We start from the raw sequence: 55,477 nt of genomic DNA on the forward strand, positions 1-55,477 counted from the left end.
TAGAGATTGGCAGGCCAGCCATAGACGGGGTCGGGGTCGCCAACCAGATGAACGCTGACCCGGAATGAATGACCATGGAGGCCTGAATAAGGCTGCAACTGGTGTGCGGCCTCGAAGGTGAACTCCTTGAAAGTCTCGATCATTTCCTGTCCTGACCCTTGTCCCGCTCAACGCGGTACCGGATATCTGCCACCAGCTCCTGAGTCGGTCAATTCGATCGAAACAGGCAATACCCGCCTACTACTTGCCGATACACGATATCGTGCCGATTATTGTGACATATTCAAAGTCGTTAATATGTTTTTCAGTGACCTTTGTCATCGTCCGATGCAAACTAAGGGTGCCCGGGGAGAACGCGCTATGAACCATCTTTTGTCTTCGACCGTACGAGCAGTGGCAATGGCAACGTCATTGATACTTTTCGCGCTATCAGCGGCTCAGGCTGAAGACGGCAAACTGCATACCCCCAAAGGTCCCCCGATCCTGATAATCGAGGGCAACATCGGCGTCACAAACGGCAACGGTGTAGCTTCGTTTGACCGCGCCATGCTCGAAGAAATCGGAGTCTCATCGATCGAGACAACAACGCCCTGGTTTACGGGCCTGGTCAAATTCGAGGGCGTCCCGCTTCAGAAGATCATGGAGCTTGTTGGCGCCGACGGAAAAGAGGTGGTCGCCGTTGCCCTCAACGACTACAAGACAACGATCCCGACAGAGGATTTTGCGCGGCACAACGTGCTGTTGGCCCTCAAGCGTGACGGTCAGTACATGGCAGTCAGCGACAAGGGCCCGCTGTTCATCGTGTATCCGTATGACAGCAAACCGGAGCTTCAAAGCCAGAAGTTCTATTCACGCTCGGTCTGGCAGCTGGCCCGCCTGATCGTCCGGTAGGGAAGATGTCATGGCCGCTTTGCTAGCGCCTGGTTCCCGCCGTGCGTTTACGTTCCACCTGCTCAAAGCACTGCTGATCGGCACCATTGCCGCGTTCGCTATCGCCGCCGCCTATTTGTCCGTCGTCATCTTCGAACGTCAGGCATCTATCGGAAAGCTCTCGCGATACGATGTCGCTTGGAGTGCCAGTCAGGGCGTGAACGAATACCTGCGCCTCTATCAGCGGGTGGCTTCGCTGGCGGCCTCGCCGGACGAACAAGTCAAGGCCGACACGCAGCTTCGCTTCGAGATTCTGAAGAGCCGGCTCGGTGGCTTCACCACCGGCCAGTTCGAGGCGTTTGTCGACGAGGCGCCTGAGCGAAAAGCGGTCGTTGCCCAACTATCCGCGTTCATCCAAAACATGGACGGGATCATTGCCCAGATCGACGAACCCGGCCGGGCGCGATCCGTGCTCGCGTCGATGGCCGCGCTGGAATCAGAACTTATCGGTCTGGCCTCGGAAGCCAACCAGTACAGCGCTGTGCAGGCGGCCAAGGTCGACGACGAACTCTTGCGCCTCCATAGCCGCTTCTCCGCGGTGGCGATTGGCTTCTTCCTGTGCAGCCTTGCCTTCATCGCGCTTCTGCGGTGGCACAACCGGCTGCTGACGCAGACTTTCGATGCCCTCAATGCCGCAAATGAGGATCTGCGCCGTACGTCCGATGACCTTGAAACGGCGAACGCCGCAGTGCTTGGCGCGAACCACGCACTCGCCACCCAGAACGGCCTGTTCGATGCCGCCTTGAGCAACATGTCGCAGGGTCTGTGCATGTTCGACGCCGACCAGCGGCTTATCGTCAGCAACAGCACGTTCGCGGCCATGTACGGCCTCCCCGAAGGCAGCCTTGCGCCTGGAACCACGCCCCAACAGATCATGGCTGCCTCGATCGAGGCCGCAATCTCCACACGGCAAGGTGCCGAGCTTGCCTACACGACCCAGCAGCAGTTGATTGAGCAGGGCCGGCCTGGCGTCCTGCTGCAGAAGCTTGTCGACGGCCGGATTGTCTCGATCTGCCATCAGCCGATGGACGCAGGCGGATGGGTTGCCACCTACGAGGACATCACCGAGCGCCATCTTTCGGAAGAACGCATTGCCCACATGGCGCGCCATGATCCTTTGACCGGGCTGCCAAACCGCCTGATGCTGCGCGAGCGCCTGGAACAGGAACTGGCGCATGGTCGCAGGCATCATCAGGACACTGCGGTTCTCTGCCTCGATCTCGATAATTTCAAGAACGTGAACGACACGCTCGGCCATCCCGTCGGAGATGCTTTGCTGCGCGAAGTTGCCAACCGCATCTCGGGCATGGTGCGCGAGTATGATGTCGTTGCCCGCTTTGGCGGCGACGAGTTCCTCGTCGTTCAGCCCGCAGTCGGACGAGATGAGGCCGCACACGTGGCACAACGGCTGATCGAAGCGCTCGAAGAGCCGTACCAACTCGACGCCCACCATATTGTCATCGGCGCAAGTATTGGAATTGCGCTTGCATCGGAATGCGACGGCGTTGCCGACGACCTCGTGAAGAACGCCGACCTGGCACTTTACCGCGCCAAGAACGATGGACGTGGAAGCTATCAGTTTTATGCGCCCGAGATGGACGACCGACTCCAGCGCCGGCGCATGCTCGAACTCGATCTCCGGGGAGCTGATTTCGACAAGGAGTTTGAGCTAGCCTTCCAGCCGATCGTCGATCTCCAGAGCAAGCAAGTCGCCGCGGTTGAGGCGCTGCTGCGTTGGCCGGGCTGCCAGCGCGGCCAAATCCGGCCTGACGAGTTTATCCCGATCGCGGAAAGCACAGGTCTGATCGTACAGCTCGGCGCATGGGTGCTCGAGAAGGCCTGCCAGGAAGCTGTGAGATTGCCGGCCAACTTGAATGTTGCAGTCAACCTGTCGCCTGGTCAGTTCAGGCGGGGGAACATCGTCGACACCGTCGCCAACGTGCTGTCGCTGACAGGTCTTGCAGCCGAGCGCCTGGAACTCGAAATCACGGAATCCTTGCTGTTGGGTGACAACAAGGAAACCTTGCTCGCCCTGAACCGGCTGCACGCGCTAGGCGTCAAGATTTCGCTCGACGATTTCGGGACGGGGTATTCCTCTCTCAGTTACCTCAGGAATTTTCCCGTCGACAAGGTCAAGATCGACCGTTCCTTTATCGCCGAAATCGCTGGCAACCGCGACCATTGGGCCATTGTCAGCGCGATCGTGAACCTTTCACATGCACTGGAAATGACCACTGTCGCAGAGGGTGTCGAAACCGAAGAACAGCTGTTGATCGTCCGGGCCACCGGTTGTGACGCCGTCCAGGGGCACTTTTTCAGCGCGCCGATGTCGGCCGCCCAACTCAGGCGATATCTCGAAGATCAGCGCGCTAGGCTGGCGCTGGCGCAAGAGGCGTCAACAGAACGATCGACGGTTGCCGATTGGACCAGATGAGCTCTAGATCCGCGACGTGGCACGGTGGTTAGCACCTCATCCGTCTTCGGCGGCAAAAGCGCACAGGCATTTTGCCCCCCGCATCGGTTGCCGGCGGGCGATCGCGACAGCCCGTTGCTAGAGGTCTTAGGCGTTGCGGGTCCTGGCAGCGCGCTTCGACCAGGCGACTCGCCGCGACGACTGTCGTGCCACGCGTTAGGCAGCGCAGCCCACCTATGTCTTCTCGGCAAAGGCCTTTTCGACCACATAGTCACCTGCAGTGGCATTGTTGCCCTCGCCCATGCCTAGCCCTTCGAGGATATCGCGCATGTCAGCGATGAAGGCGGGGCTGCCGCACAGCATGGCACGATCACTCTCTGCCGAGATCGCCGGCAGGCCGATGTCCGAAAACAGCGCGCCCGAGCGGATGAGATCGGTGATGCGGCCGCGGTTTCGGAAAGGTTCCCGCGTGACCGTTGGGTAATAGATCAGCCTCTCCGACAACAGCTCGCCGAAATATTCGTTGGCCGGGAACTCCTCGATGATCTGCTGCTTGTAGGCCAGCTCGTCGGTCTGTCGGCAGCCATGCACCAATACGACGCGCTCATAGCGCTCGAAGGTCTCTGGATCGCGGATAAGGCTCATGAACGGTGCCAGGCCCGTACCCGTGCTGAACAGGTAGAGATTGCGGCCCGGCCTGATATTTGACACTAGCAGCGTGCCTGTCGCCTTGCGGCCCACCACAATGCTGTCACCAACGGCCAGATGCTGGAGCCGCGAGGTCAGTGGGCCATTCGGCACCTTGATCGACAGGAACTCGAGTGTCTCGTCATAGTTTGGGCTGACCACGCTGTAGGCCCGCAGCAGCGGCTTGCCGTCGACCTCGAGCCCGATCATGGCGAACTGGCCATTCTCGAAGCGGAACGCCGGATCGCGTGTCGTGGTGAAGGAGAAAAGCGTGTCGGTCCAGTGATGCACGCTCAACACTTGCTGTTGGGTAAGGTTGCTCATTCCCCGTGCTCCTCGCTAAGGGTTCAGGTCCGTTCGGACGGTGGAAGTGTGTGGGTGGGCGAAGCGGCTAGACAGCCAGGTGCCGCTGCTTGATTTCGGGGTCGGCGTCAAACTCCCGCCAGCTGCCACGGAAGGCAATGCGGCCGGTGTCCATCACCAGCACCGTGTCGGTTGTCTGTCTGGCAAACCAGATATTCTGTTCGCACAACAGCAGTGCTGCCTGCTCGGCCTCGCACAGTTCACGCACGCTGACAGCGAGTTGCTCGACAATCGCCGGTGCCAGCCCCTCGGTCGGCTCGTCCAGCAGAAGCAGCCGCGGGCGGCAGGCAATCGCCCGGGCTATCGCTACCATCTGCTGCTGGCCGCCGCTGATCTGACCACCACCGCGTTCGGCGATCAGCTGCAGCATCGGAAAACGATCGACGATCTCCTGCACTGCGATCGGTGTGCGTCCAGGCGTCGCGGCGTACGCCGCCATCCGAATGTTCTCCCGCACCGTCAGATGCTGATAGATACGTCGGTCCTCCGGGACCAGCTGCAGGCCGAGCCGAGCCCGCTTGAAAGCAGGCAGGCCTTTCAGCGACTTGCCTTCCCAGCGCACCTCGCCATCGACAGTGGGGCCCGCGTTCATGATCGCCTTCAGCAAGGTCGATTTGCCGGCACCGTTGCGCCCGATGACGGCCACTCTACCGGAAACGGGGACCTCGAGGTCCACGCCATGCAGGACATGGCTGCCGCCATAGAAAGCATTGATGCGGCTTGCCTCAAGCATGGTGCGCCTCCTTGCCGAGATAGACGTCTCGCACGACAGGGTCGGCACGGATGTTGTCGATATTGCCTTCGGCGATCTTGCGACCCTGGTTCATCACCATGATGCGGTCGGCCAGCCCGAAGATGACGCCCATGTCATGCTCGGTCATGATGACGGTCAGCCCGCTGCCCTTGCCGCTGATGCTGCGGATCAGTGCGGTGACCCCGACACGCTCGCTCGGCGACATGCCGGCGGTCGGCTCGTCGAGCATCAGCACTTTGGGGCGCCCAGCAAGCGTGATGCCGAGCTCGAGCCGCTTCTTGTCGCCATGCGACAGTTCGGCAGCATGCATCCGGGCCTTGCGATCAAGTGCGAGCCTGGCCAGGATTTCATGCGCTTCATCGACGGTCGCACTTGAGGGTCTGACCGAGTACCAGGGAGTGTCGTGCTGCCCGGTATTCTTGCGGCGCGCCTCGATGGCAACGACGATGTTCTCCTCAGCAGTCATTTCCTTGAAGATGCGCGCCATCTGGAAGGTGCGACCCATGCCCGCGCGCGTGCGGCGGTATGCTGGTTCCTTCGTTACATCCTTGCCGAGGAACTCGACGGTGCCGGCCTCGCAACCGACTTCGCCGGTCATGACCTTGAACAGCGTCGTCTTGCCAGCACCATTGGGGCCGATGATGGCGAAGGTCTCACCTTCCAGGATCTCAGCCTCGATGCCGTGCAGCACCTTGAGCGCGCCATAACTCTTGTCGACGGAATGCAGTCGGATCATCGCGCCTACTCCTTGACCGGCCGGAGGGTCGCCGCTGTGGCCTTCGCCTCCACCCGATACGGATCTGCGACGAGGCGGGCGACCAGCGCGTTCCAAGCCCCGGCCACGCCAGTGGGAAACAGCAGCACGACACCAAGCAGGATGCCGCCGGTGATGATCTCCTGGATACCGACCAGGGTGCGAGTCGAGAACTCGATTGCGGAGAACAGGAAGGCGCCGATCATCGGCCCCCAGAAGGACGAAGCACCGCCCAAAAGGGTGAACAGGATAGGTTGCGTCGAGCGCATCATGTTGCCGATGTCAGGCGTGACGATCTGGGCCCAGGGTGCGAAGAGCGACCCCGCACAGGCAGCAATCGCACCCGAAATGGTGAATGCGAGCAGCCGGTAGCGATGGGTGTCGACGCCCATGAAGGCAGCGCGTTCGGTGTCCAGCCGGATCGTGCGCAACGTGCGACCAAAGCGGCCGTGGGCAATCCACCAGCACAGGGCCACCAGAAGAGCGCAGGCGACGCACAGAAACCAGTAGTAGTGGTTGCCTTGGGCGAGATCGACAGTGGCAATGCCGATGAATGCCTTCGGCCGGACAATGCTTGGGATGCCGTCCTCTGCACCCAGCCAATGGATTTTGGCGAGCGTGATGCGCAGCAGTTCGGCCAGCGCCAGCGTCAGGATGGCAAGGAAGATGCCGGTCGACCGCCTGAGCGCCACGACACCGATGACAAAGGCCACCGCACCGCCAACGACTGTCGACAGGGCGATCAGCAGCAGGAACTGCCCTTCGTATCCGCTGCGCAGAGCCACTGCCATCGTGTAGGCGCCGATGGAAAACAGACCGCCGCTGCCGAAGCTGGCCAGGCCGGCATAACCGAACAGCAGGTTCCAGGAGAGTGCAAAGACGGCGACCACCATCGTCGTGCCCGCGAGGAACACCAGCCCGGAATTGGCCGAGAAGGGCAGCAGGACGAGCGCTGCCGCAAGGACCGAGAGCAGAGCGCCCGAAATCGTGCGGTTCATAGCCGGCTCTCCCCGAGTATGCCGTTCGGCCACATCAGCAGGAAGGCAACCATGCCGACATAGACGGCAACGCCCGGATAGGCCGGCAGGAACATTGTGTTGAGGCCGTCGATCAGGCCGAGCAGGATGGCGGCGATAAAGGCGCCGCGGACGTTGCCCAGCCCGCCGATGACGACGGTGATGAAGGCGAGCAGCAGGAAGGTGTCACCGAGCGCCGGCGACAGCGTCTGGTTGGGCAGCAGCAGCCCGCCGGCAAGCCCGGCAAGCGCAAAGCTGCCGCCAACCGCAGCCATGATGCCCGCCGGAACGTTGATGCCCAGCAATTCGGCCATCCAGCCGTCACGGGCGATAGCAGTGATCATCTTGCCGACCCAGGCCCGATGAATGACGAAGTCGAGTACCAGGAAAACGACGATGCCGGAGACGATGATGAACAACGAGAAGGACGGCACGAACAGGCCGAAGATATCGACGCCGGTATCGATACCGGGAGGCGGGTCGACCGACAGGAACTCGAGCCCCCAGACAAGCTTCACGAAGCCGACACAGACAAGCATCACCGCGAAGGTAGCAATCAGCATGTAGTGTTCGTCGACATGCTGGATGCGCCGGAGGACGAAACGCTGGACAACGATCCCGAGGACGCCCACCACCAGCGCCGCAACGACGGCCGCGGCAACCAGCGCCAGGACCGAACGTGGCGCCGAACCTACGAGCGAGCTCGCGACATAAGCGCCGATCATGAAGAAGGCGCCATGGGCGAAGTTGAGGATGCGCATGATCCCGAAGACGAGGGTCAGACCCGCGGCGACAAGGAACACGGCCATCCCGGTCGTGAGACCGTTGACCAGCGTGAACATCTGACTTTCCGCCTCTAGTTGAGCTTGGAGCCGGGGGTTGCCTTCTCCAGGAACTCCGCGCCCGGAAGCTGCGCCGTCTCGAACACGCTCCAGCCATTGGCGTTCTTGTCGTCTCGGCCGAAGCGGATGTAGGTCAGGTCGCCGGCAAAGCCGTGGTCTTCCTTGCGGAACTGGATCTTGCCCAGCGCCCCTTGCGGCGTCTCGGTCTCGATGGTCGGGATCAGCTTGGCTGCGTCGAGCGAACCCGCCTTGGCAACAGCATTGGCGATCGTCACGATGCTGTCGTGCGAAACGCCGATGTACCAGTTCGGATATTCGTCGCCGCGCAGCTTGATGTAGGCCTTGTGGACCTCGTCGCTGACCGGGTTGCCCTTGTTGGCAGCCGGGTACCAGCCGGTCCAGCTCCACAGCGACGCAGGCGTGTTGGCGCCCATGGCTTTGGCGATGGCGAACTCGTTGGCGGAGTCGCACAGCACCTTGAACTTCTCGTCGAGGCCGAAGGTGCGGGCCTGCTTGTAGTAGCTGATGGCGTCGGCGCCCTGCAGGACGTTGAACAGCCCCGGCGCGCCTGAGCCGATAATGTTGGAAATCTGGTTGCGAAAGTCGGCGCCGCCATAGGGCACCAGCACCGGCTCGAGCACCTCGACCTTGCGACCGGCTTTTTCGGTCTCCGCCTTCAGCCCCTTGCTGAAGGCGTTGGTGATGTCGGCAAGCGCGGTGACGTCAGAGCGCAGCGTCGCCCACTTCTCGATCTCCGGGTGCTTCTGGGCCATCAGGGTGCCATAGCCGCCAAAGCACATCGGCGACGAAAAGCCGAGGCGGAAGGCGCGCGGATTGTAGGCTTCATGGGTCAATGCAAGCGCCGATGCCCCCACCATGACCATGGTGACATCAGCTTCCTCGAGCAGCGGTAAGGTGCCGAGCAGGTTGGCGGTGAAGGTGCCCTGGGCGAACAGCTTGATGCCGTTGCCGGTCAGTTCGCGGAAAGCAGTGACGGCACCTTCGGGCGAGTTCTTGTCGTCGCGCACCACCAACTCGATCTTCGCGCCATTGACGCCGCCGGCAGCATTGAGGCGCTCGACCGCAATCTCGCAGCCATCCTTGATATAGTTGCCGTAGAGCTGGCCCGGGCCGCTCAACGTGGTGATCAGGCCTATGCGTAGCGCCTCGCCCTGTTGCGCCCGCAAGATGCCCGGCATCGCCAGCGCGCCGAGGCCCGCTGCAGAAGTCGTCAGAAAATGTCTTCTGTTCAATCGCATGTCTTCCTCCCAAAAGACCGGGGCTTCCTCCTCCCCGGATGAAATACGGTCAGTGGATCTGCAGAACCAACTCCCTCACGCGCGAGCGCATGATCTGTCCGGTGGCCGGCGTCTTTGGCAATTCGTCGACAGCCACGATGCGGCGCGGATGCTTGAAGGTCGCCAGCGACTGGCCGAGATGGCTGCGCACGGCCTCCAGGCTCGGGCATTCGCCCGGGCGGTCGAGTACGACGGCAGCACAGACCAGCTCGCCCCATACAGGGTCCGGCAAACCGACAACGGCGACCGAACGGATGCCCGGGCAGCCGGCGAGCGCGAGCTCTACCTCGGCAGGTGCAACAGTCTCCCCACCCGAGCGGATGACCTCGCGGCGGCGACCCGTAATGGTCAGGAAGCCTTCGTCATCCGTCTCGGCGACATCGCCGCTGCGATACCAGCCGTCGACGAACACCTCTGCAGTCTGATCGGGCAGATCGAAATAGCCGTCCATCATGCTGAGCGATCGCAGCTGCAACTCCCCGTCTACGATTCGCGTCTCGTTGCCGGGCAGGGGCAGGCCTACACTGCCGGGCTTGCGATCGATCTCGGAATCGTTGAGGCCAAGTGCCGCGCCGAACTCGGTCGAGCCGTACATCGCTGCGCGATAGGCGCGCGGAAAGCGTGCGCGGATGCGGTCCATCAGCACCGGGTCGAAGCGCGACGTGCCTGACGCCGCCGAACGCACCACCGTACCGTCGAAAGCGACGTTGGAGGCGAGCAGCCGCTCCCAGACAGCGGGGATGCAGTAGAGAAAAGCCGGTTTCCAGCGGTCTATGGCGCGAGCAAGCATGTCGCCTTCGGGACGGCTGACGAAGTGCACTGCCCGCCGATGCGCCCAGTTCTCCATCAGGTAGTTCCAGCCGGCCCAATGGAACATCGGGAACGTCATTAGTTCGCCACGGCCACCTGACGTGACGAAACGCGAGGCGCCGAGATAGGAGCGCAGCCAACTTGCCTTATGTGACAGCACCACGCCCTTCGGCCGACCCGTGCTGCCGCTGGTCAGGAAGATCGCGTGCGTGTCCTCTTCCTCGACGCCGAGGTCGGGAAGTCGGTCGCAACTGGCCCTGCCGGCGAGAGCATCAAGGTTCAAGCCCGCAGTTGCCGCCGCGCCGGCACCGAGGATCGCCACCGGAACATCGGCGCAGGCTGAGGAGAAGCGATGGTCCTGCCGCGACGGATCGAGCACGAGAAGGTCCGGCCGGATGTAGTCGGCGATCGGCAGCAGCTCGTCTCGCGACAGCGCCGGGTTCAGCGGCACGAAGGCGGCCCCCAGTCGCTGGCTGGCGAAATAAAAGGCCAGATGGTCTAGCGTCATTTCGGCCTGGAACAGGATTCGGCTACCGCGCTTGATGCCGAGCGACTGCAGGCTCCTCGCCATGGCGTTGGCCAAACCGTCAACCTCGGCGAACGTGACCGTGCGCTCGTCGAGCGAAGCGGCCAGTGCGTTCGGCGTCGAGCTGACAGCAAGATCGAGTATGCGATGGACGCGCCGTTGCATCATGCCTGTTCCGTAGCCGCAATGTCCTTGATCTCGCCCAGCGGGTAAGTCTTGCCGAGCGACTCCATCATGTAGTCCGCGCCACCAGATGCCGGCACGAACCAGCCGGTCGGGCACATGGTCAGGATTTCGACGAGACTGAGCCCCTTCTTTTCCATCTGCCGCTGGAAGCCCTTGCGGATCAGTCGCCGCGTCGCCGCAATCGAGGCGGCGTTGTGAACCGAGCCGCGCGCTACGAAGGCCGAGCCCCGCATCGCCGCCACCATATCGCCGATGACGATGGGGTAGCCGTGATAGGCGGCATCGCGACCTTCGAGCGTGTTCTTGGTACGCTGGCCGATGACGGAGGACGCCGTCATCTGGCCACCAGTGTCGCCGAACACGCCGTTGTTCAACAGAATGCAGGTGATGTTTTCGCCGCGTGCCGTCGCATGCAGTATTTCGGCGAGACCCTCGCTGGTCATGTCGCCATCGCCTTGCAGCGTCCATACGGCGACCTCCGGACGCATTCGCTTGAGGCCGGTCGCAACCGCGGGTGCGCGTCCGTGCAGGCAAAGCGTGGAGTCGACATCCATCGTCATGATGAAGGAGCCGTAACAACCATGGCCGATGATCGATACGTTCTTTTGAGCTAGGCCGAGTTCCTCGATGACCTCGAGCACCAGGCGGATGGCCACTGGCTCGCCGCAACCCGGGCAGAGATGGTGTTCCTCGGTCTGCAGCAGCGTCGGCTTGAACGAAGCCACCTTGTTGCTCGGCGCCTCGGGTGGGCGCGTGGTCATGACGATGCTCATTTGCTGGCTCCGTTGATGGCTAGCTCGATGCGCTCGCGGATCACAGTCGCATCCATGAGGGGGCCGAGGTTCAGGCCGGACTCATCGAAGCTGACGCCGCCTATGGCCTTGACCAGTTTCCGGTCGTGCACGTTAAGCCTGACGTCATCGATCATCTGGCCGGCATTGAGCTCGAACACCAGCACGCGCTTGCAGTCCTGCGACGCCCGCTCAAGCGCTTCGCCCGGATAAGGCCACAGCGTGATCGGGCGGAAGTAGCCCACCTTGTGGCCGTCGGCGCGCATCTCGCGCACCACGTGCTCGACGAACTTGCCGCCAGAGCCGAAGGCGACGACAAGCGTTTCGGCGTCGTCGGTGAAGCCCTCTTCATGGCGCGCCTCGACTTCGGCGATGGCGTCGAACTTGGCGGCGATGCGCTCCCAGTGCTTGCTCGGGCCGGGACCGGGATCGTTGGTCTTGCCGCAACCGAAGGTCCAGATCTGGCGCGATTTGCCGGTGCCACCCGAAGTGCCGTCGAGCTGCCAATCCTTCGGCGGCAGCGGCTCGAGGTCGAGCTGTGGCAGAGTCGTTCCCATCTGGGTGCGGGCGAGCAAATTGTCGCCCATGAAGATGACAGGCACGCGGTACTTGTCGGCGAGGTGGAAGGCGAGTTGCGCGTGCTCGACCGCCTCATGCAGATCCTTTGGCGCCAGCGTGATGGTGCGGTAGTCGCCCCATCCGCCGCCGCGTGTCGCCTGGAAATAATCCTGCTGGTTGCGTGCCATGTTGAAGATGACGATCGGCGTCTCGTTGAGCGCGGCCTCGGCAATTGCCTCCTGCATCAGCGCCAGGCCTTGGCCGCAGGAGCCGCTGGCGGCGCGAAAACCACCAGCTGCAGCACCTAGCGCCATATTGACGCCCTCTATTTCCGTCGCCGCGTTGATGCAGACCCCTTCATGGTGCGGCAGCTTCTCGGCCATGTATTCGAGCAGCTCGGTCGCCGGCGACATCGGATAGCCAGCATAAAAGCGTAGGCCCGCCTGGATCGCTGCCTCGACAATCGCCTCGCTTCCATCCATCAGGCGCATCGTCATCACTGCATCCTTTCGGCGTCGGAGCCCGAAACGATCGGCTCGTGGTACTTGTAGACTTCGAAGACAAAGTCGGGGCACACCTGCTGGCAGGCGGTGCAACCGGTGCAACCGGGGGCAAGTTGGGGATAGAGGTAGCCGGTGGCGTTACCGGTCCTGGACATGGTCAGCACCCTCGGCGGGCAGGCGACAATGCAGAGTTCGCAACCTTTGCAGCGGTCGGCGTCGATGACGAGCGTGCCGCGCGTGACCTGTCTCATGCGACCTCCCGTGCGTCGAAGTCGACGGCGAAGGCCAGTGGCGCCACTGCTGCCGCGCCGGCACGTATGGCCCGCTCGTTGGCTTCGATATGCTGGCGGCGGTAGGACGGGATCTGTTCGGCCATCGCAGCCACCGCGCTGTCGACTTTCACGGCACCGGTGAGCGCCGCGAAGGCGCCCAGCATCACCATGCCGGCGGCCATGCGGCTTCCCAGCTCGGTGGCGATCGCTGTGGCCGGAAGCTTCACAAGCCGGTGCTTTTCCATATCGGGCAGGTCGGCGGCGATGGTCTCTTCTGCAAGCACAAACGAACCCGGCCGCAGACGCGAACCGACGCGCTCCCAGAACAGATGTGACATCGCGATGGCCGAGCCAGCATGCGGAAGGATCGGCAGTGCCTTCAAGGGCCTCGCGCCGATGACGACGGTGACGATCGAGCTGCCGCCGCGCATGTGGCCGCCATACTCGCCGGCGAGCATTACATGCCGGCTATCCTTGATGGCGGCGAGCGCCAGCGACTTGCCAATGAGCTGGATGCCCTGCCCGCCAATGCCGGAAATGAAAAGATCGAGTTCCAAGTAAACCTCCCGGTTGCTCGTGACCCTAGAGCTACTGGCTTCCGGTTTGGGGCGCAAGACATTTTTTCTCCTCGAACATGAAATTTCATGTTGAAGTACAAAAAATGTTCGTTAGCTTCCCGCTACGGCTTTGGAGGGACGATAAATGACTTATGTGGTGACCGACGCCTGCGTGCGGTGCAAGTTCACCGACTGCGTGGCTGTGTGCCCAGTGGACTGCTTCCACGAAGGCGAAAACATGCTGGTGATCGACCCCGAGGTTTGTATCGACTGCGGCGTATGCGAACCGGAGTGCCCGGCCGATGCGATCCTAGCCGATACCGACCCGTTGGCGGAAAAGTGGCTGGCGCTAAACAGGCAGTATTCAGCGAAATGGCCTGTCATTTCGGCCCAGATGCCGCCACCTCAGGATGCACAAGCCTTCAAGGGTCTCGATGGCAAGCTCGAAACCCATTTCTCGCCAGAGGCCGCTGCACGTCGATAGGCAGCGCCTAATGCGGCGCGATCCCATCGAACAGGATATCGAGGATCTGCACCGCAAGCTCGGTCGGCGTTAGCCCACCCGGCCGGTACCATTCGCGGGTCCAGATCAGTGTTCCCTGCAGCACCTGGTTGGCAAGCGACACATTGATGCCTGGCCGCAATTCGCCTGCCTCGGAAGCGGCCACCATCAGGTCGCGCCAGATCCTGTTGGTCTCGTTCAAAAGCCCGAAATGCCGCTCGCGCACGTCCTCTGGAACCTGATTGATGACATTGCCGTGCGCGGCTATGTAGTCGAGCTTCTGCAGCGTCGTGTTGAGATAAGTGATCGCCGCCGCCTCGATGCGCTCGCGATAGGACGTTGCCGGCGGCAGTTGCTGCAGCGTGGCCAAGAGCCTCAAGTGCAGCTCCCGGGTCAGGCTGTTGATCATTTCCTCGACCAGCACGTCCTTTGTCGGGAAGTGATAGCGCAGCGCCGTCACATGCAGATCGATCGCGTCGGAAATTTCACTGAGCTTGGTGAGCTGATAGCCCTTCTGGGCAAACACCTTGGCGGCAGCGTCGAGGATCTTTTCCTGCACGCCTTCGGTCTTGCGGCTCGGCTTGCGGCCTGAAGCCCTGCGCGCAGTCCGGTTGATTTCGCGGACAGCCCCATCCGCCTCCAGTGTCGCCATTTCTTCCGGTTCTTTGGCGGTCATTGTCCGCATGTCCGAGCTTGCCAACTCGCCTGTTCCACTGTCGTTGTTCCACTCATTCGCAACGCGCCTCCGTGCCATCAAACCACAGCTTTCCCATCCGTGGCTGGCCATCGCGCAACCTCGGCAATCGCCGGGATCTGGCGGTGGAATACGGCTTCGTCGGGCATTCACATCCGCCCCACCATGGCGATGCCAAGGGATCATGCAAGGAAATTTTCTCCTTGAGCATGAAAATATTACGGATAAGTTCGCCGGCGAGAATGCGGGAGGGTATCAGGATGTTCGAGCTCGATCTCCGAGGGCGCCATATCGTCATCGCCGGCGGCAGCAGGGGGCTTGGCCTCCACGCCGCGCTTGCCTTCGCGGAGGCTGGGGCCGCGGTGTCGATCTGCGCTCGTGGCAAAAGCGACCTCGAAGCTGCCAGAGAAATGATCGCAGCGCACGGCGTCGTTGCCCATGCAGCCTGTTGTGACCTCGCCGACCTTGCCTCGATCATGGCCTATATCGAGGAGGCCGCTGCCAAGCTTGGCGGCATCGACATTTTGGTCAACAACGCCACCGGCAAGGCCAGCTCCGACACCGAACAGGACTGGACCGCAAGCCTCAGCATCGATGTGCTCGCCACCGTTCGTGCCTCATCGGCCGCCCAACCCTACCTGGAAAAGGGGGCCAACCCGGCGATCATCAACATCTCCTCGCGTACTGCTTTCGCCCCCGCCCCGACAACACCAGCCTATGGGGCCGCGAAGGCGGCAATCATGCACTTCACCCGGTCGCAAGCCGCGGCACTGGCCAAGAAGGGCATCCGCGTCAACTGCGTTGCGCCTAGCTCCCTGGAATTTCCTGGCGGGTGGTGGGACAAATGCCGGATTGAGAACCCGGAACTCTACATCAGGACACAGGCGAGCTTTCCTTTTGGTCGCTTCGGCACGCCGGAGGACATCACGCGCGTTATCCTGTTCCTCGCCTCACCACTCAGTGGCTGGATCACCGGCCAGACCCTGCTCGCCGACGGCGGCCAGACACTGCAATGAGGACCGATGCCGTGCATTTAGACACGTAGTGGCATCGAGCACGTGAATTCGCCACGACGCCATCACTTCTGCCAGAAGCGTAAGGCGCCGGCGAGTGATGTCTGGAAGACGGCGGTACAAGCGCGCCGAGGACTTTCATCGATGCAATCCGGTAACGCAATGTCGAGGCGACCGGCCCTTCGGACGCCGCGATATTGTCCGTGGACGTCCCACGTCGAGTTGCAGCGCGTGTAGGGCATTGGCTTCTGAACAAGGCAAGCGGTGGGTCAAAAACCCGCAAAAAGGCCTGACAAGAACAATACCAGTTTAACACCTGAAAAAAATTATGCATAAAGGAGCGACTTTTCACAGGTGGTTCCGATGGGCGATCAAGCAATCCTCGACTTCCTCACAAGACAGCTTTCAGACGAGAGCGGCGAACCGCTTTACCGAAGGCTGGAAGACGCCATCAAACAGGCGATCTCCACCACCCAGCTCAAGCGCAATGCCGTCATCCCCAGCGAGCGCACGCTGTGCGAAGCACTTGGCATCTCGCGCGTCACCGTACGCAAAGCCATCGACGGTCTTGTCTCAGACGGGCTGCTCGACCGCCGCCAGGGTGCCAAGACCGTGGTGTCGTCGCGACTGGAGAAGTCGCTTGCGACCATGACCAGCTTCTCCGAAGACATGCGCTCGCGCGGGCTGGAACCCGGATGCGTGTGGATTTCGCGAGAGATTTCACGCCCTTCGCCGGCCGAAATGATGGCATTGGGTATCTCCGGCAGCGAAAAGGTCGTGCGCCTGCGTCGCCTGCGCACCGCCGACGACACGCCGATCGCCATCGAGATCGCGACGCTGCCGGCCCGCTTCGTGCCCGACCCCCAGGCGGTCAGAGAATCGCTCTACGAATATCTCGAGGCCACCGGCGCCCTGCCGGTCCGGGCGCTGCAGCGGATGCAGGCCAAGCCCGCCACCGACGAGGAACGCGAGCTTCTCGCCACACCGGAGGACACCTCGCTGCTGGTCATGGAGCGACGCTGCTTCCTCGCCGACGGCCAGATCGTCGAATTCACCCAGACCAAATACCGCGGCGACGTCTACGACTTCGTCATCGAATTGATGCGATAATACCAGTTCAAATCCTGTTGCAATCTGGTCTTAGACTGCTACCGTCTGGGCATCACAGGAGATGCCCGCGTGCCGCTTGATTTCGCCGCCCTCGACAATGGTCTCATCGTGTCCTGCCAGCCCGTCAAGGGTGGCGCCATGGACAAGGCCGAGATGGTCGTGGGCTTCGCGCTGGCAGCCATCGACGGCGGCGCCGCAGCGCTGCGCGTTGAAATCCGCCGAGTATGTCGCCGCCGTCCGCGCCGCCACCGGCAAGCCGATCGTCGGGCTGGTCAAACGCGACCTTAACGACACACCCGTCCGCATCACGCCCTGGCTCGAAGACGTCGATGCGCTCGCCGAGGCCGGTGCCGACATCATCGCCTACGACGCCACCCAGCGTGCCCGCCCGGTTGCGACCAGGGCACTCATCGAGCGCATCCATTCCCATGGCCGTGCCGCCATGGCCGATTGCTCCACCATATCCGACGCCGAACAGGCGCTGGCCGAGGGCGCCGATGTCGTCGGCTCCACGCTTGCCGGCTACACCGGCGCGGTAGAACCCACCGAGCCCGACTTCGCGCTGGTGGCGGCGATGCGGAAGCTCACGCCTTACGTGGTCGCCGAAGGCAATGTCCGCACCCCCGCCCAGGCGCAGCAGGCGTTGGCATCAGGTGCATCCATGGTGGTCGTCGGCTCGGCCATTACCCGCCCCGAATATGTGACCTCATGGTTCCGCGCCGCACTCGACGAAACCATCGCCAAGGCCGGAGCCTGATCGCCATGGCCGACACCGTTCTCGCGCTCGACATCGGCGGCACCAAGATGCTCGCGGCCCTGGTGCGCAGGGACAAGGTGGTCGAAACGCACAAGATGCCGACGCCGCGCAGCGGCGATCCCGAGCAGTGGCTGACGGCGCTGTTCGACGCAATTTCTGGCTGGAAAGGCCGCTACGACACCGTAGGCGTCGCCGTTTCCGGCATCGTCGACGACGGGTGCTGGTCGCCGCTCAACCGCAAGACCCTTGATATCCCCGACCGCTTCCCGCTGGTCGCGACCGTCAAGAGGCTAGCCGGCACCGATAGCGTGCTCGCCGCCAACGACGCGCAGGCCGCCGCCTGGGGCGAGTTCTCCAGCGGCGCCGGCCAGGGCGAGGACCTCGTCTTCCTCACCATCTCCACCGGCATCGGCGGCGGCATTGTCGTCAACGGCCGCGTGCTCGGCGGGCTCGCTGGTCATTTCGGCCTCCTGCGCAGCCTGGACGAGAATGCAGGCGTTCTCGAGGACCACGTCTCCGGCAACTGGATCGCCGCGCAGGCCGCACCGCATCAGGCCGGCGCCACCGCGCGTGAGGTCTTTGAGGCAGCTGCCGCGGGCCACAATTGGGCGCAAGACATCATCAAGGCATCGGTCAGCCAGACCGCCCTTTTGTGCCGCAACATCCAGCTCATGCTTGACCCCGCCCGCATCGTCATCGGCGGCGGCATAGGCCTTGCACCTGGCTATCTCGAATCCGTCCGGCAGGCGCTGGGAAACCTGCCGCCACGGCTCACCCCGCAGCTTCACGCGGCAGCACTCGGAGAGAGCGCCGGCGTCGTGGGCATCGCGGATCTAGCAAAACGTCAGAACTGACCTAGAGGGAGAACACCACATGACATTTTCGACGCTCAGAAAGGGCGGCCTGATCGCGGCTGCGATAGTCAGCCTGATGGCGGGGCCCGCCTTCGCCAAGGTGACCGTGCTCGGCTGGCCGGGCGGCCCCGAGGAAACCGCGCTGCGCGCCGCCGCCGACGCCTACAACGCCAAGTCTGATGTCACCGCCGCCAACAAGGTCGAGCTGCTGTTTTTCAACCGTGACGGCTTCTGGGACAAGCTGCAGGCCGACCTTGCCGCCGGCTCCAAGGCCTTCGACGCCAACCTGCTCGCCACCTACTCCATCGGACGCTACGCGCCGTTCATGGAGCCGGTCGAGCTGTCGGACGAGGCCAAGGCCGTCTACGGCGACTCGGTATTGACCACCATGCAGTATGAAGGCAAGCAGTTCGGCGTGCCGACCGACCTGTCGCTGCACTTCATGTATTACCGCAAGGACTTGATCGAGGCGCTGCTCAAGGACGACGCGGCCAAGGCGAAGTTCGCCGAAATCTCCGAAAAGCACCTCGGCAAGAAGCTCGAGCCGAAGAACCCGGACGAGTGGACCTGGGACGACTATGCGGCGACCGCGCTGTACTTCACGCAGGCCGTGAACCCGGATAGCCCGACACGCTACGGCACCGTGCTGCAGCTCAAGAACCTGCTCTTCAACATGATGGTGTTCCAGTCCCTGCCGCGTTCCTATGGCGGCAACTGGATGGACGAGAGCGGCAAGGTCACGGTCAACTCCGACGCCTACCGCAAGGGCCTCGAGATCTACAAGCTGCTCTATGACGCCGGCGCCACCCCGCGCGACTCGCTGTCCTACGAGTTCGCCGAGGCCAACGCCGCCTACGCGTCAGGTCAGGTCGCCGCCATGATGCAGTGGAACGCCGCCGCCTCCGACCTGACCTCCAAGGAGAAGTCGCCCGCGGTCGCCGAGGTCACCGAGACCATCGCCCCGCCGGCCGGCCCCGAGGGCCGCTTCACCCACATCCACGGCCTCGGCTTCGGCCTCAACAAGAATGCCGAGAACAAGGATGGCGCGAAGGCCTTCATCAAGTGGCTGTCGTCGAAGGAAGCAGCTCTGATCTATGCCAAGAACAACGGCGCACCGGCGCTTACACCCGACGTCGTCAAGGAAGTGGCAGCCGACCGTCCCGACCTGGTCAAGCTCGGCGAATTCGCCAGCAAGTACGGCTATGTCATGAACGGCGGCACCTCGGCCAAGGCGCTCTCGGTCTATGAGCTCCAGGCCAAGGAGTTCACCGGCTACTGGTCGGGCCAGCAGTCGCTCGACGACGCGCTTGGCAACACCGAAAAGGGCATGGCCGATCTGCTCAAGTAAGCGGTTGGCCGGTGGCGGCGCAATGCCCCCGCCGGCCACCCCCAACAGGTTCAGGATTCGGCATCTCCCCGCGCTTCCATGCCCTGGGCATGGCCGGGCGATCCTGGCACCCCTTTCTGCCCGCGTGGGTCCGAGGTGCCGAATCCTGAGCCTGTCCAGATGAATGCCTTGATGACGGCCACGGTTTCCGGGTCGGCCAGCAGCCATTGCTTCCATTGGAACGCCAGCCTTAGATCGGTTTTGATGACAACGTTTTCGCAACGCGCCCCCTCGTCCGAATTCCGGCTTCTGGCAGTGCCGCTGGTGCTGTTCCTGCTCGTCTTCCTCGGCTTCCCTGCGATCGTCAACCTCGTCTATTCGGTCTCCGAGGTCAGTTTCGAGACACTGCGCAGCCCCGAGATATCAGGCTTCTCCAACTTCACTGCCGTCTGGAACGACAGTTCCTTCTGGCAGGCAAGCTGGTTCTCCTTCCGCTTCGGCCTGCTCACTGCCGTGCTCGAATGCGCGATCGGCCTGTTCCTCGCCATCTTCCTGTCGCCACTGATCGAAAAGCGCAGCTGGCTGATGGCGATCCTTATGCTGCCGCTGATGGTGGCGCCGGCGCTCGTCGGCCTGATGTACCGCCTCGTGTTGCACGAGTTCGTCGGCCCGGTGCCCTATTATCTCTGGACCTGGTTCGGCGCGAGCTTCTCGTTCCTCGGGCCGGCTTCGGCCTTCTGGACGCTAACAGTGGTCGAGACGCTACAGTGGACGCCCTTCGCCTTCCTGCTCTTCTACATGGCCTACCAAGCCATCCCCAAGGAGATCATCGAAGCCTCCGCCATGGACGGTGCGCGCTATCGCCACCGGCTCTGCTACATCGAGCTACCGCTGATGGCACCGACAATCGTGGTTGCCCTGCTCATCCGCTTCATCGACGGCTTCCGCGTCTTCGACAATGTCTATGTGCTGACCGGCAGCGGCCCGGGCGGCTCGACCGCCTCACTGTCGATCTACATCTATGAAGCCTTCTTCAAACAGGGCGCCATCGGCAAGGCGGTCGCGGCCTCCGTCATCCTGTTTGCCGTGTCGTTCACCGTCCTCTACGGCCTCAACGCGCTTGCCGCCCGTCGCAAGGGAGCCCGCTGATGATCACCGCCCTCCGCTGGATCGTCTTCGCTATTGCCGCCCTTGCGATGAACTTCCCGATCCTCGTCACGCTCTCGACCTCGTTCAAGAGCGCACGCGAGCTGTCGACCAATCCCGGCCTATGGGTTTACGCGCCAACGCTCGCAAACTACGCCACCGTCTTCACCGTGTCTGATCGGCTCAACATCTTCCTCTATCTCGCCAACAGCGTCGCGGTCGCCGCACTCGGCACCCTGCTAGCAGTCGCCTTCGCCCTGCCCGCAGCCTACGCGATCGCCCGCGGCAAGCTCGGCGAACGCACGCTCCTGCCCTTCATCGTCAATTTGCGTGCCGTGCCGCTGATCATCTTCGCCATTCCGCTTTACATGATGTTCCAGTGGCTGGCGCTTCTCGACACACGTCTAGGCCTCGGCCTGATCCTCACCATCGTCAACCTGCCGCTGGCGCTCGTCATCCTGGTCAACGCCATCCGTGACCTGCCGGGCGAGCTTGACGAAGCAGCCCTGATGGACGGTGCCACCCGCTTCCAGATCCTGACAAAAGTCATCGCCCCGCTTTGCCGTCCGGCCATCGTCACCAGCCTGATCTTCGGCTTCATCACCGCCTGGAACGAGTTCCTGTTCGGCCTGATGCTGACCACGTCCAAGGCGGTGCCCATCACCGTCGGCGCCTCGTTCTTCTTCGCCGCCAGCGGCGGCGGCGTGCAGTGGGGCGTGGCCTCGGCCGTCATGATCGTCGGCGCGCTGCCGCCGATGCTGCTCGGCCTCGTCATGTATCGCCAGATCAGCGGGTCGATGACGGCCGGCGCGGTCAAAGGCTGACACGCACGTCGGCCCGAAAATCCTGTGATTTTCGGAAAGCACGATGTGCAGACAAGAGTTTCTCCCAGGAGGTTCTATGGCTACGATTTCACTGCAAAAGGCCGGCAAGCGTTATGGCGGCACCGAGATCATCAGGGATCTCGACCTCGACATTTCGGATGGCGAGTTCGTCGTCATCGTCGGCCCCTCGGGCTGCGGCAAGTCCACGCTTTTGCGCATGATCGCGGGGCTCGAGGAGACCACCTCCGGTCGCCTGCTGATCGATGGCCGGGACGTCACCAAGGCGGCGCCGGTCGAGCGCCAGCTTGCCATGGTGTTCCAGTCCTACGCGCTCTATCCACACATGACCGTGCGCCAGAACATGGGCTTTGGGCTCAAGCTCGCGAAACTCTCGCCGGATGCAATCAAGGCCAAGGTCGACCAGGCTGCCGACACGCTGAAGCTCACCCATTTGCTCGACCGCTACCCGCGCCAGCTGTCGGGCGGCCAACGCCAGCGCGTTGCCATCGGCCGCGCCATCGTACGCGAGCCGGTTGCCTTTCTCTTCGACGAGCCGCTGTCCAATCTGGACGCAGCACTCCGCGTCGACATGCGGCTCGAGATCGCCAAGCTGCACCGGGCGCTTGGTGCCACAATGATCTATGTCACCCACGATCAGGTCGAGGCGATGACGCTGGCCGACCGCATCGTCGTGCTCAAGGAAGGCCGCGTCATGCAGCACGGCAGCCCGCACGAGCTCTACGAGCGTCCCGCCAATTTGTTCGTCGCCCAGTTCATCGGCAGCCCCAAGATGAACGTGCTCGCCTGCGCCCCATCTGGCGACGCCAAGCTTGACCTCGCCGGCCAGGGCGTGCTGTCCCTCGCCTTTTCCGGCATGCCGACCCAGCTCGGCGCCCGCCCCGAACATCTGGCACTTGTGGCTCCCGACAACGGCAACTGCCGCGGCACAGTCGAGGTCGCCGAATATCTCGGCGGCAACACCAGCGTCTTCATCCGCAATGACCAGCTTGGCCTGATCAACGTCAGTGCGCCCGCAGACACCGCAGTTCGCGTAGGCGAGACGGTCGGTATAGCTATTGACAGTGCGCGCGTGTCACTGTTCGACGCCCAGGGCGAGGCCATCGCCCGCCTTGCTTGAGCGCGAAATCGCCCCCATCTCACAGGGCGATGATCTCCGGGGGGGGCAGTGGCGATAGAAAGGCCTCCGGCAATTTCTGCATGCATGCCTGATCGCATCCATTCGTTAGCGCAATGGCGTCTGCGGCGCGGCCATTAGCCTATTGCAGGCTTGCCAATTCGCGGTTTCACACTGGGGGTGGGTTCTACCTCTGGTGCGACTTTGCAGCGATGCCAATGGGTTGTCGTACGCAAGATTGCCCGTTGGTGTCACGCCGGCGCGTTACTCAGGAAGGCCGGCCTTGCGGAAGCCACCGACGAAATGCTCAAGCGTCGCGGCGTCGCGGAATGGCTCCGTCGTCGCCCAGTGGCGCGTTGTGAAATGCGGATTGCCGACAAGGAACAGTTCGACCTCGGCACGCGCCTCGTCGAGCCGGCCGAGCTGGGCAAGGCTTGCCGCCAGGAAACGGCGTGAACTCGTTCGGTAGGTCTCGTCCCGGCGCAACGTATCGACGGCTGCCTCGTAGTCGCCGGCCGCATACTGCGCCTGGCCGAGTGTCAGATAGTACCAGCTTGCCGGAAACGGGTTCAGCCGGAACGCCTTGCGAATGTTCTCAAGCCCTTCATCGACACGCCCGGCAAGGACAGCAATGTCGGAGAGCGCCGCCCAGGTATCGGCCTCGTTCGGGTCGAGCTCGATCGCCCGGGCGAATTCCGCATCCGCCTCGGCGAAGCAACGCTCATAAGCAAGCAGGTAAGCCAGGATCCAGCGGCAGCCGGCATCGTTGGGATCTATCGCGACAGCCTTGCGCGCCAGTTCCAAGGCAACGCCACGGTCAGCTTCTGTCGGACCGCCCCAATGCACCCATCCCATCCAATGGTTCATGGCAAGCCAGCGATAGGGCTCGGCGTAGTCAGGATCGAGCAAAACCGCGCGCGTCAGCATCAGATGCGCTTCCCGCGCCATCTGCGGCGAATCATCGATCAGCCTGCGCGCCCGCACGCAAAGATCGTAGGCCTCGAGATTCCTGGGCCGGGTGCGCGAAGGCTGGGTGCGTAGCCGGCCGAGCAACGCCTCCACGATCTTGCCGGTGACCTCGTCCTGGACGGCGAAGATATCGTCCACGCTGCGGTCGAAGCGTTCCGCCCACATATGATCGCCGTTCCGCGCGTCGACCAGTTGGGCGTTGATGCGCACGCGGCCCCCGGCGCGCCGTGCGCTGCCCTCCAGCAAATAGCGCACGCCGAGGTCGCCTGCGATCGTGCGCACGTCCATCGCCCTCCCCTTGTAGGCAAAGGATGAGTTGCGTGCGATGACGAACAGCCCGGGCACCCTGGACAGGTCGGTGATCAGGTCTTCGGTCAACCCGTCCGCGAAAGCCCCCTGCTCGGGATCGTTGCTGACATTGACGAAGGGCAGCACGGCTATCGACGGTTTGTCGGGTAGCGGCAAGGGTTTTTGCTTGGCTACGCCAAGCTGTTCGACCGCACCGGTGAAGCGGTAACCGACGCGCGGGACCGTGGAGATCCATTCGCCACCGTCGTCGTTGGGACCAAGCAATTTTCTGAGCTGCGCGATCTGGACGGTGAGGTTGCCCTCCTCGACCGAGGTGCCCGGCCAGGCCGCATCCATCAACTCGGACTTGCCGAGGATTTCGCCCGGTCTCCCGACCAGCGCCGCAAGCAGCTTCAGCCCGCGGTGGCTGACGGCCACAGGACCATCGTTCCGGACCAGCGTTCCAGCATCCGGATCAAGCACGAACGGACCAAAGGCAAAACGCGCTCCCTGCATGCGGCGCATCTATAGCCCGTTTGGAAGTTTTTGGAACTATTTGGCAGGACTTAAGGACGACGCGGTTCGTATTCTGCAGAAGTCATCCTCATCGAGGTCGAGGGGTCCAGCATCTCAAGGCCGGACGAGGTTGCTATGAACGATATTTGCAAGGTTGCACCGGCCTCGCCTCAGGCAAGATGGGCGAACCTGCCAGGCACCATAGCGACCTGGCGCTGGCGGATACGCTTCCGCTGGGAACTCGAACAGAAATTGAAAGCCGATCCCCATCTGATCGACGATATCGGCCTGACACGACGCCAGGTCGAGACGGAGATCGCCAAACACTTCTGGCAAGCGTGAGGCTGTGATGACACCTGACCGCCAGTTTCTTCGTGCAGCAGTGGTTCGCCACGTGACAGAATTGCCCTGCTGCCCTGCATCGAGGTCTGCATGACGGCCGAAAGCACGACAACGCAGCGACAGATCCCATGGGCCGCGATGGCGGGTGTCATTGCGACCGTCACGGTATTTGCCGTGGCACAGGGACTGACCTATCCGCTGCTCAGCTTCATCCTGGAGCGGCAAGGGACGACGGCAAGCCTGATCGGCCTGTCGGCGGCGATGACACCGCTGGGTTTCATCGTGTCTTCGCCCGTCATTCCCGGGCTGACCCGGCGTGCGGGAGCAGCGCGGCTTGCGATCCTGTGTTCGATATTGGCTGCGGCCACCCTGGTCGCCATCGCCCTGATCCAGGACGCCTGGGCCTGGATGCCGCTGCGCTTCCTGCTCGGCTTCTTTGCCAATCCACTCTACGTGATCAGTGAAACCTGGCTGCTGGCGATCACGCCGGCATCCCGGCGGGGTCGCATCATGGGCCTTTATTCAGCGATCGTTTCGGGCGGCTTCGCCATCGGCCCGCTATCGCTCGGCCTGGTCGGTACGGAGGGCTGGCCGCCTTTTATGGTCGGCATCGTGGCGTTCCTTGCCTGCGGCCTGATCGTACTTGCGGTCGTACCGCGCATGCCAAGGATGCCGCATGACGGTGAGGCAACGTCGATCGGCGACTTCTTCACCCTTGCGCCGCTGCTGTTGTTTGCGGTTTTCACCGCCGCCGCCTTCGAGCAGACCTTGATTTCCCTGTTTGCGGTCTATGGCGCAGCGCTCGGCAGCGCCGAAGGCAGGATCGCTTCGCTCATCACCTGCTTCATCGCCGGCAACGCCTTGCTGCAGATCCTGCTCGGGCGCATGGCCGAGCAGCTAGGCTCGACGCGAACCATGCTGTCCTGTGTCCTGGCTTCACTGGCTGGCTGCCTGCTGTTGCCACAGGTCTTCGACGCGTGGCTGATCTGGCCCGTTGTCTTCCTGTGGGGCGGGGCCTCTTTCGGAATCTACACCATGGCGCTGATCCAGCTCGGCGAGCGTTTCACCGGCCAGGCCTTGATCGCCGGCAATGCAGGTTTCGCGCTTGCATGGGGCATCGGCGGCATCGTGGGCTCGCCTGCGACGGGCCTGGCGATACAACTGATCGGACATCAGGGACTGCCATTGGCGCTAGGCCTGGCATGCGCCGCGCTGGCAGTGTGTCTGCTGGTGGAGCGACGACGTGGTCGCTTCGGCATCGACGGCGCCCCGGAGTAGAGCGGTCATACGCCTGACATATCGCGGCAACAAAACGGCGCCCCAAGAGGAGCCGAGGCATCACATGGCGCAGATCATTTTCCTGCATGGGGCATCCAGCAGCGGAAAGTCCACCATCGCAAGAGAACTGCAAGCCCGCATCGAAAGGCCGTTCTGGCACATTTCGATCGACCACCTGCGCGACTCCGGCGTTCTCCCCCTCAGCCGCTTCCGCAGCGGGGAATTTGCCTGGGCCGAGTCCAGGAAGGCTTTCTTCGACGGCTTCCACGCGTCGCTTGTCGCCTATGCCGACGCCGGCAACAACCTGATCCTTGAACACATACTGGATACGCCAGGGTGGCTTGAGACCCTTTCCGGCTCTTTTGCGCAACACGACGTGTTCTTCGTCGCCGTGCACTGTCCGCTGGAACTGCTGATCGAACGCGAAAGCGCACGCGGCGACCGGCCGCTGGGAAGCGCTAAACGCGACTACGAGACAATCCATCTCGGCAAGACCTACGACCTGGAACTGGACACGACGGATGGCGTGGACGCCAATGTCGCGACAGTGCTCGACGCTTGGCGTCAGACCGAACGCAGCTCCAGCTTCAGCCTGATACGGCTCTGACTGGCGGTCACGCCTTCAGAAAGCTGTCGGCAAGGCGCGTCTCGCCAAACCAGTTGATGCGGTTGATGGTGATGTAGCCGGCATCGATGATGCTGTTTTCGTCGCCCTTGACGCTCGTCCGCTCACGGCCCCTCGGTAAGACGAGCACGGTGCGATCGCCGTCCTGTTCGACGACCTCCGAGCGCCGGGCGATCTTGTCGCGGCCGATCTTTGGCTGCCGGATTTCGGCCGGTAGCGACGATGGCAGATTGATGCTGAGCCAATGGCCCTCCAGCACCCAGTCCGCCCGCTTGCGCCACAGGTCGGCGATCAGCCCGCCGAGCCAGGCATCGTCGCTTGGCCGGATGTCGGGCGACTTGACCTGCGAGAAGCCGATGGCCGGAACACCCCAGAAGCTGGCCTCGCGGGCGATGCCGAGCGTGCCGGAATAGGCAAGGTCTTCAGCGACGTTGCGGCCGTCATTGATGCCGCCAAGAACGATGTCGGGCCTGTCGTCGCCGGCAAGCAGCCAGGTCATGGCGGTGACGACGCAGTCCGCAGGCCGGCCGGAGCAGGAATACCAGCGTTCGGCGATGCGGCGCATGGTGATCGGCTCGGCCATGGTCAAAGACGGGCCGGCGGCGGTGTACTTGCGCTCGGGCGCAACAACCCAGACATCGTCGCTGATGGTTTGCGCCGCCGCCGTGAGACGGGCCAGGCCCGGCGCGGCGATGCCGTCGTCGTTGCAGATCAGGATTTTCATGGCGGACCTCAAGAAGCGAGAGTGTAGCTGTCGCCGATGTACAGGTCGATGCGCAGCGACGGCATGTGCGGCGCAAGCCCAGCGAGTGCGTCGGGCGGGCAGGAATGGCCAAGCGCCACCGGCCGTCCGGCACCTTCCCAGATGGCGAGGTTGCCCGACAGCGTCGGATGCGTCGGCATGCGTATCCAGCCGGCCCGGCCAGCCGCATGCAACGCCTCGCCCGGAGAACCCGCCGGCAGATGGCCGGTGAGCAGGACGGGATAGCCGGCGGCATCGGCCAGCGGCAGCAACGTCGCCGACGGCCCGGCCTTGCCCATGCCGTCGTCGGCAAGCAGTGCGCAGGCCGGCAAGCCATCGTCGTCGTGCCAGTCGGCGGCATCAGTCAGGCGCCGCCGCAATTGTGGGACCATCGCCGGATGGAGAGCCGCCCTCGCCTCGATCTGGGCCGCGAGCGAAGCCCGCATGCCGGCGTGGATGGCGATGGGACCAGGGAGAACGGCCATCAGTTCGAGCGAGCGGCCCGACAGCGGCGTCGGCAGAAGGCAGCCTCCCGGATGGGCAGCGACCCACTCGCCGATCGCCTGGGCGCGAGCCGCACCGCTGACCAAGTCGGCGCCATAGGACGCATCGAACACCAAGAGGTCGCAACGCGGCATCGGGTCCATGACGAACACGCTGCTGTCGGGCACCACGTCGGCGGAATAGACAACCTTGCGGCTGCCGTCGTCGACCGCGAACCAGACACCACCGACGACATGACCGGAGCGGCCGGTGGCGACCTGCAGACCGCCGATCGTCAAGATGTCTCCGGGCTCAAAAAGCTCTATTCGTTCCTCAGGAAGCGGAAAACGCTTGAATTCGTCAGGATCGGCATAGGCGCCGAGCGTCGCTGGAGCTTCCTCAAGTGTCTCGGATGTCATCAGGATGCGCCCGCCATAGCCTTGCGAAAGCAGCCAGCTCAGCGCGCCGACATGGTCTTCATGAGCATGCGAGATGAGTACCGCATCCAGTTCATCGATGCCGCCAGCAAGTACCGGGTAGTACTCCGCGCCGGAAGCACCGACCTTGATGCCGGCATCGAGCAGGATGCGCTGGCCACCGCCTGAAATGGCCACGCAGGTGCGCCCCTTCTCACCAAAGCCGCCGCAGAGATCGACCCGCATCGTCATGCCGCAGCACCGCCGGGGATCAGCCAGCCGGAGGCGATGCGGACGCGCGCCTTGGCGCCAGCTTCGAACGGATTGGGGTCGGGCTGCTCGAAATGCAGCGTGACGGACGGATCGGCGTCCGGGGCAAACTCGATGCGTGCCACGCCGCCCTTGTAGACCGCGCGCCTGACCGTGCCGTCGATGCCCGGTTCGCCAGCGGCAGCCGCCGAGATTTCAGGGGCGCGGCAGCAGATCTTGGCGTTGTCGCGTGGTCTCTCGCCCTCGCGGCAGCGAACGACGATCTCCTGACCGAGCACGCCCACCCTGATATGACCGCTTTCGGCCGGACTGAGCACCTGGGCAGGAATGACGATGCCTTCGGAGATGAAGGAGGCGACCATCTCGTTGGCCGGCTCGCTATAAAGTTCGCGGGGTGCTGCGAGTTGGGCCAGGCGGCCATTGTCCATGACGGCGATACGGTCGGCCAGCGCCATGGCTTCGGCCTGGTCGTGGGTAATGTAGACGATCGTTGTGCCAGTGCGTTTGTGGAAGGCGGCAAACTCGTCTTCCATCGCGGCGCGCAAATGGACGTCAAGATTGGCCAGCGGTTCGTCGAACAGCACCAGCGATGGTGCCGCGACCAGGCAGCGGGCAAGCGCGACCCGCTGGCGCTGGCCGCCGGAAAGATTGGCCGGCCGGCGGTCGCCGAAACCCTTGAGGTCGACAAGCGCCATGGCGTCGTCGACCCTGCGCTTGCGGGTCTCGGCATCGACCTTGGCGACCTTGAGCGAATAGCCGATGTTCTCGGCAACCGTCATGTGCGGCCACAGCGCGTAATTCTGGAAAACGATGCCGACGCGCCGCTTCTCCGGTGGAACGCAGCCATCGGCGGTGGAGACGATCTCGTTGCCGATGCGGATATCGCCTGAGGTGACGTTCTCGAACCCGGCGACGAGACGGAGCAAAGTCGTCTTGCCGCAGCCGGACGGCCCCAGCACGGCCAGGAACTCCCCGTCCCTGACATCGATGGAGACGTCCTTGACAGCGTCGAAGTCGCCGAAGGTCTTGGTGACGCCGTTGATGATCAGTCCCGCCATGGGAGCACTCCGCTGGGTAGGTGGGCGGCAAGCAGATTTGCCAGCAGCATCAGGACGAAGGTTATCGCCACTGTGATCGCCGAAATTGCCGACGCGTAATTGGAATCGCCGCCTTGCTCGAAGGAGAACATCAAGACGCCGATCGTCTCGGAACCCGATGACCACAGCAGCGCCGAGACGGTCAGCTCGCTGAGCGCGGTCATGAAGATGAGCAGGCCGCCGGCAAGTGCTGCCGGCGCGACGAGCGGGAAGATGATGGTGCGCATGCGGGTGAACAGGCCAGCACCGGCGATGCGCGCCGCCTCCTCCAGCGCCCGGTCGATCTGGTGGTACCCAGCGATGGTTGGCCGCAGCGCCAGCACCAGGAAGCGGGCGAGATAGGCATAGAGGATGATCCAGACGGTGTTGTAGATCTGGACGCCAGTGAACGGGATGGGCTTGAGGAAGAGCAGCAGCGAGGCAATCGCCAGCACCACCCCCGGCAAGGCGTAGGGCAGTTCGACCGCGAGGTTCAGGTACTTGACCCACTTCTTGCCGCTCCAGGCGACGAGATAGGCGACCGGGATCGCGACCAGCACGGCGAAGATGGCCGCGGAGAGCGACAGCGCAAAGCTGTTGAGGAAGGCGCGCCTGGCCGCACCATATTCGAACAGGACGAAGCGGTAGTTGTCGAGCGTGGCGGTGGCGGCATTGAGAGGAATGCCGTAGCCGGGCACCAGCGAGCTGAGCAGCAGACCAAGCAGTGGCAGGAACAGGATCAGCACGATCAGGCACCACATCATGACCTGCACCGGCAGTCGCCACTTGCCCAATTCATAGGGCTCGGCGGCAAGCGACGTCGAGCTGATGCGGTAATCGCGACGCCGACTCATCATCTCCTGGGCGACGATACCGGCCATGGCGATGAGGCCGATCAGGACCGACAGGAAGGCCGCGTCGCCGAGCACGGCAGGGCCGCCGCCGGCAAGCCGCTGGTAGATCAGCGTCGGCAGCACGAGATAGTTGGCGGGAATGCCGAGGAAGGCGGGGATGCCGAAATTGCCGACACATGAGACGAAGGCGAGTGCCGCCGCCGCAACGATCGACGGGGTCATCAGCGGCAAAACGATGGTGCGCAGCACAGTGAACCAGCCAGCACCACTGGCGCGGGCGGCCTCGACCAGCTCACGCGGCAGTTTCCTCAGCCCGGCGCGCACGAGCAGGAAGACCAGCGGCCCGTATTGCACGCCAAGCAACAGGATGATGCCTTCGGGCGAATAAAGCGGGTTGCGGCTGCCCAGCGGCGGCGCAATGCCAAACAGCTTGAGCAACGGGCTTGCCGGGCCGAACAGCTGCAGCCAGGCAAGTGCGGTCACCTGCGGCGCGATCATCAACGGCATGACGTAACACAGCACGAAGGCGCTGCGACCACGCACATCGGTGAGCGTGACAAGCAGCGCGATCGACGTGCCGAGGATCACGGCCAGCGCGGTGCCGAGAAAGCCGACGACGAGCGTATTGCCCGTGGCGACCCAGGTCGTCGCGTTGGTCAGGCCGGCGCTGATCGCCGCTGTGGACACGGTGCCGCCCGGAGCGAAGATCTCCTGGATCAGGCGCAGCATCGGCAGGATGGACAACAGCACGATGAGTGCGGCGACCACCACCGTCATGGCCCATTCCTGGCCTCGACCTTGTTTCAGCCTGACAGACATTTTTCGGTTCCGGAAAACAGGGCGGCTCTCCCTTGCAAGGGCGCCGAGCGACGCAGGCGCATCGACAGTTCAAACCTGCGAATGGAGCCCCGGAAGGCCGATGAGCCTTCCGGGGCATGCCAATGGCTGTTATCCGCCGAACAGGCCGGAGAACTTGGTCTTGTCGGCCTCGATCTTCTCGACGATCGTCTTGACGTCGAAGTTCATGACCTTGACCTCGACGCCTTCGGGCAGCCAGGCTGGGCGGCCGACGGAAGACTTGGCCGGCAGATAGCCCTGGTCGAGGGCGAGTTTCTGGCCCTCGTCGGAAAGAATGAAGTCGACGAATTGCTTGGCGCCGGCGACGTTCTTTGCCGTCGAAAGAATGGCCACCGGCTCGGTGACGGCGGGCACGCCCTCGGACGGGAAGACGAACTCGATCGGCGAGCCTTTGGCCTTGGCATTCATCGCCATGAAGTCGACCAGGATGCCGTAGGGCTTCTCGCCGCTGGCAACCGACTTCAGCACAGCACCGTTGCCGCGCACGGAGATGGTGTTGTTGGCCTTCAGCTTGTCGAAATAGCCCCAGCCATAATCGGCATTGCCGGTGAAGCCGGAAAGCAGGTAGGCGGCGGCTCCCGAATAGAGCGGGCTCGGCATGACCAGGCCATTGGCATAGGCAGGCTTGGCCAGGTCAGCCCAATGCTCGGGCTTTTCAGCAGCGGCGGTGTTGTAGGCGATGCCTGTGGTGATCAGCTTGGAGCCGAAATAGGTCTTGTCGGCATCGTAGGAGTCAGCCGCGAAACCATCGAGCTTGGCCTCGGGATAGGCCATCAGCCGCGCCTCCTTCTTCAGCAGTTCCATGCTGACCGCATCGGCAATCAGCAGCACATCGGGCTGCGGGCTGTTGGCGGCGAACTCGGCAGCGAGCTTGGCCAGGACATCGCTGGTTCCCGAGCGGTAGATCTGCACATCGACGTCGGGATGCGCCTTCTTGAAGGCCTCGACGGTCCTGGTCGCATCGGCTTCCGGCTGGGACGTGTAAAGGGTCAGCGTTTCGGCGTTGGCCGCACCTGCAAACAGCGCCATTGCCAAGGCGAGCTGGCTCGCGGCCAGCCTGACGAATGTCGTTTTCATGAAACCTCCTGTTGTGTCCACACATGGCAAGTCGGCTTCAGATCCGCGTGCCACGACCTCCCTACACAGCGCGTTTGACACTTGGGTGACAGAACGCTGACACATTTATGATATGATCATTTGTTGCCTGTCAAATACAAATGAACATGCTGCATTGCGAAATTTTGACCCTGAAAAGACGGTTTCGGACGGTCATCCGGCCCTTGCATGTGGTGTAAGAAAAGCCATTCTTCGGAATCGAAACGGCATCGAGGGGCAGACAGGATGAGCACAAAGAATGCAGCGCCGGTAAAGGCAGGCGCGGCGATGGTCTCATCCGACCTCGCGGTGAAGACGGCATGGCTCTACTACGTCGAAGGGCTGACCCAGGAGCAGATCGCCGACAAGCTGAAGGTGACCCGGGTCAAGGTGATGCGGACACTCGCCGCCTGTACCGCTGACGGGGTGGTGGTGACGACCATCAACGCCCAGACCACCAGGCAGGTCGAGCTCGAACGGGCACTGGAAAGGCAGTGGGGCCTCGATGCCGCCATCGTCGTGCCGACGCCTTCAGGCGACGAGCACCTGGAGAGGTCGATCGGCCATGCGATCGCGCTTTATCTCGACGAGCAGATGCAGGACGGCATGACGCTGGCGATCGGCGGCGGCGCCACGCTGCATTCCAGCATCGGGTTCCTCAGCCGAAGGCATCTCAAGGGCGCCAGCGTCGTTGCCCTGGTCGGCAGCCTGCCGCACTCGCAATGGATCAATCCCTCAACCGTCGCCGCAAAGGTGGCCGAGGCCTTCGACGTCGACAGCTACCAGATCACCGCACCTGTGATCGCGCACAGCCGCGAGCTTCGTGATCTGTTGTGGGCACAGCCTGAACTGGTGGATGTGCGCAAGCGCGCGGCCAAGGCAGACATTGCTTTGCTGACCGTCGGCGAGATGTCGGCAAACGCCACCATCTTCCGCCATGGCATCGTGCCGCAATCCTTCGTTGCCCCGCTCAAGGCCAGAGGCGCTGTCGCCAACATGCTGTGCTACTTCATCGATGCCGAGGGCCGGATGGTCGAGCATGAGGTCAACGACAGGGTCATGGCCGTCGACCTTGAGGCCGTCGGCGCTGTGCCGAACCTGGTACTTGCCGCCGGCGGCAAGCGCAAGATCCCGGCCATTCGCGCAGCGCTTGCCGCGGTCAAGGCCAATGTGCTGATCACCGACAGCGACAGTGCGGCGGCACTGACCAAGCTGCCCTAGAGGCTGCGAGCAGCGGCCTAGAGCAGGCCCCTGTCACGCAGGAAGTCTTCGATGCCGACATGGGTCATCGCTTCGAATTCGGCGATCGCCTCGGCCATCTTGGTGCGCTGCGCGGCAAGCAAGGTGAAGACCTGGCGCATTTCACCTGAAACGCCGAAGCGGCCCCAGCGCTCCGCGATATGAGCCGGTAGGCCGATATCGGCGCAGAAGGTTTCCAGGCTGCCATAGCCGAGTTCGGCGACAAAAGCTTTGGTGGCCTCAGGCGACATGCGCTCATCGACGGCGTGGTCATGCAGCCGCTGCACGATCAATCTGACGTCGGACGGCGACGCCCTCATGACCTTGCTGACCAGGGAGCGGACATTCTCTGGATTGAAATCAGGCATGTAACCTCCAGTGGTGGCAAAGCTCACGGCTCGTGTTTTTTTTCGATCGTGGCACCGTCGCGTGATCATGCAGGTCACCCCGAACGATGACAAGCAGCGCATGCGCGATGCATCTCAGGGCGCCTCGATCATCCGCTTGGCACTATGCTCATCGGTGATCAGAACTGTCGGCCGCACCAGTTTCATCGCCCCCAGCAGCGCGTCGATCTTGTCGGTGCCGCCTGATGTCAGGATGCGCAGCGGGGCGCGCCTGATCCGGTCGACGTCGACCGACATGACCAGGTCGTTGATCGGGTGGTCGACCAGTTCGCCGTTGCGGTCGAAAAAGTGAAACATGAGATCGCCGACCGCGCCCTTGGCAGCCAGTTTCTTGCGCTCGGCCTCGGTGAGGAAGCCGCCGCGATAGAAAGTACTGGCCGAGGCGATGTCGCCGACGCTGACAAGCACGGCGTCAAGCGTGTCGGCGAGCGCAAAGACCTCGTGCAGGCCGCAGCGCTCGATCAGCGCGCGCTTGGTCTCGACGCTGTCGACGACAGCCGGCGCGGGAATGAGGTAGCCGTCGCCCTGGAAGGCCTGAGCGAAGCGCCAGGCGAATTCGGCCGGGTTTGTGCGGCGCGCCACGCCAACACCGCCAAGCAGCGAAATGACCCTGAAATCGCTGAGCGGCTTGCCGCTGATGAACGGCAAGGTCCCGGTAAGTGTGCGGCCCCAGCCGACACCCACAGACATGCCTGATTTCATCGCCTCGGACAGATAGTCGCCAGTGGCAGCACCTATGGCAGGAATCGGATCTGCCCCCTCGATGGAAAGCGGGGCAACGATTGCGCGCTGCACGCCGAACTTCTGCTCGAGTTCGCGCTCCTGCCTGACGATGCCGGACAGGTCGCCCTCAATGGCGATCCTGACCTCGTTGCGGGCACGCGCTTCGGCCAGCATCCTGACCACAGTGACGCGGCCGACGCCGAGGACCTCGGCGATGTCGTTCTGCGTCATCTGTTCGATGAAATACATCCAGGCGGCGCGGACGCGAAGCCGGTCGGCCCGGCTGTCGGTCGGGGAATTCTCGACATCCTGAGGTGTCTCGGCGGCACGCGATTTTCCACCCGACCCTTTGACACCCTTGCTCACGCGGCTCCCCCCGTTTCAGTTCACATCACTTTTCAAGGAACCGCGGCAAGGTCAAGCGGCGAGGTGTCGCGAATGAATTGCACCTCGTACAAAACAGTGCTGCAATGACCGAGTCTGGTGCTTCATCATGGCGCCGATCCGGCACGAAGGAATGCGTAAAATGCTGAGAAGTCTTTCTGAGGATGTTGTCGTCAACATCAAGGATCGCCTCCGCGACGTGCGTCATTTGGTTCGCGCCAGCCGTCACGACAATCCCGGCGGCCCGCGCCGGCCACAGGTAGCCGAGCCGTTTGCCCCGCCTGCCGAGATCGAGCGGCTGCTTGGCCGTGCGGCAAGCGTGGTCGACGATACGCTGACGGTCGCCGAGACGGTGTCGCGCTCGTTGCTGCCGATCATTCGCGCCAGCAATGGCGCCCGCCTGCACGGCTTCGACACCTACTTCGCCACCGGGCGCACGGCTGCGGTCGAAGGCGAGCGGCTGTTTCGCCGCGACCTTTATGCCGCGCTCAAGGCCTCGCCGCGGCTGAGTGCCGACGATCGGACGCCGCTGCACGAGGCAGGTTTCAGCCAGGCGCATCTGGCTATCCGCCGTAACCATGGCGAATTGCTCGCGGCTATGCGCACGGCAGGCCCAAACAGCCGGCTGGATGCCGTCGCCGCCGTTGCCGCTGCCACGCTTGTCGAACTGCTCGCCAGCCAGCAACCGTCCGGCGATGGCATGACGGGTCCCGATCTCGTACCGCTGGCGCCTGTGGCGCTCGCCGCCGGCATCGCCACGCTGTCGCCGTCCGGCATGAGCGACGTCGACCTGCTGGAAGCGGCCGGCTTGGCGATCGAGGCACGCCGCGACCGCATCATGCGCGCGCTCGATGGGGCAACTCCCGTCGAGGACCTTGGTGCGATCTTCCGGGTGCTGCTGGCGCATTTGCCCTGAGCGGCACCCTGCCCGGCTAAGCCCCCAGCTCGGCGATGCACTTCTTGGCACGCTGGATCGAGGCCGGGCTCATCGACAGCTCGGTCAGGCCCATGCGGATGAACTGCGGGACCAAATCCGGGCGGCCCGCTGCCTCGCCACACATGCCGACCATGATGCCGGCCGCCACCCCTGCCCGCGCGGTCATCTCGATCGCCGACATGACCGCGACATTGGTGACGTCGTTGAGCTTGGCGACCGTCGGATTGAGCCTGTCGGCGGCCATGATGTATTGGGTCAGATCGTTGGTGCCGATGGAAAAGAAGGCGACTTCCCTAGCCAGCGTCGGCGCGATCAATACGGCCGCCGGCGTCTCGATCATTACACCGAGCTGAAACTCGCCAAAGGTTATGTTTTCGGCACGCAGTTCCGCCTTGCAGGTCTCGATCAAGGCACGCGTCTGCCTGACTTCGTCGATGTCGGAGACCATCGGCAGCATCACCTTGACGTTGCCATGGACAGCGGCGCGCAGCAGCGCCCTGAGCTGCGGCTTGAAGATGTCGGGCCGGTCGAGGCACATGCGGATGCCGCGCCAGCCGAGGAACGGGTTTTCCTCCTGAGGGAACTCGATGCCCGAAATCGGCTTGTCACCGCCGATGTCGAGCGTGCGCACGATGACCGGATAGGGTGCGAAAGCGGTCGCAAGCGCCGCATAGGTCTCGGCCTGCATATCCTCCGACGGCAGGTGCATATGGCGCATGAACAGCAATTCGGTGCGGAACAGGCCGACGCCCATCGCGCCCGCCTCGCGCGCGGCGTCGATCTCTTCAAGCGATCCGATATTTGCCGCGACTTCGATGATCGTGCCATCGGCGCGGCGCGGCGTTGCGTCCTTGAAAGCTTTCAGCGCTTCGCGTTCGCGGGCGGCGTCGGCGATCCGGGCCGCGAAACGGCCAAGCAGATGCGCGTTCGGGTCGGCAACCACCTGGCCACGATGACCGTCGAGCGCAATTTGCTTCGTCGCACGCAGTTGTTCAACCTGCCGCCCCATACCGAGCACTGCCGGGATGCCGTGGGCGCGGGCGATGATGGCGATGTGCGATGTCGCGCCGCCATGGCCGCAAACGATGCCGCCGATACGCTTGAGCGGCGCGCGGGCCAGGTCCCAGGCGCCGATGTCGTCGGCGATCAGGATAGCGCCCTGCGGGATGTCGTCGAGGCTGACGTCGGCCTGGCCGAGCAGCGCCAGGCAGATCTGGCGGCCGACAGCCTGCACGTCGTCGGCGCGCGCGTTGAGATAGGGATCGTCGACCTGCCCGAACTGGGCGGCGATCTTGGTGGCCGCACCAATGACGGCCGAAACCGCGTCCGAGCCGGTCTTGATCGCAGCGACAACCTCGTCCCTCAGTTCGTCATCGGCGGCGATGTCGCGCAAGGCGGCGATGATGCCGCGGTCATTCGCTGACAGGGTCTCGGAGGTGAGCGAGGCGTTCATCCGTGCCTGCACCGTATCCACTGCAGCAGTGAAACGGACGAGCTCGGCAGCAATGTCGGCGGGCGACAGCGTCCGGCTCTCCGGTTTGATCTCGGGTGGGAAATGGGCGAAGGCCGCGCCGACTGCGTAACCCTCACTTGCCGCCACGCCGCGCAAGGCACCGGCAATATCTTCTTCGACCGGTGCAGTCGGCGTGACCAATTTCAGCGTTTCGCCTGCCGGATCCGGTTCGGCGGGAGCCGTTTCCTCCGCCAGCCCGGCAAGCGGGTTTTCCAGATAGCCGACCAGGGCCTCGACCGCCTCGATCTCGTCTGCGCCGCTGGTACGGATCGTCACCTCATCGTTTTCCTTGACGGCAAGCAGCATCAGCTTGACCGCACTCTTGGCGCTGGCAGCCTTGCCGCCCTTGATGATCTCGACTTCGCTCTCGAAGCTCTTGGCGAGCTTGACGAAGCGGGTGGCGGGCCGGGCATGCAGCCCCTCATGCACTCTGACGATCGTCGAGCGTTCCATAGGCGGGTCTCTCGTTCCAGTTCAGTATAGCCGCGTCTTGCGCGGCGATCAGCGGCCGATGGTGATGGCTGCACCGGCCTTCAAGGCGGCGACCAGCACCTCGCCCTCGACCGCCGAGGCGCAGATTTCGCCTGGCCGCTCGGCGGCGTTGGCGCCGTTGAAATTGATGACCACATGGCCGATCTCGCGCACCTTGTTCCAGGCGCTGTCGCCCATCGCGGTGATGATGCCCTCGAGTTCGCCGATGGCAATCGCCGCGCCGACGGCGGGTGCAGCGTCGCTTGGTCCGACTTCTGTCCTGTGCAGCACCGAAACCTCCGCCAATTCCGGCGGGGCGCCGTCGGCAAACAGGATCAGCACACCGCCTTCGGCCAGCTCCGCCACTTCCGGTCCGATTGCCGTGATGTGTGTCTTGAGGTGAACCGACATGATCGAAGCCTTTCTATGGAATCCAGGCCGATAGGCCTGCCTGGACGATGCTTGGTGCCGGCCCGAGCCGGCGATGGAAGATCGCCCGGCGGCAGCATGTGCCGCCGGGCAAGGGTATTAGAACACGACCAGGCTGACCGCCCAGGCGATGAGCACCGATACCGGGCCCATGATCTGGCGGCTGATCAGAACGGCGGGAACGCCGATCTCGATGGTCTTGGGCTTGGCCTCGCCGAGCGCCAGGCCGACCGGAACGAAGTCGCAGCCGACCTGGGTGTTGTAGGCAAACAGCGCCGGCAGCGCCATCGCCGGCGAGATCGTGCCGTTGGCAATCTGTGGACCGATGATCGCCACGCCGATGACCTGGGCGATGACCGCGCCTGGCCCGAGGATGGGCGACAGGAACGGCAGGCCGCAGATGGCCGAGATGACCAGCAGGCCGACGATGTTGTTGGCCAGAGGTCCCATCGGCTGGGCGAGAACATCGCCGATGCCGGTGTAGAGGATCAGGCCGATCAGCATTGTCACGAATGCCATGAACGGCAGCACGTTGCGGACGACCTGGTCGATGGTACGGCGGCCGGCATTGAAGAAGATGTTGACGACGCGGCCCATGACGCGGCCGATGCTGGCAACGAAGTTGATGAAGCCGCCGTCATTGGTCGGCACGGGTGCCGCCTTTGCCGCCGTCGCGAACGAGGCATTGTTCGCGTTGGAGGCCGCCCCGGCCGATGTCACAGCTTCCGAACCGTCGGCCATGGTGATGTCGCCTTCCTTGACGCCCGACACGTAGATGTCTTCGGTGATGAACTGGGCGAGCGGACCCGCCTGCCCCACCGGGGTAAGGTTGACGGTGGGGATGCGCTTGCGTGGATAAACCCCGCAACGCGCCGTGCCGCCGCAATCGACGACGACCACTGCCATCTCGCCTTCGACCGGCGGCGACTTGAAGCCATCGACCGCTTCAGCGCCGGTCATCTCGGCGATGCGAGCGGCGACCGGGTGGATGCCGCCGCCGGTGACGGAAACGACCTTGTTGCGCTCCGGCGTCGGCTGGACGACCAGGGGGCCACCCCAGCCGCTCTTGCCGCGGGAGATTTTGACTGCCTTGTAAGACTTGGTCATGTGTCCCTCCCCGCCCTTACAGCTCGACGCCCTGGCGACGTGCCATGATTGCGGTGATGCGCTCGGTCAGCATGCCCTTGAGCAGGATGACGACGAGGCCGACGATGGCGTACCAGATGGCGACCTGGATGTGGTAGCCGCCGGGAACCGCGCCTTTTTTCTCAAGTTCGAGAAGGGCCACCAGGATACCGCCCCAGACGAAATATTCGCCCGGATTGATGTGCGGGAACAGGCCGAGCGGCGGATGCACATAGGAGACCGCCGCGTCATAGAAGGCGGGCTTGTGCTTTTCTTCGAGGAACGAACCGAAGGTGTAGGCCATCGGATTGGTCAGGAAGAACACCGCGATCAGCGGCAGCACCGTATAGCGGGTCAGCGCGATGCGGCCTGCGCCGCGGGCGATGCCGTGCACCCGCTCTTCGCCGACCAGTTCGGTCAGCGCGTAGAAGGCCGTCATCAGCACGACGAGCGTCGGGATGATGCCGGTGACGAAGCCGGCGAAGACCTCGCCGCCCTTCTGGAAGATGCCGATGAAATATTTGCCGATGCTGGTGAGCCAGCCGAGCTGCTCCTCCTGGGCAACGGTGTTCAGCTTTTCCTTGAACTGCTCAACGGTAAGGTCGCCGCTCGCCTGAGCAAGCACGACAAGATCGTTGGTCGCTCCCTTGACGGCGAGCTTGCCGTGCATTGCAGCATCCGTGGCCATCGAACCCGCGACATGCAGGTTCTGGACGGCCATGTCGGCGTGCTGCGCCAACATAGATAGGACTGACATTTCTCCTCCTTGATATCCTCACCCCAACGAGATCGCGCCCGAAGGTTCTGTCCCTACGTACCCACTGGCTTGAGGCCGGCGAGGCCGGGCCCCTTTGGCTCGAGCCGTGTTCGGTCGACCTGCTCGACCGCCTTCTTCACGGCTTCCGCCACACCGGCTTCCCCCTCTCCCAGTACAGCGGGATTGGACCGGAGCTGATCGAGGGAAATTCCCTCCAGATTTTCATGTCGCTTGAACTTGGCGAAGACCGACCTGCCGGTCATGGTCAACACGCGCTGGACCTTGAGATCCGGCGTGACCACGATCAGCGCGATCGTTCCCTTGCCCAGCCGGCCACGGCAATTGCCGGCGCCGACATAGCCATCCTGGTATTTCGCGGTGATGCCCTTGAAGACGTCGGCGTAATGCCGCATCTGAACCCATACGCCGAGCGACTGTAGCGCCCAGACGACGCCCAGAAGCAGCAGGCCCCACTGCCAGATTGCCATAAGGCTCCTCCTCCCCGAAGTCCTCCAGAGCGCCCATATGAAGGGTCGCTCACACATCGATCAAAGAACATTTGTCTTTGTGAATGTCAATATGTATAACTTTGACCACTCTGGCACGGTGGATCCAATCCACAGCGGCATTTGGCATTTTGCCGGCCGGTGGTATCTTCCGGGCCGGGCAGGAGCGCTGCGACGATGGATCTGACCTTCAAGAACGAGCTGGCGCTTGTGCCCGACCTTCGCCATCGGCTCAGGCAGTTGCGCTGGTTCCGCGCGACCTTCCGCAACAGCGCGCGTGCGGTGACTGCCCGCTATGGCATCCGCTTCGATATCGACGAGAAGAAGCTGACGCGCATCTTCCTCGACTGGGTCGAGATCGTAAATGCCCAGAAGTCCTATGCACAACTCGACCGCGCCGACTTCATCGTCTACGCCGCGGGCCTTGCGCTCAAGGAACTGATCAGGCAGGCGCCAGCCCAGGCCGTCGACGCACCGTCGCCGAATGCGGCAGAGCCGGTGTTGCCTGTTCCCGAGATCGTCCGCTTCTGGCCGGAAGGCTTTGTCTATACCAATTTCTGCGTCTGCTCGATTGCGGTGCTGTTCGAACAGGAATTCGGCGAGGCGCCGGCCCTCGATGCCTGCGCCGACGATCTCCGCACGTGGTGGTCCTACAAGGAAAACACCGCCGAGATGCCGAGCTATGCGGTCGCCTATCTCGATCGCTTCCTCGGCGCCGAGCCCAACTGGCTGGCGCCCGACCTGCCGGAGGAGCGCGGCGCCATGCAGCGCGCACTGTCGGCGTCGGCCAAGCCAAGAGTGCTGGGCCAGGGCTGAAACCACGCGAAACACATCACGGGACGACGGCCATGGCTGTCGTCGTCGACAAACCACGACTGGCCTGGGCGCCACTGAATTCAGGAGACAGCAATTGCGGCAAGACAGCCTGGTGATTTTTGACTGCGACGGTGTTCTGGTCGACAGCGAGCCGCTGGCGGCCCTGGCCTATGAGCGCGCCTACGCCAAAAACGGCCTGCAGATCAAGGCCGAGGTTGTAGCGCATGGCGTCGGCATGAAGCAGTCCGACATCATCAAGAAGATCCACGAGTTGACCGGTCACCTGTTGCCCGAGGAGGCTACCGACGACATCTGGAACGAGACCAAGACACTGTTTACCGAGCAGCTCATTTCGACCAGGGACCTGCCGGTGTTTCTGCAGAGCCTTCAGGTTGCGCGTTGTGTCGCCTCCTCCTCTTCGGTCGAGCGGATCAACCACAGCCTCGCCGTAACCGGTCTGGCCGGACATTTCGGCGACGCCATTTTCAGCTCGTCGATGGTCGCACGCGGAAAACCCGCGCCCGACATCTTCTTGTTCGCCGCTGAAAGGATGGGCTTCGAACCTGCCCGTTGCGTGGTGATCGAGGATTCGCGTTATGGCGTCCAAGGTGCGCTAGCGGCTGGCATGACGGCAATAGGTTATGTCGGCGGCGGTCATACCCATGACGGCCATGGCCCCGAGCTTCTGGCAGCGGGTGCCGCGGTCGTCTGCGAAAGCTGGGACGAGGTCTCGGCCGCCTTGCGCCAACGCGGGTTCGTCTGACGACCGCCTGCGCGGCAGCCTATCTCAAGCGCCCGTAGTCGCGCATCAACTTAACCAGCCGATCATGCGGCATGGCCTGGATGCGGAAGCGGTCATGAGGCGTGCCGCCGGCATCCTCCGCTGCCAGCATGGCGTTGACGACGGCTTCCTCCACGCTGTCGACGGTCGCGGCGTAGATCGGGTCCAGCTTCTCGTCATTGACGATCTCGAGGCTGAGCTTTGCCGCCGCACGGTGGGCCATGGGCTGCGGGTTGGCGGTCGAAAAAGCCAGGAAGATGTCGCCGGAATTGTTGCCTCCGGGGGTGCCGCCACGGCCGATGCCGATGGAAGCGCGCCGCGCCAGCCGCTGCAACTGGTGCGGAGCCATCGGCAGGTCGGTGGCGATGACGACGATGATCGAACCACGCTCGGCCAACTGGCTCTGGGGCGTGCCGTCGCGCATATGTTCGCCGACAGGTACACCCCGGATGGTCAGCCAGTCACGCTGGCCATGATTGGCCTGGACCAGCGTGCCGATCCTGTGCTCGCGTCCGCCGAACTCGACGATACGCGACGACGTGCCCGTCCCGCCCTTGAAGCCATAGGTAACCATGCCGGTGCCGCCGCCGCAGTTGCCCTCCTGCACCGGCCCCGATGACAGGCCGTCGAGGGCTGCCCTGACGTCCGCTTCGGTTAGCGGCAGGCCGTTGATGTCGTTCAGGACGCCATCATAGGTTTCGGCAATGACCGGCATGATCCACAGGAAGCTGTCCGTGTCATAGGTCGAGGCGTAACGCTCGAGCATCCATTTCACGGTCGCATGGTGGGCCATGCCGATCGCATGGGTGTTGGTGATGACGACCGGACCCAAAAAATAGCCGCCATCCTCGATCCAGTGGGTGCCGGTCATTTCGCCATTGCCGTTGAAACGATGCACCCCGGCATAGACCGGCACGGGTGTCGGCGAAGCCGCATGCGGCAGGATGGCGGTCACACCGGTGCGTACCGGGCGCTTGCGGCCCGGCCGCGGTACATCCTCGAAGATCGTCCGGAACCCCACGCCAATGCCGTCGACATCGGTGATCGCGTTGAGCGGGCCGGTGCGGCCTGGAAATGGCAGGCCGAGATCGCGGGCCCGGGCTTTGGTGGCAGGAGAATTCGTTTTGGTCATGGAGGTCATTTCTGCCGTGAGCGCAGGTAGAGGCCAAGCGAGGCCACGACGAAGGAGAAGGAAAGCATCATCACCGCGATGGCGTTGATCTCGGGCTTGATGCCGCGACGGAGCATGGCGAAGATGAACATCGGCAACGTCGTCACGTCGACGCCGGCGATGAAATAGGTGATCACGAGGTCATCCATCGAGATGATGAAGGCGAGCAGCGCGCCGCCGACGATGCCCGGCAGCAATTGCGGAAACACCACCTTGCGGAAGGTCACCCACTCGTTGGCGCCCAGATCGGCGGAGGCGTTTTCGAGCGTGCGATCCATGCCCGCCAACCGCGCCGAGACGACGATGAAGACATAAGAAATCAGGAAGGTGCATTGGCCGATGATGATCGTGGTCAGGCCAAGCGTGATGCCCGAATTGACGAAGAAGATCAGCAACGCAATGCCGAGCACGATGTCGGGCATCAGCATCGGCATGAACATGACAGTGCGATAGAAGCGCTTGCCAAAGAAGGCGAACCGGTAGAGCGCAATGGCCACCGCCGTGCCGAAGACAGTCGCGATCACCGTGGTGGATCCGGCAATGATCAGGCTGTTCCAGACGGCCTGGACGAGTTGGTCGGTCGATTCGATGTACAGCGCATTTTCGGAGATGGTCGTTTTGAAGCCGAGGACCTGCGCGTACCATTCGGTGGTGAAGCCGGTCCAGGTCATCATGTTGACCGGGTTGGAATTGAACGAATAGACGGCGATCAGCACCAGCGGAATGTAGATGAAGGCGAAGAACAGCGCGGTGTAGGCAAACAGGGTGCCGCGGAAGAGGAAGCGAGCGATCTTCATGGTCTCTCCCTCAGTTCATGACGTCAGTGCCGCGACGGCCGGACGCGACGACATGGATGAAGAGCAGCACAAGCATCACGCTCATGACCATCATCGCCAGCGCCGAGCCGAAGGGCCAGTTGCGGGCCGAGAGGAACTGCTGCTCGATGAGATTGCCCAGCATCATCACCTTGGCGCCGCCGAGCACTGCCGGAACGACGAAGTTTCCAAGTGCCGGGATGAAGACGATGATGGCGCCGCCGGCGATGCCGGGAGCTGTCAGCGGCAGGATGATCCGGATGAAGGTGCGGATGGGTCCGGCGCCGAGATCGAGGGATGCGCGCACCAGCGTCCAGTCAAGCTTTTCGACGCTGGCATAGACGGGCATGAACATGAACGGGATGAAGATGTAGACCATTCCGAGCACGATCGCGCCGTCGGTGTAGATGAGTTCAAGCGGGCGATCGATGATACCGCCTGCCAACAGCACCTCGTTGACGATGCCGGTCTGGCGCAGGATGAGCACCCAGATGAACAGGCGCACGATCAGGCTGGTGAAGAAGGGCAGCGTAATCAGGAACAGGCAGAAATTCTTCCAGCGTTCCGACAATCGGGAAATGCAGAAGGCCGCGGGATAACAGACGAACAGGGTGGCAATGACGGTGAACGCCGCGATCTTGAGCGAGCGCAGGAAGATCGAGAGATAGACCGGGTCGAAAACCTCGAATGCCGGATCGGCGAAACCGAGGATGCGGCCGTAATTATGCGGATAAAAGACCCACTCCACCCCACCATAGAGGCCGGGCGCCAGGAAGCTGGTGACGATCATGATCGCAAGCGGGCCAAGGAAGAAGACGGCAAAAAACAGCGATACGGGCGTGAGCAGCAGCGCGAGTTGAACGCGACGGCGACCGGCAAGCGACATGTCAGATGCCATCGGCGTCGCACCTGATCAGATGGACCGCGGCCGGATCGTAGGACAGCCGCGCTTTCCGCGTCTGTTCGACTTCGCCGATGAAGCTGCGTCGACCGGCAGGAATTTCCGCGCTCACCTTGCGCCCCTCGGCCGTGTGGCCGAACAGCTCGAATGACGAGCCGACGAAGACAATTTGCTCGACCTCGACGTCGAGAAAAGGAAAATCCCGACCCTCCCCCGAAATGAAGAACTGTTCGGGGCGGATCAAAGCCTTGGCCTTGCCTGACATGTTCGCCATGGATGGCGGGTGGCGGATCGTGATGCCGTCGTTCGTCAGCAGCCAGCCCTTGTCCAGCTGGCCTTCGAAAAGATTGCTGGCACCGACGAAGGTGGCCACGAAACTGTTGTTTGGGCGGTCGTAGATGTTGCGTGGAGTGTCCAGTTGCTGGATGCGGCCGCCGGAAAGCACCGCCACGCGGTCCGACATGGTCAGCGCTTCCTGCTGGTCGTGGGTGACGAAGATGAAGGAAATGCCGAGCTCGCTTTGCAGCGTCTTCAGCTCGATCTGCATCGCCTGGCGCAGGTTCTTGTCCAGTGCCGACAGCGGCTCGTCGAGAAGCAGCAGCTTTGGTCGGGCAATGATGGCGCGGGCAAGCGCCACGCGCTGCTGCTGACCGCCGGAAAGCTGGCGTGGGCGGCGGCCTTCCATGCCGGTCAGGCCAACCATGTCGAGCGCGGCTGCGACCTGCTTCATCCGCTCGGATTTGGCGACACCGGCAACCTCCAGCGCATAACCGGTGTTCTCGCCGACGGTCATGTGGGGGAAGAGCGCGTAATTCTGGAAGACGGTGTTGACGGGCCTGCGGTAAGGCGGCCGCGTGGTCACGTCCTCGCCGTCGATCAGGATGCGGCCGGCATCAAGCTCGACAAAACCGCTGATCGCCTGAAGCAGCGTGGTCTTGCCGCAGCCTGAAGGACCAAGCAGGGTCAGGAATTCATTGCGGCCGACATCGAGGTCGATCGCGTCGAGCGCCGTCACGCTCATGCCTTCCGGCGTGGGAAAGGTCTTTGCCGCCCCCTCCAGCCGGACAATGGAATCTCGCATCTGCCGTTCCCCGAATTGTTATCTAAATAACTCTTGTGCGATTGAGAGATTTGGATACCATTTGGCCATCCAAGTCAACGGCCGCCAGAAGCCGAGTCCGGAGCCCTCGAAGGCCAGCCTGCGAGGCAGACACCAACAGAGGAGAATTCGATGAAGAACGTATGCCAAGCAGTCGCGGCTGCTGGACCCACCAGGCTAAACCTGTGGGCGAAGTTTGCCGCAGCTTCAGTCGCCGCAGTCGTTTCGACAGTTGCGCCGGCCACGGCCGCTGACTTGAACATTTACAACTGGGGCGAATACATCAATCCGGCTGTACTGAAGAAATTCGAGGACGAGACCCAGATCAAGGTCAACCTGTCGACCTATTCGTCGAACGAGGAAATGCTGGCCAAGATCCAGGGCGGCGCCACCGGTTACGACATCGTCTTCCCTTCGGTGCATATGCAAGACATCATGGCCAAGCTCGACCTGCTCGAGAAGACCGACATCAACAGCTATGATGGGTTCAAGAACATCGATCCGACATTCATGCGCGCCAAGAGCGACCCGAAGGGCGAGTTTTGCCTGCCTTATGCATTCGGATCCGTCGGGATCTTCTACAACCGCAAGATCCTCGGCAAGGACATCACCGGCTGGAAGGACTTGATCGCCACCGTCGAGGCCAAGGGCCTGAAGTTCACGCTGCTCGACGACATGCGCGAGGTGCTGGCGGTCGGCCTGATCCTCAATGGCCACAAGGTCAATTCAACCGACCCCACGGAGCTGCAGCAGGCCGCCGACACGATCATCGCCATGAAGCCGGATGTTGCCGCCTTCACCTATGAGACGCGAGCGATGGTGCAGTCGGGCGATGTTGCGGCGGGACATTTTTTCGTCGGCGCCATGGTCGACGTGTTGGCCAACACGGCCGACCTCGGCTACGTCATCCCGGAAGAAGGCGCTACCATGTACCAGGAGGACATCTGCGTCCTGAAGACCGCGCCCAACAAGGACAACGCGCTCAAGTTCCTGCAGTTCTACACCCGCCCCGAGATCGCCGCACTCAACGTTTCGCAGCAGACAAACGGCACGGCGAACGTTCCGGCCCGGCAATTGACCCCCGACAACATCAAGAATAGCAAGGAGATCAACCCTTCGCCCGAGACGATGCAGCGGCTGCAGATCTTCGAGGATTTGGGCTCCGGTCTGCGCCAGCTTGACCGGGTCTGGACCAAGGTGAAGACAGCCCAGTAGCTGGGACCGCCCGCGCGGCGTTTCCGGCCGGAGAGCATATGGCGCAGCGAATCCTGAAGCTCGTGCAAAGCGTGGCGCTGAGGCGGTCGAAATCCGACAAGCTGATTGCGAACTACATCGAGCGCAACCTGGCTGAAATCCCGTTCGAGACGGCGCGCTCCATCGCCACCCGTCTCGAACTGTCGCCGATGACGGTCGGGCGTTACCTGCGCCGGATGGGCTTCGACGGCCTCGACCAATTGAAGCACGAGTTGCGGCGCGGCAGTTCCAATCCGGCCTGGCAGGTCAAGGGTCCGGTCGACCGTTTCCGGGAGGACATCCGCGAGGGCAAGCTGCTCGCCGGGCTCATCCAGCAGCAGATCGACAATCTCGGCCGGATCTACGAACTGACCGCCGCACCGGAGTGGCAGCAGACGATCGACGCACTGGTCTCGGCCAGCGAGGTCTATGTCGCGGCCTACCAGAACGTCCGCGGCATCGCCCAGTATTTCGCCAGCCAGCTGTCTTACACGCGGTCGCGCGTGCAATTCGTCGACGGGCTCAACGGCACCTATTCGGAACTGCTCGACGGTTCGGTCGAAGGTCGCGTGCTGTTCCTGCACGACGTCAGGCGCTTTGCTGCCAAGGCACGCCCGCTCGCCATGGAGGCGCGGCGCATGGGCGTCAAGGTCGTGCTGTTGACGGACGAGTTCTGCCCGTGGGGACCGGAAGTTTCCGACATCTGCCTCGTCGTGCCCGGATCGCACGGCCCGCTTTGGGACGGCTCGGCAACCATCATCGCGGTGATGGACCTGATGCTCAGCAACATCATCGTGCTGCTTGGCGATGAGGTCGGCGAACGCGTCGACCTGCTGACGCGGCTGCAGAATACTTTCGGCGACTTTGAAAGCTGATCCAGCGAGCCGGAATGCAAAATCCCCGCGCAGGCAGCGCGGGGATTTTGAAACTGCGCTAGGCGCGCGCCATTTCCAGCAGGATTTTCAGCACCTGCTCACGCCGCTCGACTTGCGGCATGTGGCCGGTGGCCGGGAAGACATGCAGCGCAACCTCGCCGGGGAGCCCCTGCGACTGGCTGGCCGGGATGATCCGGTCGTTGGCGCCGACGATGACACGGACGGGAATGCGCAGTCCGGCGATCAGGTTCCTGATGTCGAAAGTCTGGGTGCCGTCGGCGAAGAAGCGGTCGGCGATCTCGGCCTGTGCGGCACGCAGTTCGGCATCGGCCGCCTGCGCCAGCGTGGCGTTGACGAAAGGTTTCGACAGCACCGCCTCGTCGGCGACGAGCAGCCGCAGCCAGGGCATCAGGCTCGCTTCGCTCTTGGCCCGCACAAAGCCCTGCAGGAAGGCGCCGTTGATCTCGGGGCCGAGGCCAGCGGGGGCGATCAGTGCCAATGCACGCACATCGGCATGGCCACGCGCAGCGACTGTCGCTGCCACCGCTCCACCAAAGGAGTGGCCGACCAGCAGCGCCGGGCCCACATCGAGGGCGGCCAGCGTTGCCTCGACATCGCAGGCGATGGCCTCGAGATCGGCAGGCGTCTGCCGTGGTGAGCCGCCATGACCAGGCAGGTCGAGCGCCAGCATCGGCACATCGACCGGGCCGGCCGCCAGCATCGGTCGCCAGCTGTTCAGGTCAGCGCCGAAACCATGGAGCAGGACAATCGGACGCCCTTCACCCTGGCGCAGCCAGGCAAAGTTGAGCGGTGCCGCGCCAGCGGCCCGCTGTGGCGCCGGCCGCGGCTGGGAGGATGCCGGCGACCTTGAATTGATCAGTTCCGCGCGAACCGGGGCTTCGAGCTTCGGCACGGAGATTGCCGCCTCGACATCCTTGCGCATGACGCGGCCTTTCGGGCCGGAGCCGGCGATGGCGTCGAGTTCGAGCCCGGCTTCCGTAGCCAGGCGACGGGCCAGCGGTGTGGCGCGGATGCCGTTGTGCAGCGTTCCGGTCACGGCATTTGCGGGCACGGCCTCAGACACGGCCACAGGCGTGGTCGGAGCAGTCGTAACCGGAGCGGTAGACTGCGCGGGTGCCCCACTTGCAGCCACTTGCTGAGCCGGCTTGGCTGCTTCGCCCTCGGCATAGATCCAGGCGACCGCCTCACCGACCGGAATGTCGATGCCTTCCTTGCCGGTGACGTCGCGGAGGATTCCGCTGGCCGGCGCATCGATTTCCATCGCCGCCTTGTCGGTCTCTATTTCGAACAGCAGGTCGCCTTTCTTGACGGCTGCGCCCTCGTTGACATACCAGCGCGAGATACGCCCGGTCGCCATGTCCATGTCGACCTTGGGCAGGATTACTTCGACCGGCATGGCCTAGCGGCTCCCCATGGCGAGGCTGCGCGCGGCGGCCAGGATGTCGGGCACCTGCGGCACGGTCGCCTTTTCCAGATCCGGATTGTAGGGGATCGGCGTCTCGGCCCCACCGAGGCGGACAATGGGCGCGTCAAGGAAATCGAAGGCTTCGCTCTCGGCAATCATCGCGCTGACCTCGGCGCCGACGCCGAGCGTCTTGACGCCTTCATAGACGCAGAGCAGACGCGACGTCTTCTTGACGCTCTCGATGACGGTTTCCTTGTCCATCGGCCTGATTGTACGCAGGTCGACGACCTCGACGTCGATGCCTTCGGCCTCGAGCGTCTTTGCCGCTTCGAGCGCCTTGTGCACCATGATCGAGGTGGCGACGATGGTCAGGTCACGGCCTTCGCGGCGGATCGCGGCCTTGCCGATCGGCACGGTATAATAACCCTCAGGCACGGGACCCTTGGTCTTGTAGAGCAGCTTGTGCTCGAAGATCATCACCGGATCCGGGTCGGCCACGGCTGCAAGCAGCATGCCCTTGGCGTCATACGGTGTCGCCGGCTGGATGACCTTTAGCCCCGGCACATGGCCGAGCCAGGCTTCGAGGCTCTGGCTATGCTGGGCCGCTGCACCGGTGCCCGAACCGGCGGGAAAGCGCATGACGACAGGCACCGACACCGCACCACCGAGCATGTAGCGCATCTTGGCGGCCTGGTTGACGATCTGCTCCATGGCGAGCGTAGCGAAGTCAGAGAACTGGAATTCGAAGATCGGCCTGAGCCCGGTCACCGCGGCACCGACGGCGACGCCGGCGCCGCCGAGTTCCGAGATCGGCGTGTCGATGACGCGGTCGGCGCCGAAACGCTCGACAAGATCGCCGGTCACCTGGAAGGCGCCGCCATAGACGCCGATGTCCTCGCCCATCAGGAAGACGCGGTCATCGCTCTCCATGGCGATCGCCATCGCCTCCTGGATCGCCTGGGCATAACTCAGCTCACGCACGGCCTGATCCATTACACAGTCTCCGTGTAGACGTAGCGTTCGAGATTGCGGATCTCCGGCGACGGACTTGCCTTGGCGAATTCGATGCCGTCGGCAATCTCCTTGCGCACCGCCTCGCGGATGGTCCTGATGCCGTCCATGTCGATGATCCCGAATTCCTTCAGCTCGTTCTCGAAGCGGACGATCGGGTCGCGATTGGTCATCCAGTCTTCGATCTCTTCCTTGCTCCGGTAGCGGTTGCGGTCGCTCTTGGAGTGACCGCGATAACGGTAGGTCTTGGATTCGATCAGCGTCGGCCCCTCGCCTGCCCGCGCCCGGCGAACGGCCTCGTGGCTGGCCTCGGCGACATCAGACAGCACGTTGCCGTCGACAATCACGCCGGGCATCGCATAGGCCGAAGCGCGGTCGGCGACGTTCGGCACGGCGGTCGAGCGGGCCATCGAGGTCGACATGCCATAGCCGTTGTTTTCACAGACGAAGATCACCGGCAGCTTCCAGATCGACGCCATGTTGAGCGCCTCGTGGAAGGCGCCTTCATTGTTGGCGCCGTCACCGAAGAATGAGACGACGACCCGGTCGGACTTGGTGCGCTTGGCGGTCAGCGCGGCACCCACGGCGATCGGGAGACCGCCGCCGACGATGCCGTTGGCGCCGAGATTGCCGGTCGACACGTCGGCAATATGCATCGAGCCGCCAAGGCCGCCGCAATAACCCGTCGTCTTGCCGAAGAACTCGGCGAACATCTTTCCGACCTCGGCACCCTTGGCGATGCAGTGGCCGTGGCCGCGATGGGTGGAGGTGATCTGGTCGTCATTGGTGAGCGCCATGCAGATGCCCATGGCGCTTGCCTCTTGGCCGATGGACAGGTGCATCGTGCCGTGGATCAGTCCGCGCATATAGGACTCTTCCGCGCCCTCTTCGAACTGGCGAATCAGGTACATCTTGTGCAGCGCCAGCTTCAGCCGATCGGCACTGTATTCGCGGTAGATGAAGGGCAGGTTGGCACCCGCCGGCATGTCCTTGGGTTTCGCTTGAGCCATGGTCATGCCTCCGCCCCATAGACCAGCCGGTCCTGTCGTGCCCTGAGCTCGGCGATCTTCGAACCCGGTGCGACGGCGGCGTTGGCTGAGGTGATGAGTTCGCCCTTCCTGATCGGCGCGGTGACGGTGCCGCCCTGCAGCAGGCCGCAGGGAATGGCTTTCGCCGCACGCGCTTCGGGTGCCGTCATGATCCAGGCGCGGTAGCAATATTCGCCGATCGCATCGAGCCTGTCGCCCGGGGCCATGTCCTTCTTGGCCACCGCGCAGACATCGGCCACCGGCTTGGCCAGCGGCACCATGTCGGCCTTGCCGTAAAGCACGACACGGGCGCAGGTCAAAGGCACCTCGAGCGAGGTCAAATGATAGGGCCGGTGGAAGGTGAAATACGGGCCATGGCCCATCTTCAGGTCTTCCATGCGCTCGCGGATGCGCGGATGCGACATGTCGGCGATGACGAAGACGCCGGGTGCCACACCCTTGCCGATCGAATAGTCGACGACGCCGACCTTGCTCAGCACGCCGCCGTCTTTCTCCGGAACGAGAACCTTGTTGAGCTCGGGCAAGGTTGCTGCCGGGCCGTGCATGCCGGCCTTGTCGGGCACCAGCCCCGTCGCATTGGCGATCGCCGCCATCTCGACCATGGTCTTGGAGCCGTCGACGAACTCGACAAGCATGCGCACGTTCATGTTGCGGCGGGCCGCCTCCTCGGCATAGTCGTGCGGCACCGCATCGATGTTGAGCGGGTTGTTCTTGCCCTTGCCGGCGGCAACGATGGTGTGGCCCATCGCCGAGACGAACTCGATCAGCTCCATGCATGACGACGGCTCGTCGCCGGCGCCGAGCGAATAGGTGACGCCGAGCCGGTCGGCCTCGCTCTTCAAATAGGCGCCGATGGTGACGTCGGCCTCGACATTCATCATCACCAGATGCTTGCCATGCTCCATGGCGCGCAGGCCGATCTCGGCCCCGACCGCCGGCACGCCGGTCGCATCGATGACGACGTCGATCAGGCCGCTGTTGAGGATCAGCTCGGCATCGTTGGTGACGGCGATCTTGCCGGCTTCGATCGCTTCGTTGAGTGCGGAACCGCTCGCCACTTCCCGGGCATGGCCCTTCTCCTGGTAGGCGATGTCGACGGCGCGATGCGCATTGGGCAGGTTGAGTTCGGAGATCGCCCCGACCTCGATGCCGGACATGTGCGCCACCCGCGCCACGATGTCAGTGCCCATCTCGCCCGAGCCGATCAGCCCGATGCGGATCGGCTTGCCCGACTTGCCACGCTCGATCAGGTCTCGCGCCAAGCCGACAGGTGCGACGTTGATGGTCATCCGATGGTTCCTCCCGGATCAAGGCTCTGCAATTGCGCTCAGAGGTAATGAACATCTGTATTTGTGTCAATACGAATGTCCATGTTTTCACTACTCACAGGCTTGGCTCGAAGTTTCTCGCCGCGACCGATCAGGTACTACGGGACAGCCGCAACCGCCGCCGCATGGTGACTTGCGCTGGCGACGAACAAGGCGACGGCGGCAGGGGATTCAATGCAGTTGGGGAGCAGTTGCAGAAGACTTGCCTGAGCCGGCAAAGCTGGACCGACGGCAGCTCATTGGGGGCATCACGTATTACGTCTCGCCAGCGATATCGCAGAGGGGGGCGCGGCCGAAGTCGCCCACGGCCCGCCGCCGAGTTCGGTCGTCAGGGCTGGAATTCCGAGAACTTGGGCTGTCGCTGACAGGGTCGTGGCGCCACCGCCACCCGAACCATCACTGATCGAGCCTATCGGGGCGCCGAAGACATGCATGAGTTCGACAAGCCTTGCCGTCTCGGCTTCAGTCTTGCCCACGCGGATCAGGCAGCAGGGGAAATAGAGAAGCGACGTGCCACCGGAGTGCAGGTCGATGACGATGTCGGCAAGCGGCAGCAGCATCTTGGAGACGTAGTGAGCGATCGATCAGGATGAGCTTAAGTTCCAAACCTGTCCCCATCCTATGATCGCCCCCCCTGCAAGATCATCCCCGTTTTGTATGCGCCCCGATTCTCACTCCCAACTCGAATAGGTGCTCGGCCAATAGCCCGCCATGATGCCGCGGCAGCTGTTCATTTCGGTCATGGAGACCGCCTGAAACGCATGTCCATCCCAGCGCCAGACGCCGGTCTCGCCGCAATCCGCCATGCCGCGCCCTTTGGCAAAATGGCTGATCTCGGTTGAATTCGGCGCGAAATCAGCGTTCCAAAGCACGTTGTCCGGAGTCAATTCTTTGTCCTCCTCAACCTTCTGTTCCACAGGACGCGGAAACAAGGCGGGCCGCACGCTCGCAACCTCCCCCTCGAGCAAGAAATAGGCTCGTCCGAAATTGTACGCGCCGCTGAAGCAGCGGACCGACGCCAGCAGCAAGTCTGGGCCAAGGCGCACCATACTCTTGGAGTCCGGGTCCGGGCCGCCACGGTCCTCGTCGCAATAACCAGCCGACTGACGGATCATCTCGCTGCGGGTCGCTTCGGCAAGGGTCTCGGGCGGTGGGCCGCCATCGGTGGTGCGCTCAGGAACAGCCATCGGAAGCGCCAGCGGCGCAGGCACGGCGCTTGCCGGCTTGCTGCCTCGACCGACAAGCGCCGTCACCGTATCGATCCGCTGCTGGCGTTCGTCGACCCACAGGAGCGCGGCTTTTGCCCCGACCAGGGAAATGCTGGCCAGAACCTCAGTGCCCGCCGGTTGCTGCGCTGATATGACCTCAAGCTTGTCGGCGCTTCTCATCGCGGTAAGCACAGCCGCCACGGCTTTGCGATCTTCGATGACCAGTCCGTCGTCTTCCGAGCGAAAGCCCTCGCCGAATCTAAGGGTCGCGATATCGACGCCCGCCGCCCTGAGTCGCAGGGTTCCGGCCCGCGGATAGGTCTCGGATTGCGGCATCAGCGTCAGTTGCGCCGGTGCCGCCGCGTCGGCATTCCGGTCGAGACGCAGAAACCAGATCGAGGCGCCGTCCTCGGCCAGCAGGTTGAGCGCGGTGCAGGCTCGGCCATTATCGCAACCTGCCGTCCAGTCCTGGAAGGTGCGCACGGTGCCGAGATCCCCAGCGCCAGCAGGAACAGAAAACAGGGCAAGGCATACGGCAAGGGCGGCGGGGCGGATCATTGCGGGCTCCAATGGCCGGTCGCCACTAAGGGCCGGCGCGTTTCAGGCGTGGCATGCCAATGCGTTTGTCGGTTACGGTTCAGCGCTGTGCTCTTGCAGGCGCTGCACCGCATCGGAATCCGCCGTGAACTGAGCTTTTCCTGCATCCCATCGGTAAACAGCGGTCGCGGTGCGGGCGTAAGAGGTCGACAGCGCCCGGTCGTCACAGCGCTCCTCCGGCGGAGTTCCGATGTCGTTCATCGTCACGCTGATCGCGGGTCTGTCGTTTGCCCCAGGCACAC

The 55,477-nt window shown here is 63.2% G+C and carries 56 protein-coding genes and 1 pseudogene (2 of these 57 only partly in view); 20 read left to right on the forward strand and 37 right to left on the reverse strand.

Going from position 1 to position 55,477, the window contains the following annotated elements:
- Positions 1–143, reverse strand: partial view of a 6-pyruvoyl trahydropterin synthase family protein gene (locus ACHMW7_RS02660; protein WP_395446339.1) — the 5' portion only. Its footprint begins 229 nt before the window's first position; the window shows 143 of its 372 coding nt (coding positions 1–143); the start codon lies at positions 141–143; its stop codon lies beyond the left edge, outside the window.
- 217 nt (positions 144–360) lie between these two features.
- Between ACHMW7_RS02660 and ACHMW7_RS02665 the strand changes: the two genes are divergently transcribed.
- On the forward strand, positions 361–891 hold the full coding sequence (locus ACHMW7_RS02665) for a molybdopterin-dependent oxidoreductase (protein WP_395446340.1): 531 nt from the start codon (positions 361–363) through the stop codon (positions 889–891).
- 10 nt (positions 892–901) lie between these two features.
- A complete protein-coding gene (locus tag ACHMW7_RS02670; RefSeq protein ID WP_395446341.1) occupies positions 902–3,364 on the forward strand; it encodes a putative bifunctional diguanylate cyclase/phosphodiesterase in 2,463 nt (820 codons plus the stop codon).
- A 213-nt stretch (positions 3,365–3,577) separates the two neighbouring features.
- Here the strand turns inward: ACHMW7_RS02670 and ACHMW7_RS02675 are convergent, their stop codons facing one another.
- The 11 genes from ACHMW7_RS02675 to ACHMW7_RS02725 form a co-directional block, all read right to left on the reverse strand.
- The gene (locus ACHMW7_RS02675) at positions 3,578–4,354 is read right to left on the reverse strand and encodes a ferredoxin--NADP reductase (RefSeq protein WP_395446342.1); all 777 of its coding nucleotides are present in this window, start codon (positions 4,352–4,354) and stop codon (positions 3,578–3,580) included.
- Between the two features lie 67 nt (positions 4,355–4,421).
- Complete coding sequence (locus tag ACHMW7_RS02680; RefSeq protein ID WP_395446343.1) at positions 4,422–5,126, reverse strand: ABC transporter ATP-binding protein; 705 nt, start codon at positions 5,124–5,126, stop codon at positions 4,422–4,424.
- Positions 5,119–5,883 carry an ABC transporter ATP-binding protein gene (locus ACHMW7_RS02685; protein WP_395446344.1) on the reverse strand — a complete coding sequence of 255 codons (765 nt, stop codon included), beginning with the start codon at positions 5,881–5,883 and terminating at the stop codon, positions 5,119–5,121. Before ACHMW7_RS02685 ends, ACHMW7_RS02680 begins: the two co-directional genes overlap by 8 nt.
- A 5-nt stretch (positions 5,884–5,888) precedes the next feature.
- Positions 5,889–6,899, reverse strand: coding sequence for a branched-chain amino acid ABC transporter permease (locus tag ACHMW7_RS02690; protein ID WP_395446345.1), 1,011 nt, complete (start codon positions 6,897–6,899; stop codon positions 5,889–5,891).
- On the reverse strand, positions 6,896–7,759 hold the full coding sequence (locus tag ACHMW7_RS02695; protein ID WP_395446346.1) for a branched-chain amino acid ABC transporter permease: 864 nt from the start codon (positions 7,757–7,759) through the stop codon (positions 6,896–6,898). The genes ACHMW7_RS02690 and ACHMW7_RS02695 overlap by 4 nt, the downstream gene beginning before the upstream one ends.
- A 14-nt stretch (positions 7,760–7,773) precedes the next feature.
- Positions 7,774–9,012, reverse strand: coding sequence for an ABC transporter substrate-binding protein (locus ACHMW7_RS02700; protein ID WP_395446347.1), 1,239 nt, complete (start codon positions 9,010–9,012; stop codon positions 7,774–7,776).
- A gap of 55 nt (positions 9,013–9,067) precedes the next feature.
- A complete protein-coding gene (locus tag ACHMW7_RS02705) occupies positions 9,068–10,561 on the reverse strand; it encodes a class I adenylate-forming enzyme family protein (RefSeq protein WP_395446348.1) in 1,494 nt (497 codons plus the stop codon).
- The gene (locus ACHMW7_RS02710) at positions 10,558–11,352 is read right to left on the reverse strand and encodes a thiamine pyrophosphate-dependent enzyme (RefSeq protein ID WP_395446349.1); all 795 of its coding nucleotides are present in this window, start codon (positions 11,350–11,352) and stop codon (positions 10,558–10,560) included. The genes ACHMW7_RS02705 and ACHMW7_RS02710 overlap by 4 nt, the downstream gene beginning before the upstream one ends.
- Entirely contained in the window at positions 11,349–12,425 is a 1,077-nt protein-coding gene (locus tag ACHMW7_RS02715) for a hypothetical protein (protein WP_395446350.1), read from the reverse strand. Before ACHMW7_RS02715 ends, ACHMW7_RS02710 begins: the two co-directional genes overlap by 4 nt.
- A complete protein-coding gene (locus ACHMW7_RS02720) occupies positions 12,425–12,682 on the reverse strand; it encodes a 4Fe-4S dicluster domain-containing protein (RefSeq protein ID WP_395446351.1) in 258 nt (85 codons plus the stop codon). The genes ACHMW7_RS02715 and ACHMW7_RS02720 overlap by 1 nt, the downstream gene beginning before the upstream one ends.
- Positions 12,679–13,260, reverse strand: a complete 582-nt coding sequence (locus ACHMW7_RS02725; RefSeq protein ID WP_395446352.1) for a 2-oxoacid:acceptor oxidoreductase family protein — start codon at positions 13,258–13,260, stop codon at positions 12,679–12,681. Before ACHMW7_RS02725 ends, ACHMW7_RS02720 begins: the two co-directional genes overlap by 4 nt.
- Before the next feature lie 145 nt (positions 13,261–13,405).
- On the opposite strand from ACHMW7_RS02725, the gene fdxA reads away from it, so the two are divergent.
- Complete coding sequence (fdxA, locus tag ACHMW7_RS02730) at positions 13,406–13,744, forward strand: ferredoxin FdxA (RefSeq protein ID WP_395446353.1); 339 nt, start codon at positions 13,406–13,408, stop codon at positions 13,742–13,744.
- A gap of 7 nt (positions 13,745–13,751) precedes the next feature.
- Here fdxA and ACHMW7_RS02735 read toward each other — a convergent pair whose 3' ends face one another.
- The gene (locus ACHMW7_RS02735) at positions 13,752–14,438 is read right to left on the reverse strand and encodes a TetR/AcrR family transcriptional regulator (protein WP_395446354.1); all 687 of its coding nucleotides are present in this window, start codon (positions 14,436–14,438) and stop codon (positions 13,752–13,754) included.
- Between the two features lie 278 nt (positions 14,439–14,716).
- Between ACHMW7_RS02735 and ACHMW7_RS02740 the strand changes: the two genes are divergently transcribed.
- The 8 genes and pseudogenes from ACHMW7_RS02740 to ACHMW7_RS02775 all read left to right on the forward strand — a co-directional run bounded on the left by ACHMW7_RS02740 (position 14,717) and on the right by ACHMW7_RS02775 (position 22,625).
- Positions 14,717–15,472: an SDR family NAD(P)-dependent oxidoreductase gene (locus ACHMW7_RS02740; protein ID WP_395446355.1), complete on the forward strand. Its 756-nt coding sequence runs from the start codon at positions 14,717–14,719 to the stop codon at positions 15,470–15,472.
- 360 nt (positions 15,473–15,832) lie between these two features.
- On the forward strand, positions 15,833–16,579 hold the full coding sequence (locus ACHMW7_RS02745) for a GntR family transcriptional regulator (RefSeq protein ID WP_395446356.1): 747 nt from the start codon (positions 15,833–15,835) through the stop codon (positions 16,577–16,579).
- Positions 16,580–16,648: 69 nt separating this feature from the next.
- Positions 16,649–17,336 (forward strand): annotated as a pseudogene (locus ACHMW7_RS02750) (N-acetylmannosamine-6-phosphate 2-epimerase).
- Between the two features lie 5 nt (positions 17,337–17,341).
- Positions 17,342–18,190: an ROK family protein gene (locus ACHMW7_RS02755; protein ID WP_395446357.1), complete on the forward strand. Its 849-nt coding sequence runs from the start codon at positions 17,342–17,344 to the stop codon at positions 18,188–18,190.
- 19 nt (positions 18,191–18,209) lie between these two features.
- Positions 18,210–19,538 carry an extracellular solute-binding protein gene (locus ACHMW7_RS02760; protein WP_395446358.1) on the forward strand — a complete coding sequence of 443 codons (1,329 nt, stop codon included), beginning with the start codon at positions 18,210–18,212 and terminating at the stop codon, positions 19,536–19,538.
- 243 nt (positions 19,539–19,781) lie between these two features.
- Positions 19,782–20,666, forward strand: coding sequence for a carbohydrate ABC transporter permease (locus ACHMW7_RS02765; protein WP_395446359.1), 885 nt, complete (start codon positions 19,782–19,784; stop codon positions 20,664–20,666).
- Positions 20,666–21,487 (forward strand): carbohydrate ABC transporter permease, encoded by an 822-nt coding sequence (locus ACHMW7_RS02770; protein WP_395446360.1) that lies wholly within the window; start codon positions 20,666–20,668, stop codon positions 21,485–21,487. Before ACHMW7_RS02765 ends, ACHMW7_RS02770 begins: the two co-directional genes overlap by 1 nt.
- Before the next feature lie 76 nt (positions 21,488–21,563).
- A complete protein-coding gene (locus ACHMW7_RS02775) occupies positions 21,564–22,625 on the forward strand; it encodes an ABC transporter ATP-binding protein (RefSeq protein WP_395446361.1) in 1,062 nt (353 codons plus the stop codon).
- Between the two features lie 261 nt (positions 22,626–22,886).
- On the opposite strand, the gene ACHMW7_RS02780 is transcribed toward ACHMW7_RS02775, so the two are convergent.
- Positions 22,887–24,395 (reverse strand): winged helix-turn-helix domain-containing tetratricopeptide repeat protein, encoded by a 1,509-nt coding sequence (locus tag ACHMW7_RS02780; RefSeq protein WP_395446362.1) that lies wholly within the window; start codon positions 24,393–24,395, stop codon positions 22,887–22,889.
- 135 nt (positions 24,396–24,530) lie between these two features.
- Here ACHMW7_RS02780 and ACHMW7_RS02785 point away from each other — a divergent pair, with 135 nt between their 5' ends.
- The 3 genes from ACHMW7_RS02785 (at position 24,531) to ACHMW7_RS02795 (ending at position 26,622) form a co-directional block, all read left to right on the forward strand.
- Positions 24,531–24,737, forward strand: coding sequence for a DUF1127 domain-containing protein (locus ACHMW7_RS02785; protein ID WP_395446363.1), 207 nt, complete (start codon positions 24,531–24,533; stop codon positions 24,735–24,737).
- Positions 24,738–24,827: 90 nt separating this feature from the next.
- Entirely contained in the window at positions 24,828–26,015 is a 1,188-nt protein-coding gene (locus ACHMW7_RS02790) for an MFS transporter (protein ID WP_395446364.1), read from the forward strand.
- A gap of 64 nt (positions 26,016–26,079) precedes the next feature.
- On the forward strand, positions 26,080–26,622 hold the full coding sequence (locus ACHMW7_RS02795; protein ID WP_395446365.1) for a chloramphenicol phosphotransferase CPT family protein: 543 nt from the start codon (positions 26,080–26,082) through the stop codon (positions 26,620–26,622).
- A gap of 7 nt (positions 26,623–26,629) precedes the next feature.
- Here ACHMW7_RS02795 and ACHMW7_RS02800 read toward each other — a convergent pair whose 3' ends face one another.
- From ACHMW7_RS02800 to ACHMW7_RS02820, 5 genes are all read right to left on the reverse strand, one after another.
- Complete coding sequence (locus tag ACHMW7_RS02800) at positions 26,630–27,364, reverse strand: 5'/3'-nucleotidase SurE (protein WP_395446366.1); 735 nt, start codon at positions 27,362–27,364, stop codon at positions 26,630–26,632.
- Between the two features lie 8 nt (positions 27,365–27,372).
- Entirely contained in the window at positions 27,373–28,533 is a 1,161-nt protein-coding gene (locus ACHMW7_RS02805) for an MBL fold metallo-hydrolase (RefSeq protein WP_395446367.1), read from the reverse strand.
- The gene (locus tag ACHMW7_RS02810) at positions 28,530–29,609 is read right to left on the reverse strand and encodes an ABC transporter ATP-binding protein (protein ID WP_395446368.1); all 1,080 of its coding nucleotides are present in this window, start codon (positions 29,607–29,609) and stop codon (positions 28,530–28,532) included. The genes ACHMW7_RS02805 and ACHMW7_RS02810 overlap by 4 nt, the downstream gene beginning before the upstream one ends.
- Positions 29,597–31,300, reverse strand: a complete 1,704-nt coding sequence (locus tag ACHMW7_RS02815) for an ABC transporter permease (RefSeq protein ID WP_395446369.1) — start codon at positions 31,298–31,300, stop codon at positions 29,597–29,599. The genes ACHMW7_RS02810 and ACHMW7_RS02815 overlap by 13 nt, the downstream gene beginning before the upstream one ends.
- A gap of 129 nt (positions 31,301–31,429) precedes the next feature.
- Entirely contained in the window at positions 31,430–32,416 is a 987-nt protein-coding gene (locus tag ACHMW7_RS02820; protein ID WP_395446370.1) for an ABC transporter substrate-binding protein, read from the reverse strand.
- 264 nt (positions 32,417–32,680) lie between these two features.
- On the opposite strand from ACHMW7_RS02820, the gene ACHMW7_RS02825 reads away from it, so the two are divergent.
- A complete protein-coding gene (locus tag ACHMW7_RS02825; protein WP_395446371.1) occupies positions 32,681–33,655 on the forward strand; it encodes a sugar-binding transcriptional regulator in 975 nt (324 codons plus the stop codon).
- 17 nt (positions 33,656–33,672) lie between these two features.
- Here the strand turns inward: ACHMW7_RS02825 and ACHMW7_RS02830 are convergent, their stop codons facing one another.
- Positions 33,673–34,041 carry a hypothetical protein gene (locus tag ACHMW7_RS02830; protein ID WP_395446372.1) on the reverse strand — a complete coding sequence of 123 codons (369 nt, stop codon included), beginning with the start codon at positions 34,039–34,041 and terminating at the stop codon, positions 33,673–33,675.
- A gap of 114 nt (positions 34,042–34,155) precedes the next feature.
- Positions 34,156–35,169 (reverse strand): sugar-binding transcriptional regulator, encoded by a 1,014-nt coding sequence (locus ACHMW7_RS02835; protein WP_395446373.1) that lies wholly within the window; start codon positions 35,167–35,169, stop codon positions 34,156–34,158.
- 160 nt (positions 35,170–35,329) lie between these two features.
- On the opposite strand from ACHMW7_RS02835, the gene ACHMW7_RS02840 reads away from it, so the two are divergent.
- Positions 35,330–36,103 carry a hypothetical protein gene (locus ACHMW7_RS02840; protein WP_395446374.1) on the forward strand — a complete coding sequence of 258 codons (774 nt, stop codon included), beginning with the start codon at positions 35,330–35,332 and terminating at the stop codon, positions 36,101–36,103.
- Between the two features lie 16 nt (positions 36,104–36,119).
- Here the strand turns inward: ACHMW7_RS02840 and ptsP are convergent, their stop codons facing one another.
- The 5 genes from ptsP to ACHMW7_RS02865 all read right to left on the reverse strand — a co-directional run bounded on the left by ptsP (position 36,120) and on the right by ACHMW7_RS02865 (position 40,907).
- Positions 36,120–38,090 (reverse strand): phosphoenolpyruvate--protein phosphotransferase, encoded by a 1,971-nt coding sequence (ptsP, locus tag ACHMW7_RS02845; protein ID WP_395446375.1) that lies wholly within the window; start codon positions 38,088–38,090, stop codon positions 36,120–36,122.
- Between the two features lie 48 nt (positions 38,091–38,138).
- Positions 38,139–38,519 (reverse strand): PTS glucitol/sorbitol transporter subunit IIA, encoded by a 381-nt coding sequence (locus tag ACHMW7_RS02850; protein ID WP_395446376.1) that lies wholly within the window; start codon positions 38,517–38,519, stop codon positions 38,139–38,141.
- 117 nt (positions 38,520–38,636) lie between these two features.
- Complete coding sequence (locus tag ACHMW7_RS02855) at positions 38,637–39,644, reverse strand: PTS glucitol/sorbitol transporter subunit IIB (RefSeq protein WP_395446377.1); 1,008 nt, start codon at positions 39,642–39,644, stop codon at positions 38,637–38,639.
- Between the two features lie 16 nt (positions 39,645–39,660).
- Entirely contained in the window at positions 39,661–40,419 is a 759-nt protein-coding gene (locus ACHMW7_RS02860) for a PTS glucitol/sorbitol transporter subunit IIC (RefSeq protein WP_395446378.1), read from the reverse strand.
- A 53-nt stretch (positions 40,420–40,472) separates the two neighbouring features.
- Complete coding sequence (locus ACHMW7_RS02865) at positions 40,473–40,907, reverse strand: transcriptional regulator GutM (RefSeq protein WP_395446379.1); 435 nt, start codon at positions 40,905–40,907, stop codon at positions 40,473–40,475.
- A gap of 195 nt (positions 40,908–41,102) precedes the next feature.
- Here ACHMW7_RS02865 and ACHMW7_RS02870 point away from each other — a divergent pair, with 195 nt between their 5' ends.
- Together ACHMW7_RS02870 and ACHMW7_RS02875 are read left to right on the forward strand one after the other, a co-directional pair.
- On the forward strand, positions 41,103–41,741 hold the full coding sequence (locus ACHMW7_RS02870; RefSeq protein WP_395446380.1) for a hypothetical protein: 639 nt from the start codon (positions 41,103–41,105) through the stop codon (positions 41,739–41,741).
- Positions 41,742–41,835: 94 nt separating this feature from the next.
- Complete coding sequence (locus ACHMW7_RS02875) at positions 41,836–42,504, forward strand: HAD family hydrolase (RefSeq protein ID WP_395446381.1); 669 nt, start codon at positions 41,836–41,838, stop codon at positions 42,502–42,504.
- A 19-nt stretch (positions 42,505–42,523) separates the two neighbouring features.
- Here ACHMW7_RS02875 and ACHMW7_RS02880 read toward each other — a convergent pair whose 3' ends face one another.
- From ACHMW7_RS02880 to ACHMW7_RS02895, 4 genes are read right to left on the reverse strand one after another with little or no spacing between them, the layout of a single operon-like run.
- Positions 42,524–43,663 carry a P1 family peptidase gene (locus ACHMW7_RS02880; protein WP_395446382.1) on the reverse strand — a complete coding sequence of 380 codons (1,140 nt, stop codon included), beginning with the start codon at positions 43,661–43,663 and terminating at the stop codon, positions 42,524–42,526.
- A complete protein-coding gene (locus ACHMW7_RS02885) occupies positions 43,660–44,490 on the reverse strand; it encodes an ABC transporter permease (RefSeq protein ID WP_395446383.1) in 831 nt (276 codons plus the stop codon). The genes ACHMW7_RS02880 and ACHMW7_RS02885 overlap by 4 nt, the downstream gene beginning before the upstream one ends.
- Positions 44,491–44,500: 10 nt before the next feature.
- Positions 44,501–45,394: an ABC transporter permease gene (locus ACHMW7_RS02890; protein WP_395446704.1), complete on the reverse strand. Its 894-nt coding sequence runs from the start codon at positions 45,392–45,394 to the stop codon at positions 44,501–44,503.
- A gap of 1 nt (position 45,395) precedes the next feature.
- Entirely contained in the window at positions 45,396–46,490 is a 1,095-nt protein-coding gene (locus ACHMW7_RS02895) for an ABC transporter ATP-binding protein (protein ID WP_395446384.1), read from the reverse strand.
- A 150-nt stretch (positions 46,491–46,640) separates the two neighbouring features.
- On the opposite strand from ACHMW7_RS02895, the gene ACHMW7_RS02900 reads away from it, so the two are divergent.
- Both ACHMW7_RS02900 and ACHMW7_RS02905 read left to right on the forward strand, forming a co-directional pair.
- Positions 46,641–47,723 (forward strand): spermidine/putrescine ABC transporter substrate-binding protein, encoded by a 1,083-nt coding sequence (locus ACHMW7_RS02900; RefSeq protein ID WP_395446385.1) that lies wholly within the window; start codon positions 46,641–46,643, stop codon positions 47,721–47,723.
- A gap of 38 nt (positions 47,724–47,761) precedes the next feature.
- Complete coding sequence (locus ACHMW7_RS02905) at positions 47,762–48,616, forward strand: MurR/RpiR family transcriptional regulator (protein WP_395446386.1); 855 nt, start codon at positions 47,762–47,764, stop codon at positions 48,614–48,616.
- Between the two features lie 58 nt (positions 48,617–48,674).
- On the opposite strand, the gene ACHMW7_RS02910 is transcribed toward ACHMW7_RS02905, so the two are convergent.
- The 7 genes from ACHMW7_RS02910 to ACHMW7_RS02940 all read right to left on the reverse strand — a co-directional run.
- Complete coding sequence (locus ACHMW7_RS02910) at positions 48,675–50,033, reverse strand: acetoin dehydrogenase dihydrolipoyllysine-residue acetyltransferase subunit (RefSeq protein WP_395446387.1); 1,359 nt, start codon at positions 50,031–50,033, stop codon at positions 48,675–48,677.
- A 3-nt stretch (positions 50,034–50,036) separates the two neighbouring features.
- Positions 50,037–51,035, reverse strand: coding sequence for an alpha-ketoacid dehydrogenase subunit beta (locus ACHMW7_RS02915; protein WP_395446388.1), 999 nt, complete (start codon positions 51,033–51,035; stop codon positions 50,037–50,039).
- On the reverse strand, positions 51,035–52,063 hold the full coding sequence (locus tag ACHMW7_RS02920; protein ID WP_395446389.1) for a thiamine pyrophosphate-dependent dehydrogenase E1 component subunit alpha: 1,029 nt from the start codon (positions 52,061–52,063) through the stop codon (positions 51,035–51,037). The genes ACHMW7_RS02915 and ACHMW7_RS02920 overlap by 1 nt, the downstream gene beginning before the upstream one ends.
- A 2-nt stretch (positions 52,064–52,065) precedes the next feature.
- Complete coding sequence (locus ACHMW7_RS02925; RefSeq protein WP_395446390.1) at positions 52,066–53,391, reverse strand: NAD(P)H-dependent oxidoreductase; 1,326 nt, start codon at positions 53,389–53,391, stop codon at positions 52,066–52,068.
- 287 nt (positions 53,392–53,678) lie between these two features.
- Positions 53,679–54,011, reverse strand: a complete 333-nt coding sequence (locus tag ACHMW7_RS02930; protein ID WP_395446705.1) for a succinylglutamate desuccinylase/aspartoacylase family protein — start codon at positions 54,009–54,011, stop codon at positions 53,679–53,681.
- Between the two features lie 90 nt (positions 54,012–54,101).
- The gene (locus ACHMW7_RS02935) at positions 54,102–55,196 is read right to left on the reverse strand and encodes a DUF1176 domain-containing protein (protein WP_395446391.1); all 1,095 of its coding nucleotides are present in this window, start codon (positions 55,194–55,196) and stop codon (positions 54,102–54,104) included.
- A 72-nt stretch (positions 55,197–55,268) separates the two neighbouring features.
- A protein-coding gene (locus ACHMW7_RS02940) for a hypothetical protein (protein ID WP_395446392.1) crosses the window boundary here: on the reverse strand, positions 55,269–55,477 show its 3' end. 685 nt of this gene lie beyond the right edge of the window; only the last 209 of its 894 coding nucleotides appear in the window; its start codon lies off the right edge, out of view; its stop codon occupies positions 55,269–55,271.

Source organism: Aminobacter sp. UC22_36 (genome assembly GCF_044056035.1).
GTDB lineage: Bacteria > Pseudomonadota > Alphaproteobacteria > Rhizobiales > Rhizobiaceae > Aminobacter.

Coding starts and splice junctions, on each gene's coding strand:
- ACHMW7_RS02665 (WP_395446340.1), top strand. CDS start 361: ATGAACCATCTTTTGTCTTCGACCGTACGAGCAGTGGCAATGGCAACG.
- ACHMW7_RS02670 (WP_395446341.1), top strand. CDS start 902: ATGGCCGCTTTGCTAGCGCCTGGTTCCCGCCGTGCGTTTACGTTCCAC.
- ACHMW7_RS02675 (WP_395446342.1), bottom strand. CDS start 4,354: ATGAGCAACCTTACCCAACAGCAAGTGTTGAGCGTGCATCACTGGACC.
- ACHMW7_RS02680 (WP_395446343.1), bottom strand. CDS start 5,126: ATGCTTGAGGCAAGCCGCATCAATGCTTTCTATGGCGGCAGCCATGTC.
- ACHMW7_RS02685 (WP_395446344.1), bottom strand. CDS start 5,883: ATGATCCGACTGCATTCCGTCGACAAGAGTTATGGCGCGCTCAAGGTG.
- ACHMW7_RS02690 (WP_395446345.1), bottom strand. CDS start 6,899: ATGAACCGCACGATTTCGGGCGCTCTGCTCTCGGTCCTTGCGGCAGCG.
- ACHMW7_RS02695 (WP_395446346.1), bottom strand. CDS start 7,759: ATGTTCACGCTGGTCAACGGTCTCACGACCGGGATGGCCGTGTTCCTT.
- ACHMW7_RS02705 (WP_395446348.1), bottom strand. CDS start 10,561: ATGATGCAACGGCGCGTCCATCGCATACTCGATCTTGCTGTCAGCTCG.
- ACHMW7_RS02710 (WP_395446349.1), bottom strand. CDS start 11,352: ATGAGCATCGTCATGACCACGCGCCCACCCGAGGCGCCGAGCAACAAG.
- ACHMW7_RS02715 (WP_395446350.1), bottom strand. CDS start 12,425: ATGACGATGCGCCTGATGGATGGAAGCGAGGCGATTGTCGAGGCAGCG.
- ACHMW7_RS02720 (WP_395446351.1), bottom strand. CDS start 12,682: ATGAGACAGGTCACGCGCGGCACGCTCGTCATCGACGCCGACCGCTGC.
- fdxA (WP_395446353.1), top strand. CDS start 13,406: ATGACTTATGTGGTGACCGACGCCTGCGTGCGGTGCAAGTTCACCGAC.
- ACHMW7_RS02735 (WP_395446354.1), bottom strand. CDS start 14,438: ATGACCGCCAAAGAACCGGAAGAAATGGCGACACTGGAGGCGGATGGG.
- ACHMW7_RS02740 (WP_395446355.1), top strand. CDS start 14,717: ATGTTCGAGCTCGATCTCCGAGGGCGCCATATCGTCATCGCCGGCGGC.
- ACHMW7_RS02745 (WP_395446356.1), top strand. CDS start 15,833: ATGGGCGATCAAGCAATCCTCGACTTCCTCACAAGACAGCTTTCAGAC.
- ACHMW7_RS02755 (WP_395446357.1), top strand. CDS start 17,342: ATGGCCGACACCGTTCTCGCGCTCGACATCGGCGGCACCAAGATGCTC.
- ACHMW7_RS02760 (WP_395446358.1), top strand. CDS start 18,210: ATGACATTTTCGACGCTCAGAAAGGGCGGCCTGATCGCGGCTGCGATA.
- ACHMW7_RS02765 (WP_395446359.1), top strand. CDS start 19,782: ATGACAACGTTTTCGCAACGCGCCCCCTCGTCCGAATTCCGGCTTCTG.
- ACHMW7_RS02770 (WP_395446360.1), top strand. CDS start 20,666: ATGATCACCGCCCTCCGCTGGATCGTCTTCGCTATTGCCGCCCTTGCG.
- ACHMW7_RS02775 (WP_395446361.1), top strand. CDS start 21,564: ATGGCTACGATTTCACTGCAAAAGGCCGGCAAGCGTTATGGCGGCACC.
- ACHMW7_RS02780 (WP_395446362.1), bottom strand. CDS start 24,395: ATGCAGGGAGCGCGTTTTGCCTTTGGTCCGTTCGTGCTTGATCCGGAT.
- ACHMW7_RS02785 (WP_395446363.1), top strand. CDS start 24,531: ATGAACGATATTTGCAAGGTTGCACCGGCCTCGCCTCAGGCAAGATGG.
- ACHMW7_RS02790 (WP_395446364.1), top strand. CDS start 24,828: ATGACGGCCGAAAGCACGACAACGCAGCGACAGATCCCATGGGCCGCG.
- ACHMW7_RS02795 (WP_395446365.1), top strand. CDS start 26,080: ATGGCGCAGATCATTTTCCTGCATGGGGCATCCAGCAGCGGAAAGTCC.
- ACHMW7_RS02800 (WP_395446366.1), bottom strand. CDS start 27,364: ATGAAAATCCTGATCTGCAACGACGACGGCATCGCCGCGCCGGGCCTG.
- ACHMW7_RS02805 (WP_395446367.1), bottom strand. CDS start 28,533: ATGACGATGCGGGTCGATCTCTGCGGCGGCTTTGGTGAGAAGGGGCGC.
- ACHMW7_RS02810 (WP_395446368.1), bottom strand. CDS start 29,609: ATGGCGGGACTGATCATCAACGGCGTCACCAAGACCTTCGGCGACTTC.
- ACHMW7_RS02815 (WP_395446369.1), bottom strand. CDS start 31,300: ATGTCTGTCAGGCTGAAACAAGGTCGAGGCCAGGAATGGGCCATGACG.
- ACHMW7_RS02820 (WP_395446370.1), bottom strand. CDS start 32,416: ATGAAAACGACATTCGTCAGGCTGGCCGCGAGCCAGCTCGCCTTGGCA.
- ACHMW7_RS02825 (WP_395446371.1), top strand. CDS start 32,681: ATGAGCACAAAGAATGCAGCGCCGGTAAAGGCAGGCGCGGCGATGGTC.
- ACHMW7_RS02830 (WP_395446372.1), bottom strand. CDS start 34,041: ATGCCTGATTTCAATCCAGAGAATGTCCGCTCCCTGGTCAGCAAGGTC.
- ACHMW7_RS02840 (WP_395446374.1), top strand. CDS start 35,330: ATGCTGAGAAGTCTTTCTGAGGATGTTGTCGTCAACATCAAGGATCGC.
- ptsP (WP_395446375.1), bottom strand. CDS start 38,090: ATGGAACGCTCGACGATCGTCAGAGTGCATGAGGGGCTGCATGCCCGG.
- ACHMW7_RS02850 (WP_395446376.1), bottom strand. CDS start 38,519: ATGTCGGTTCACCTCAAGACACACATCACGGCAATCGGACCGGAAGTG.
- ACHMW7_RS02855 (WP_395446377.1), bottom strand. CDS start 39,644: ATGACCAAGTCTTACAAGGCAGTCAAAATCTCCCGCGGCAAGAGCGGC.
- ACHMW7_RS02860 (WP_395446378.1), bottom strand. CDS start 40,419: ATGTCAGTCCTATCTATGTTGGCGCAGCACGCCGACATGGCCGTCCAG.
- ACHMW7_RS02865 (WP_395446379.1), bottom strand. CDS start 40,907: ATGGCAATCTGGCAGTGGGGCCTGCTGCTTCTGGGCGTCGTCTGGGCG.
- ACHMW7_RS02870 (WP_395446380.1), top strand. CDS start 41,103: ATGGATCTGACCTTCAAGAACGAGCTGGCGCTTGTGCCCGACCTTCGC.
- ACHMW7_RS02880 (WP_395446382.1), bottom strand. CDS start 43,663: ATGACCTCCATGACCAAAACGAATTCTCCTGCCACCAAAGCCCGGGCC.
- ACHMW7_RS02885 (WP_395446383.1), bottom strand. CDS start 44,490: ATGAAGATCGCTCGCTTCCTCTTCCGCGGCACCCTGTTTGCCTACACC.
- ACHMW7_RS02890 (WP_395446704.1), bottom strand. CDS start 45,394: ATGTCGCTTGCCGGTCGCCGTCGCGTTCAACTCGCGCTGCTGCTCACG.
- ACHMW7_RS02895 (WP_395446384.1), bottom strand. CDS start 46,490: ATGCGAGATTCCATTGTCCGGCTGGAGGGGGCGGCAAAGACCTTTCCC.
- ACHMW7_RS02900 (WP_395446385.1), top strand. CDS start 46,641: ATGAAGAACGTATGCCAAGCAGTCGCGGCTGCTGGACCCACCAGGCTA.
- ACHMW7_RS02905 (WP_395446386.1), top strand. CDS start 47,762: ATGGCGCAGCGAATCCTGAAGCTCGTGCAAAGCGTGGCGCTGAGGCGG.
- ACHMW7_RS02910 (WP_395446387.1), bottom strand. CDS start 50,033: ATGCCGGTCGAAGTAATCCTGCCCAAGGTCGACATGGACATGGCGACC.
- ACHMW7_RS02915 (WP_395446388.1), bottom strand. CDS start 51,035: ATGGATCAGGCCGTGCGTGAGCTGAGTTATGCCCAGGCGATCCAGGAG.
- ACHMW7_RS02920 (WP_395446389.1), bottom strand. CDS start 52,063: ATGGCTCAAGCGAAACCCAAGGACATGCCGGCGGGTGCCAACCTGCCC.
- ACHMW7_RS02925 (WP_395446390.1), bottom strand. CDS start 53,391: ATGACCATCAACGTCGCACCTGTCGGCTTGGCGCGAGACCTGATCGAG.
- ACHMW7_RS02935 (WP_395446391.1), bottom strand. CDS start 55,196: ATGATCCGCCCCGCCGCCCTTGCCGTATGCCTTGCCCTGTTTTCTGTT.